This window comes from Nocardioides zhouii (assembly GCF_004137345.1).
Lineage (GTDB): Bacteria > Actinomycetota > Actinomycetes > Propionibacteriales > Nocardioidaceae > Nocardioides > Nocardioides zhouii.
In genome coordinates this window covers 1-56,666 of sequence record NZ_SDWV01000027.1, presented here as the reverse complement: position 1 = coordinate 56,666, position 56,666 = coordinate 1, and the positions used below count along the sequence as shown (strand labels likewise).

Here is a 56,666-nt window from a genome sequence, read left to right as displayed (position 1 = left end):
CCGGCGTCGCCACGGCCGTCTCCGCGGTCGTGCTGGTGGCCGCGAGCGCCCTCGTGCTCGTGCTCTTCCAGCGCCAGGTCCTCTCGTCCGCCGACGACCTCGCCCGCGGCCGGGCAGCGGACCTCGCCACGCTTGCGGCCGACAGCGCCGTGCCCGCGCTGCTGGCCGACATCGGCGACGACGCCGTCGGTCAGGTCATCGGCCCCGACGGCTCGGTCTTGGCAGCGTCCGACGGCCTGACCGGGGCGCCCGCCATCACGGATGTGCGGAGTGCCGGCGACGAGGCGGTGCAGGTCGACCTCGACGACGTGCCCGACGACGACGAGACGGAGGACTACCGGGCGTGGGTGGTGACTGAGGAGGGGCCCGACGGTAGCTACACGGCCGTCGTCGGCGCCAGCCGAGAGTCGATCCGTGAGGACGTCGTGGCCCTGGGACTGGCCCTCCTCGTGGCGATGCCGCTCGTGCTGGTGGCGGCCGGCGGCCTGCTGTGGCTGCTCCTCGGTCGCACGCTCCGGCCGGTCGAGGAGGCCCACCGTCGCCAGCGCGCGTTCGTCGCCGATGCCGCCCACGAGCTCCAGAGCCCACTGGCGGCCTACCGGGCGCAGCTCGAGGTCGCGCAACGGCACGACGATCCGAAGGCATGGCGCGAGGTGGCCGCCGACCTCCTGGCCGACACCGACCGGATGGAGCGGCTGGTGCGGGACCTCCTCTTCCTGGCACGCCAGGACTCGTCGCCGGTGACCGGCTGGACGCTGGTCGACCTCGACGACGTCGTCCTGGAGGAGGTGGCCCGCGTACGTCCGGGCACCACCGTCGTGGTCGACACCGGTGGCGTGTCCGCAGCCCCGGTGCGCGGCAGCCGGGACGACCTGGCCCGGATGGTGGGCAACCTGCTCGCCAACGGCGTACGCCATGCGCGCGTACGTGTCGAGGTCGCCTGCCACCAGGACGAGTCCGGCACGCTCCTCGTCGTCGCCGACGACGGAGCGGGCATCGAGCCGGCGCTGCGCGAAACGGTCTTCGAACGATTCCGACGCGGTGACCCCGCCCGGACCCATGGTGCCGGCACGGGCCTCGGGCTCTCGATCGCCCGGGCGGTGGCCGAACGGCACGGCGGCACGGTACGCATCGGCGAGAGCGACGGGGGAGCGCGGTTCGAGGTACGCCTGCCGCGGGCGTGACAAGGAGGCTGGGAATATCGCGGCGTGTGCGACCATTGAGCCAAGCAGTACCCGAGACTTCTGGAGTGATGAGATGACCGAGCAGGCCGAGACCACCGAGCGCCGCACCGACCAGATCAACCTGTCCGATGTCGCTGCCGGCAAGATCAAGAGCCTCCTCGAGCAGGAGGGTCGCGACGACCTGGCCCTGCGCATCTCCGTGCAGCCTGGTGGCTGCTCGGGACTGCGCTACCAGCTCTTCTTCGACGAGCGCACCCTCGACGGCGACGTCACCACCGACTTCGACGGCGTGACCGTCGTCGTCGACCGGATGAGCGTTCCCTACCTCAACGGTGCCGAGATCGACTTCGTCGACACCATCGAGAAGCAGGGCTTCACGATCGACAACCCCAACGCCACGGGTTCGTGCGCGTGCGGCGACTCGTTCCACTGATGTGACGCAGACGAAGGGCCCCAGCCGATTGGCTGGGGCCCTTCGTCGTTGAGCGGGTGATGCTCAGTCGGTGGTCGGGTCAGTCGAGGTGCAGGTGCATCGCGTTGGCCAGGCGGGCGGCCGCGTCGGAGACCCGGATCTCGCGCTTGCCGACCTCGGCCGGGTAGTCCTCGAAGCGGATGCTGGGCGGCGTGCCGACGGCGGCCCGGGCGGCGCGGTCGAAGCGACGTTCGAGGCGGGCGTCGAGCCCGAGGTTGCGTCCCGCCTCGCGGCCGTCGGCGGCCATCTCGGCGGGGGTCCCCAGCTCGTCGTGGACCAGGTGGGAGGCGCGGCTGGATCCGGGCTGTGACGTCGTCATGGCGTCGACGCTATTGGCTACTGCGGGGTATCCCGAGTCGTACCCAAGGGTAGTGTTGCGCGTCGTGTCCCTCCTCGTTGCCGGATCCATCGCGACCGACCACCTGATGTCCTTCCCGGGCCGGTTCGCCGACAGCCTGGTCGTCGACCAGCTCGACAAGCTGTCGGTGTCCTTCCTGGTCGAGGACCTCGAGGTACGCCGCGGCGGGTGCGCCGCCAACATCTGCTTCGGCCTCGGCAACCTGGGCCTGCGACCGGTGCTCGTCGGCGCCGTCGGCGAGGACTTCGCGGAGTACCGCGCATGGCTCGAGCGGCACAACGTCGACTGCGACTCGGTCCACGTCTCCGAGACCCGCCACACCGCGCGCTTCGTATGCACCAACGACAGCGCGCACGCCCAGATCGCCAGCTTCTACGCCGGTGCGATGAGCGAGTCGCGCGAGATCGAGCTCAAGCCGATCGTCGACCGTGTCGGCGCTCCCGACTTCGTGATCATCGGCCCGGACGACCCGCAGGGGATGCTGCGCCACACCGAGGAGTGCCGCCAGCGCGGCTACCCGTTCCTGGCTGACCCTTCGCAGCAGCTCGCCTTCGGCGACGGCGACCTCATCCGCCCGCTGATCGACGGCGCGGAGATCCTGTTCTCCAACGAGTACGAGGCCAGCCTCATCACCCAGAAGACCGGCTGGAGCGTCGAGGAGGTCCTCTCGCGGGTCGGCACCTGGGTCGTCACGCTCGGCCCCGCCGGCGTACGCATCGACCGCGCCGGCGAGGAGTCCGTCGTCGTGGCCGCGGTCCCCGAGATCGAGAAGGTCGAGCCCACCGGCGTCGGCGACGCGTTCCGCGCGGGCTTCCTGGCCGCCCTGAGCTGGGGCCTCGGCCACGAGCGCGCCGCCCAGCTCGGCTGCCTCCTCGCCGTCTACGTCGTCGAGCAGGTCGGCACCCAGGAGTACGAGATCTCCCGCAGTGCCTTCCTCGCGCGGTGCGCGGCGACGTACGGGGACGAGGCCGTCGCCGACTTCGAGCCGCACCTCCAGACCATCCGTCCCTGACCTGCGGGCTGGCGTCTCGGGCTGCGTATCTAGGGACGATCTGGTAGGTCGGGACCGTGGTTCACCCACGAAAACGTCCCTAGGTAGGCGCGCGACCCTCAGCTGAGCCGGCGTACGACATAGCGCGGGGCGCCGTCGTCGGCGGTGTCCGCGCCGACGTACTCCTGCTCCTTCATCCGGCACCAGGCGGGCACGTCGACCGCGGCGGCCGGGTCGTGCGCGACCACGGCCAGCAGCTCGCCGACGGCGACGTCCGTGAGGTGCCGGGCGAGCTCGATCACCGGCATCGGGCAGGGCAGCGTGCGGCAGTCCAGCTCCAGCGCGACGTCGACTGGGCTCACATCCCCACCCGCGCCCGGATCCCGGCCACGACGCCGGGCAGCGCGTCGCAGAACGCGTCGACGTCGGCCCGCGTGGTGTCGCGCTGCAGGGAGAGGCGCACGTTGCCGTGGGTCAGCACGCCCATCGCCTCGAGCACGTGGCTGGGCGTGAGCGTCGAGGCGGTGCAGGCCGAGCCGCTGGCGATGCCGAAGCCGCGGCGGTCGAGCTCGGTGACCAGCGCCTCGCCGTCGACGTAGAGGCACGAGAACGTCACCAGGTGGGGGAGTCGGCGTACGGGGTCGCCCACCACCTCCACGTCGGGCACCTCGGCCGCGACCCGGCGGCGTACGACGTCCACGAGCGCGTGCTGACGGGCGTTGACCTCCTCGCGCTCGGCCACCACGGCCTGCAGCGCCGCGGCCGCGGCCAGGACGGCCGGGACGTTCTCGAAGCCCGTCGAACGCTCGTCGATCCGGTCGTCGCCGGGGAACGGGTTGCGCCAGCGGGCGCGCTTGCGCACGAGCAGCACGCCGACCCCGGCCGGACCGCCCCACTTGTGCGCGGAACCGGCAGCCGCGGCCCAGCCGTGGGGCAGCGGGAGCCGGCCCATCGACGCACACGCGTCGGTGAAGAGCGGGATGTTGTTGGGCAGCTCGAACTCGCCGACGGGCTGGACCGTGCCGACCTCGTGGTTGGCGGTCTGGAGCGCGACGACACCGACGTTCGGTGAGCAGGCGTCCGCGACCAGGCTGCCCTCGTCGACCCGACCCTCGCGGTCGACGTGCACGCCCTCGTCGTTGCCGTCGGCACCCCACGCGACCGCGTGCCGGACAGCGGAGTGCTCGATGGAGGGATGGACCACCCACGTGCCGCGGCGCGACCCGCGCACCAGCCCCAGCAGACCGAGGTGGACCGCGTGCGTGCCGCTCGGCGTGAAGGTGACCTCGTCGGCGCGTACGCCGAGGGCGTCGGCCGTCGCCTCGCGGGCGTTGTCGAGCAGCAGCCGCGCGTCGCGACCGGCGCGATGCAACCGGCGCGGGTCGGCGTACCCCCGCTCGAGCGCAGCGAGCAGCACCTCCCGCGCCGCCGGGTGCAACGGCGAGGCGGACGCGCTGTCGAGGTCTCCTCCCGGAGGCACGGGCGCTGTCACACGGCGAACTCTGCCACCCGTCCGCGACACCCGACCCTGCCCCGCACGATGCGGCCTGTGGGGGATAGTCTTTGCACGTCGGAGATGGACCGAGAGAGAGGCTCGTCAGTGGGTCTGCAAGTCCCCAAGATCTCGGGCGCGCCGGCACGGCGCTTCCTGAGGGTCGCGCTGCTCGGCGTGACGATGCTGGTGCTGGCCGGGTGCTCTGCAGCCGACGAGCACCAGATCCGCAACCTCGCCATGCCCGACCGCATCACGGAGCAGGGCCCCTACACCTACGAGCTCTGGAAATGGGCCTGGGTCGCCGCGATGGTGACCGGCGTCATCGTCTGGGGCCTCATCTTCTACGTCGTGGTGAAGTTCCGTCGCCGCAGTGACGACGAGGTGCCGCGGCAGACGCGCTACAACCTGCCGCTCGAGGTCTTCTACACGATCGCCCCGGTCCTGATGTGCATCGTGTTCTTCTTCCACACCGTGCGCGTCCAGGACATCCAGACCGAGCTGACCACGCCCGACGTGACCGTCGAGGTGACCGGGCAGCAGTGGTCGTGGACCTTCAACCACGGCGTCGGCGAGCAGAACCCCGACGCCACCGGCCAGCCGGACGACTACGCGTACGACTCCTACGTCTACACCTCGGGTGACGGCAGCGAGATCCCGACGCTGGTCCTCCCCGTCGACCAGCGCATCCAGTTCAACCTGCGCTCGCCCGACGTGATCCACGACTTCGGCGTGCCGTCGTTCCTGATCAAGATGGACGTGATCCCGGGGCGCCTCAACCAGCTCCAGGTGACCCCGACCGTCGAGGGCGACTACGTCGGCAAGTGCTACGAGCTCTGCGGGGTCTACCACTCGCGGATGCTCTTCAAGGTCAAGGTCGTCAGCGAGGCGGAGTACCAGCAGTACATCTCCGACCTGGCCGACGCCGGCCAGACCGCCGAGCAGCCGATCATCGGAGGCGCCAACGTGACCACGCAGACGGGTCTGGACGAGAGCCAGTCCCAGGAAGGGAGCGAGGAGTGAGCGCCCCCACCGTCACCCAGTCGGCATCGCACACGCCCGGCGGCGAGCAGCCGCGCAAGGCCCTGGGCGAGCAGGTCGTACGACTGCTGACCACGACCGACCACAAGCTGATCGGCAAGCTCTACCTGGGCACCTCGTTCGCGTGGTTCCTCATCGCCGGTCTGATGGCCATGCTGATCCGCTCCGAGCTGGCCTACCCGGGCCAGCAGGTCGTGAGCGAGCAGCTCTACAACCAGCTCTTCACGATGCACGGCACGATCATGCTGCTGCTGTTCGCGACGCCTCTGTTCTTCGGCTTCGCCAACGTCATCATGCCGCTGCAGATCGGCGCGCCCGACGTGGCGTTCCCGCGGCTCAACATGTTCAGCTACTGGCTGTTCCTGTTCGGCGGCATCATCGCCGGCTCCGGGTTCCTGACCCCGCAGGGAGCCGCCGACTTCGGCTGGTTCGCCTACACGCCGCTCTCCGACGCCGTACGCAGTCCGGGTGTCGGTGGCGACCTCTGGATCATGGGCCTCTGGATGGCCGGCCTCGGCTCGATCCTCGGTGGCGTCAACTTCATCACCACGATCATCTGCATGCGCGCGCCCGGCATGACCATGTTCCGGATGCCGATCTTCGTCTGGAACACCCTCATCACCAGCATGCTCGTGATCATGGTGTTCCCGATCCTCGCCGGCGCGCTGCTCTCGCTGGAGGCCGACCGGATACTCGGAGCCCACGTCTTCGACCCGTCGCACGGCGGGCCGATCCTGTGGCAGCACCTGTTCTGGTTCTTCGGGCACCCCGAGGTCTACATCATCGCGCTGCCGTTCTTCGGCATCATCTCCGAGGTGCTGCCGGTCTTCAGCCGCAAGCCGATCTTCGGCTACGTCGGCCTGGTCGCCGCGACGCTCGGCATCGCCATGCTGTCGGTGGCCGTGTGGGCGCACCACATGTTCGTCACCGGCGCGGTCGACCTGCCGTTCTTCTCCGGCATGACGTTCCTGATCGCGGTGCCCACGGGAGTGAAGTTCTTCAACTGGATCGGCACGATGTGGGGGGGATCTCTGTCCTTCGACACTCCGATGCTGTGGGCGATCGGCTTCCTCACGACCTTCCTCTTCGGTGGCCTCACCGGTGTGATCCTGGCCAGCCCGCCGCTGGACTTCCACGTGTCCGACTCCTACTTCGTGGTCGCGCACTTCCACTACGTCGTCTTCGGCACCGTCGTCTTCGCGATGTTCGCCGGGTTCTACTTCTGGTGGCCGAAGATGACGGGCAAGATGCTCGACGAGCGGCTCGGCAAGCTCCACTTCTGGATCCTGTTCGTGGGCTTCCACACCACGTTCCTCGTGCAGCACTGGCTCGGCGTCGAGGGCATGCCCCGTCGCTACGCCGACTACCTGCCCGAGGACGGCTTCACCACGCTGAACCAGATCTCGACGGTGGGAGCGTTCCTGCTCGGCGCCTCGACGCTGCCGTTCCTCTACAACGTCTACATCTCCTCCAAGGGCCCGAAGATCGAGGTCGACGACCCGTGGGGCTGGGGACGCTCGCTCGAGTGGGCCACCAGCTGCCCGCCGCCGCGCCACAACTTCCACACCCTCCCTCGGATCCGCTCCGAGTCGCCGGCCTTCGACCTGCACCACCCGGAGATCGCACTCATGGAGCTCCACGAGAACGACGCCGAGGGTGAGAGCGACGTGGTCGACGCGCCGGAGGTGCAGGGCCGCGAGGAGATGCTGCGCGAGCGCGTCGACGGCGACACCACTGAGGGAGACAACCGATGAAGGCAGAAGCCTGGGTCTTCGGCATCACCGCACTCTTCGTGGGGGTCGTCTCGCCGGCGTACTGGTTCCTCACCGAGGACCCGACCGGCACGTCAGCCCTGGTCATGACCACGCTGCTGTTCGGCATGGTCACCCTCTACCTCGGGTTCCACGCCTCGCGCATGGATCCGCGCCCGGAGGACCGCAAGGAGGGCGAGATCGCCGACGGCGCCGGCGAGCTGGGCTTCTTCCCGCCCTACTCCTGGTGGCCCCTTTGGTGCGCCCTCGCGCTCGGCGTGATCGTCTACGGTACCGCGCTGGCCGCGTGGTGGCTGGTCTTCATCGGCTTCACCGTCGGTGCGGTCGTCCTGTGCGGCTTCATCTTCGAGTACTACCGCGGTGAGCACGCTCACTAGGCCTGGCCTGCCTCGCTTTTACCGAAGGGCCCGTCCGCGACGTACGCTGGACGGGCTCTTCTGATTTCGGCTCATCGCACATTCCTGGGGGTTCGTCGCATGCGCACTCGCGCGTCCGGTCCATGGCGCTCCGCGCGCCGTCGTACGACCATCGCGGCAGCGCTGCTGACGCTCGCCGGCGGGCTCGCCGCCTGCACCTCGACGACGGACAACGGGTCTGGCTCCGGTGACGCCGACGGTCCCGGTGCGACGGGTGCCTCCGAGTCCGCGAAGCCCGAGCCCGTACGGCTCGCGACGAGCTTCACCGACGCGACGGCCGTGCCCATCGACGCCCCGCTCACGGTGAGCGCCGAGGGCGGCACGCTCGACGACGTCGAGGTCACCTCGGCGGCGGGGTCCCTCGCCGGCAAGGTCGCCGACGGGGACTGGACCGCCGAGGACCGCCTCGAGCCCGGCACCGACTACGTCATCACCGCCTCCACCACCCGCAGCGACGGGCGGAGCATCGAGCGCACCCGTTCCTTCCGTACCGTCGACCTGACGCTCCAGGAGCAGACCTACGCCTCGATCGCGCCGCTCGACGGCGAGACGGTCGGCGTGGGCATGCCGGTTATCGTCACCTTCGATGTCCCCGTCACCGATCGCGCGCTCTTCGAGAAGCACATGCATGTCACCAGCGCGCCCGCCCAGCGCGGCTCGTGGCGCTGGCTGAACGACCAGGAGGCGCACTTCCGCCCCGCGTCGTACTGGAAGGCCGGCACCGACGTCTCGGTCGACCTCGACCTCAACAGCCTCCCCGCGGGCAACGGGATCTACGGCCAGGAGTCGCGCACGATCGACTTCCAGATCGGCGACGCCCACGTCTACAAGGTGAACGCCCAGACCCACCAGATGCAGGTCTTTTCCAACGGGGCGCTGCTGCGCACCCTCCCGATCACCACCGGCAAGGCCGGCTTCATCACGCGCTCCGGCACGAAGGTGATCATCGAGAAGTTCGCCGAGAAGCGGATGAACTCCGAGACCGTCGGCATCAACCGCGACAGCCCCGAGGCTTACGACATCGACGACGTGCAGTGGGCCATGCGGGTCACCTACTCCGGCGAGTTCATCCACGCCGCTCCGTGGTCGGTCGGCTCTCAGGGCTACGCCAACGTCTCCCACGGCTGCACCGGCATGTCGACCGCCGACGCCGGCTGGCTCTACGCCATGAGCCGCCGCGGCGACGTCGTCGAGTACACCGGCACCGAGCGCCAGATGACCCTCGAGAACGGTTACGGCGACTGGAACCTCTCCTTCCCCGACTGGAAGACCGGCTCCGCCCTCTCCTGAGGAGCGTGGAGGCGTCCGCCGCTCTGGGTGGCGGCATACGACGTACGCCCGGCGAGGGTGGCGGCATTCGACCCGCCTGGCGAGGGTGGCGGCATACGACGTACGCCCGGCGAGGGTGGCGGCATACGACCCGCCTGAGGAGCGGATCAATGTCGTATGCCGCCATCCCGCGCCGATCGGTTGTCGTACGCCGCCAGGGTGACATCGCCCTGCGCGACCGCGCCAGAATCAGTCCACAGCCAGGCCAGCGGCCAGCCTTTGCACAGGCCGAGAGACGTGCGATGGCGACCTCACCTGCGGGCGGACGAACGTCGCGGCATGGACATCGCCCGCCGCCCCGACGCCGACCTCCCCCTCGCAGTCCGAGGACACCCGCGCGCGGTGTCGTACGTCCGGGAGTCCCACGCCGTGCACAGGCGGGCGGACCTGGGCCAGGACCTGCTGGCATCGCTGCACGCGTGGCAACTGCTGATGACCGACGAGGGCTGCTTCACGGCCCTGACCAGCGCTGAGATCCGCGGTTGGTGGCTGCCTCCACTCCCACCGGGAGCACCGGTCTTCATGGCGCTGGGACTCGACGATCCGCGCCCCATGCGAGCCGGCGTGCGTACGAGTCGCCACACACGTGCGATTCCCTTCGAGGAGATCGGTGGGGTGCGCTGTGCCGCGATCCCGGAGACCCTGCTCGCTTGCGCGCGGTGGCTGTGCCTGATCGACATGGTCGTGCTCCTCGACTGCGTCCTGCACACGAAGCAGTGTGACGAGGCCGCGATCAAGGCGGTGGTGCGGCCGAGGCGACCTGGGGCGAAGGCCCTCGAGAGGGCACTGGCGCTGGCCGACGGGTGCTCCGAGTCACCGTTCGAGACCCTGACTCGTCTGCTCCACGTCCTCTGCGGCGTCGACGTCGAGCCGCAGTACGTCATTCGCGACGACACCGGCACCGAGGTTGCTCGAGTTGACCTGCGGATTGTTGGTACGGATGCGGCTCCCGAGTACGACGGCGACGAGCACGAGAAGGCGCCACGTCGCGTCAAGGACCGTCGACGAGACCGAGCCATCGATGCCGCCGGGTATGTGCGCCGCGGCTACACCTCTGGGGACATCCTTCGACGTGGTGTCACGGTGCTCCAGGATGCCGATCGGTCGCTCGGGCGTCCACACGACCCGAGCCGGATCCGGCCCTGGCACGACGAACTGCGCAAGTCCCTCTTCACGGACTCGGGTCAGGCCGCGTTTCTCGCGCGGGTCAATCCTCGGCTGCCCAAGCGCCGGCGCGCAGCACCCGGGTCCGGTGACGCGGCGTGACGTCCCGCGCGATGTCGAGCTCTTGGATGGCGGCACACGACATCGGTTGGCCCTGACCCTGGCGGGATCCGGCAGACCACGTCGCCGTTGAGGTGTCGTATGCCGCCACCTTGGCGGCCGGGGTGTCGTATGCCGCCACCCTGACAGCGAACCCTCCGGACGACGAAGGCCCGCCGGGATCATCCCGGCGGGCCTTGGTCGAAGCGTCGTACGTGTGACTCAGTGGTCGCGGAGCGGTACCTCGTCGGTGTCACGCAGCCGGTGGTCGTCGAACTGGTGACCGTCGACCGGGTGGTCGAGTCCCGACTGGAGCTCGGCCTCGTGCTCGGCGTGGTGGTGCGCCTCCTCGAGCTCGGCGCGGGTCGGCTTCTGCACGTTGTTGCTGTACATCCACGACGAGAGCTTGGCGCGCAGCTTCTCCGAGCGGGAGTTCGGGGCGGCGACGCCGGCAGCGTCGGTGTCGCCCTGCACCGCGTGGATCTCGTCGCGCTCGCGCGCCGTGAGGGTGTACGCGCTCGAGCCGCTGATCGGCAGGTGCCGTTCGGCGTACTGGCCCTCGGGGGAGCGGGTGATGATGCCCGTCTCGTAGCCGTGGAGCAGTACCTCGTTGTCGTGGCGCTGGAGCGAGATGCACCAGCGTCGTGTGATCCAGAAGGCGATCACGGGGCCGACGAAGATCGCGACCCGCATGAAGTACGTGATCTGGTTGATGCTGGCGTGCAGCTTGATGGCGATGATGTCGTTGCCGCCGGCCGCCCAGGCGAGTCCGTAGAACGTCATCAGGGCCACCATCACCGCGGTGCGCGTCGGCGCGTTGCGCGGGCGCTGGAGCAGGTGGTGGTCGCGCTTGTCTCCGGTGATCCAGCCTTCGACGAACGGGAGCAGCATCAGGACCACGAGCATCAGCGGCGGCACGATGAGGATCGGGATCATCACGTTCCACGAGATCGTGTAGCCGAAGATCACCGACTCCCAGCCCGTGGGCATGATGCGCAGCAGGCCGTCGGGCCAGCCCATGTACCAGTCGGGCTGCGATCCGGCCGTGACCTTGGTCGGGTCGTAGGGGCCGAACTTCCACACCGGGTTGATCGACAGCAGGCCGCCCATGAGGGCGATGACGCCGAAGACCATGAAGAAGAAGCCACCGGCCTTGGCGGCGTACACGGGCAGCATCGGGTAGCCGACGACGTTCTGCTCGGTGCGGCCGGGCCCGGGCCACTGGGTGTGCTTGTGGTAGACGAGAAGCAGCATGTGGGCGGCGATCAGGGCGAGCAGGATGCCGGGGATCAGCAGCACGTGGACGATGTAGAGCCTCGGGATGATCGACTCACCCGGGAACTCGCCGCCGAAGAGCAGGAACGACATGTACGACCCGGCGACCGGGGTGGCCTTGAGGAAGCCGTCCGCGGCGCGGACGCCGGTGCCGGACAGCAGGTCGTCGGGGAGCGAGTAGCCGGTGAAGCCCTCGAGGGTGCCGAGCAGCAGCAGCACGCAGCCGATGAGCCAGTTGAGCTCACGCGGCTTGCGGTGTGCGCCCGTGAAGTAGACGCGCAACAGGTGCACCATCATCGAGGCGATGAAGATCATCGCGGCCCAGTGGTGCATCTGGCGCATGAGCAGGCCGCCGCGCACGTCAAAGGAGATGTTCAAGGTGGAGGCCATCGCCTCGGACATGCCGATGCCGCGGAGCTGGTCGTACGAGCCCTCATAGGTCACGTGGCCCATCGACGGGTTGAACCACAGGGTGAGGAACACGCCGGTGAGGAGCAGCACGACGAAGCTCCACAGCGCGATCTCGCCGAGCATGAACGACCAGTGGTCGGGGAAGACCTTGCGCAGGTTCTTCTTCATGACCGTGGCGAGCCCGAGGCGGTCGTCGGCCCACGAGGCCAGCGAGCCCGCCGGGCTCGGCTTCGACGCGGTCGCGGCATCCGTGCGGTTGCTGGTCGCAACCTTGCTGGTGTCGAGCCTTGAGTCGGTGCTCACTGCTTCTCACGCTCCCAGTAGCTGGCCCCGATGGGCTCGTTGAAGTCGCTCTGTGCGACCAGGTAGCCCTCTCCGTCGACTGCCAGGGGCAGCTGCGGAAGGGGGCGGGCAGCCGGACCGAAGACGACCTTGGCGGCGTCCGCGAGGTCGAAGGTCGACTGGTGGCACGGGCACAGCACGTGGTGCGTGGTGCGCTCGTAGAGGGAGATCGGGCAACCGACGTGGGTGCAGATCTTGGAGTAGCAGATGATCCCGTCGACGGTCCACTTCTCCCGGCCCTTGGCCGGGGTGATGTCGTCGGGGTCCATCCGGACGATGATGATCGCGCCCTTGGCCTTCTCGGACTGCTCCTCGGCTCCTTCGAGCTCCGGGTAGCCGTTCTCCTCGGTGGGGAACATCGCCTCGGGCGCTGCGTTGATGAGGTCGCCGACCTCGATCTCGCTGGCGAGGATCGGGGTGCCGACGACGTCGCGCACGAGGCGCATCTCCGGCTCCCAGATCGTGTGCGCGAGCTTGCTGGTGTCGAGGGCATCGCCCGGGGCCAGGTCGCGCAGCAGCACGACGACCGGCAGGCCGAGCACGCCCATGGCACCGAGCATCGTGTTGCGCACGAGCGGGCGGCGGCCGATGCCGGCCTCGTCGAGGCCGTCGGTGAGGGCCTGGATGGTGGCGTCGCGGTCCTCCTGCGGGGAGGCGGCGGGGTGGCGCATCTCGACCATCTCGGCGTCCGCCATCAGCTTGCGGGCGAGGTGGATGATCCCGATGCCGATGAGCAGCAGGGAGAGGCCCAGGGTCACGCCCAGCGACACCGTGGAGGCGCCCATGCCGGCGAAGGTGTCCCAGTTGTCACCGACCTCGAAGCTGAAGTAGGCGACGACGAAGAGGACGGCCATGATCATCGCGGCGATGAACATCGCCGCGATCTGGCGCTCGGCACGCTTCTCGGCCTTGGGGTCGACGTCCGTCGGGCGCCACGTGTGCGGCGGCAGTCCCGGGTCGGCGAGCGGCTCGACCTCGCGGTGCGTCGGCACGTGCGAGTCGTGGACCTCGGGGGTGAGGGCCGTGCTGTGGTCGTCGTGGCTCACGCGTTCACCTTGCTCTTCTTGCTCCGCGTGGTGTGCGAAGCGATCCAGACGGCTGCCCCCACCAACGAGCCTATGCCGGCCAACCACGCGAACAAGCCCTCGGAGACCGGACCCAGGCCGCCGAGCGCGAAGCCGGCGTACTCAGGGGTGTCCTCGATGCTGTCGAGGTAGGCGATGACGTCGCGCTTCTCGTCGGGGGAGAGGTTGCCGTTGCTGAAGTTGGGCATGTTCTGCGGCCCGGTCAGCAGCGCCTCGTAGATGTACTTGCCCTCGACGCCGTGCAGCGAAGGGGCGTAGCCGCCGCGCGGCATCGCGCCGCCGGCGCCGTTGAAGTTGTGGCAGGCCGTGCAGTTGGTCAGGAAGATCTGCCCACCGCGGGAGATCGCCTCCTGGCGCTCCTCCTCCGACAGGCCCTCGATCGAGTAGTCCGACTGGTTCGGGATGGCCGGGCCGGGCGCGAGCGAGGCGACGTACGCCGCCAGGGCCGCGACCTCCTCGTCGTTGAACACGACGGCCTTGCGGGGTGCCTGGGCACCCGGGCTCGCCATCGGCATGCGACCGGTGCCGACCTGGAAGTCGACCGCCGCGGCTCCGACACCGACCAGCGACGGGCCGATCTGGTAGCCGTCGCGGACGGTCGGGATGCCCTCACCGTTCTTGCCGTGGCAGAACGCGCAGCTGGCGAGGAAGAGCTCCTTGCCCTGCGCGACCTGGTCGGCCTGGCTCGCCTGGCTCGTGGCCTGTGCCGGCGCGAAGGCGGTGTAGAGGGATCCACTGATGAGCAGCCCGAGCAGCAGCACGGCGAGACCAGCAAGAGGGCCGCGACGGTGCCGGGACAGGCGACCAGCGGTTCGGTTGAGCACGCGCACTTTGAGTCCTTGCCGGGTTCGGTTTCGGGCTTGCTTCTGGGGCTTACTTGATGACGTAGATCGTGAAGAACAGGCCGATCCAGACCACGTCGACGAAGTGCCAGTAGTAGGACACGACGATCGCGGTCACGGCCTGCTCGTGGGTGAACCGTCGGGCCAGGTAGGTGCGTCCCAGCACGAAGAGGAAGGCGATCAGGCCACCGGTGACGTGGAGGCCGTGGAAACCGGTGGTCAGATAGAACATCGAGCCGTAGGCCGAGCTCGGGATCGTCACGCCCTCGTGGATCAGCTCGGCGTACTCGAGCGCCTGGCCGCCGATGAAGATGGCGCCCATGACGTAGGTGAGGGTGAACCACTCACGCAGGCCCCACTTGGTGAAGTTGACCAGTGAACCGGAGCGGCCCACCTGCCCACGCTCGGCGGCGAAGACGCCCCACTGGCAGGCGAACGACGACGCCACGAGGATGGCGGTGTTGGCCGTGGAGAACGGCACGTTGAGCAGCTGCGTCTCCTGCGCCCACAGCTCGGGGCTGACGGCGCGGATCGTGAAGTAGGCCGCGAACAGCGCGGCGAAGAACATCAGCTCGCTGGAGAGCCAGATGATCGTGCCCACGCTGACCATGCTCGGTCGGTCGTGGTGCCCGTGCAGCCGGGATGCCGGAATCGTCGTTGTCGCTGTCGCCACGTCATCCATTATGGCTGCTCGATCCCACGGAGGGCACCCCGACCCCCTGTGCAATGGGGTCATAAAGTTCACACTGTGTTGCTCGCCCTCTCCACCGACCCCGAGGTCCTCCCGCGATTCACCGCGGAGCGGCTGCTGACCGACTGGGGGATCGACCCGATCCCCTTCGTGGTGACGGTCTGGGCGGTCGGTCTGTACGCCCTCGGGGTGGTCGTGATGCGGCGCCGCGGGGACCGCTGGCCGGTCGGTCGGACGCTGGCGTTCGTGGGCCTGGGAATGGGGTCGTTCTTCTTCGCGACGGCGTCCGGGCTGGCCCGCTACGACACGACGCTGCTGAGCGTGCACATGGTCCAGCACATGATCCTGTCGATGGTGGTCCCGCTGGCGCTCGCGCTCGGGGCGCCGGTCACGCTGGCGCTGCGTACGCTGCCGGCGGCTCCGCGTCGGTGGCTGCTCGCCGTGCTCCACTCTCCGGTGGCGAAGGTCCTGGCCTTCCCGCCGCTCGCCTTCGCCCTCTATGTCGCCTCGCCGTGGGCGCTCTACTTCAGCGGGTGGTACGACGCCAGCCTCGCGTCGACGTACGTCCACCAGATGATGCACGTCCACCTGGTCCTGGTCGGCACGCTCTTCTTCTGGCCGCTCATGGGCATCGACCCGGTGCCGGGACGTGTCGGGTACCCGTTCCGGGTCCTGCTCACGATCATGACCCTGCCCTTCCACGCCTTCCTCGGCGTCACGATCATGGGCCAGACCACCCTGATCGGCGGGGAGCACTACCTCGCGCTGCGCGAGGGCCCGATGGGGGCGTGGCTGCCACCGGCGCTGGACGACCAGCACCTGGCCGGCGGCATCCTCTGGGCGACCGGTGACCTCATCGGCGTGCTGTTCTTCGCCGTGCTCTTCACCCAGTGGCTGCGCTCGTCGATGAAGGAGGCGGAGCGCGAGGACCGCCGCCTCGACCTGGCGGAGCGCCGGTCGGCCTCATCCGTGGTCGAGTAGCGGGCTACGATTCCCCTCGTGCCCGATGCCACCGCAGCCCGTCCGGTCAAGGTCCTCGTCTACAGCGACGACGTCAACACGCGCCAGCAGGTGATCCTCGCCCTCGGCCGACGTCCGCACCCCGACCTTCCCGAGTTCGAGTACGTCGAGGTAGCCACGGAGCCCGTGGTCCTGCAGAACATGGACTCCGGCACGATCAACCTCGCGATCCTCGACGGCGAGGCGGTGCCCGCCGGCGGCATGGGCATCGCCAAGCAGCTCAAGGACGAGATCTACGAGTGCCCGCCCGTCGTGGTCCTCACCGGTCGCCCGCAGGACGCCTGGCTGGCGACCTGGTCGCGCGCCGAGGCCGCCGTCCCGCACCCGATCGACCCGATCCAGCTCGCCGAGGCCGTCATCGCCCTGATGCGCCCGTCCGTGCCGGCCACCTCCTGACCCACGTCTTGACACCCACGGCGTACGCCGTGGTCCGGCCATTAGCCTGAGGTCATGTCGCACACCTGGCCCGATGTCCTCTCCACGCTGGTCGCCGGTCGCGACCTGACGACCGAGCAGGCGCGATGGGCCATGGACGAGGTCTTCGCCGGTGCGGCGACGCCCGTCCAGCTCGCCGGCCTCGTGGTCGCGCTGCGGGCCAAGGGCGAGACCGTCGAAGAGGTCTCCGGCATCGCCTCGGCGATGCTCGCGGCCGCCAACCCGATCTCGGTGCCCGGTCGCCTGCTCGACGTCGTCGGCACCGGAGGCGACCGCTCGATGTCGGTCAACATCTCGACCATGGCGGCGATCGTGGCCGCGGGCGCCGGGGCCCGGGTGGTCAAGCACGGCAACCGCTCCGCCTCGTCGCAGTCCGGCTCGGCCGACGTGCTCGAGGCGCTGGGCATCCGGCTGGACCTCACCCCGGCCCGGGTGGCCGAGGTCGCTGAGGAGGCCGGCATCACCTTCTGCTTCTCCGCCGCCTTCCACCCCGCAATGCGCCACGCCGCCGTCCCGCGCCGCGAGCTCGGCATCGCCACGACCTTCAACATCCTCGGCCCGCTGACCAACCCCGCGCGCCCCCAGGCGCAGGCCATCGGCTGCGCGGACAAGCGGATGGCGCCGGTCATGGCCGGTGTGCTCGCCGAGCGCGGCGTCGACGCCTGGGTGTTCCGTGGCGACGACGGCCTCGACGAGCTCACCACGACCACCACTTCGACGCTCTGGCGCGTCCACGGGGGAGAGGTCACCGAGCACACGGTCGACCCCGCCTCGCTGGGCATCGCCCGGGCCACCACCGAGGACCTGCGCGGCGGCGATGCCGCCCACAACGCTGACGTCGTACGCCGCCTCCTGGCGGGCGAAGCGGGTCCGGTGCGCGACGCCGTGGTGCTCAACGCGGGTGCGGCGCTCGCGGTCTACGACGCACCGGACGACGACGTGCCGGTCGCTTTGGCAGCCGGGGTGACGAAGGCGACCGAGGCGATCGACTCGGGATCTGCCCGCGAGGCCCTCGAGCGCTGGGTGGCTGCGACGTCCCGCTAGCGGCCGGGTCGATCTGCGACACTCGCGACATGGCGTACGGCGGGCAACCCAGCTCGGTGCTGTCCGTCGTCGCGTTCGTCTGTGCCGCTGCCGTGGTGCTGGGGTACGGCCCCATGCTCGGGATCGTCGGCATGGTGTGCGCCGCCCTGGCCATGGCGCGCGGTGAGGGCCTGGCCGGCCCGGCCGTGATGGTGGCGGTGGTCGTCCTCGTGCTGTCCTTCGTGCTGCCGACCGGGATCGCGCTGAACCGCCTGTAGGTGCCCGCCTGGTCAGGAACCGGGGAGAACGACGATGTCCTTCTTGTCCGGGGACGGGGCGTCGACCTCGGCGCCGAACTCCTCGAAGGCGAGCACCTCGGGCATCTGGTTGGGCTCCTTCTGGGACAACTTCACCACGTGGTGAGGCGCCTCCACGGCGATCCACAGGGTGCAGCGCTTCTTGCCGTCCCGACCGCTGAGCGGGATCGCGTCGACATCGCCGACCTTCTCGACCTTCCCGACGTCGATCGTGCCCCGGTCACCCTCATCGACCTCGAAGCCCTTCAGGAGCTTGTCGACGTTGCACAGCTTCGCGAACGGTGACGTTCCGGCGTCGAACCACTTCCCGGCGTAGCGATCGAGCACCTTCGTCGCCTCCTGCGTCGACGAAGTCTTGGACCGCCAGATGTCGTTGTCCGGCCGGATCCAGCTCCCCTTGTCATTCTGGAGGAACGTCATGCTGCCCTCCTCGACGTCGAAGGTGGCCACGCACTCGCTGCCCTCGAGCCGGACGTCCATCCGTGCCCCTTCCTCGTCGTCCAGGTTCACGGTGCCGAGGATCCGCAGGGACTTCACCTTCTGCATGTCGGCGAAGGCCGCCTTGGCGATGGCGTGCGGGCTCTGGTCCAGGAACTCGTTGTGCCTCTTCAGGAAGCCCACTTCGCTGGGCAGGCTGCCGCAGGACGTGAGGAGCAGGGCAGCCAGGGCAGCGGCGACTGCTTGCCTGGCTCGTACGACGTTCATGGGACCCCCGTGGTGTGCGTGACAGGGTCAATTCGACCAGTCCGACGCCCGGAATGTGCGGGAAACGCCGAGATCTACAGGTCGAGGACCCAGGAGTCGCCCGTACGCGTGAAGCCCAGACGGTCGTAGTAGGCCCCGACCATCCCGGGCGGCGTGACCACGCGACGGATCCCACGCTGCGTGAGGAGTCCGCTGCGGCGCCAGACGAACTCACCGGGGGAGAAGTCGCGGTAGCGCGCCGTGACGAAGTCGAGGAGCACGTGGGCGGTGTCGCCGTCCTCGCGCAGCAGGACGACGCCGACCGTCTCGTCGCCCTTCTGGACGAGGAACGCGTCGTGCGTCTCGGACGGGTCGTGGACGAACGTGGGGTTGAACTTCAGGATGTCCGCCCCGTGGACCCGCAGCACGTGCCGCAGGTACTCGTCGGTGGGGGACACTGCGAGCACCTCGTAGGCCGTCTCGTCGTGCCGGTCGCGCAGGAGTCGGACGATGAAGAACGCGTTGATGGCCACCAGGACGGTGTTCATGCCCACCATCGGCCAGACCTCGAGCGCCGCGTTGAAGACGATGAGGAGCACGCACGCGATCGCGTTGAGCACGCGGAGGCGCAGGACGCTCGCCTGCAGCAGCGAGTAGACGAGGAGGGCGCTGCCTCCCCATCCGAGGATGTCGAGCCAGTGGTCGGCGAGCCAGTTCACGGCCCGGAGACTACTGCCGTCCCCGCCCACCTGCGGAAACGACGAAGCCCGTGGCGGGTGCGCTGCTGCCGCACCTGCCACGGGCTCCCATCGGCTACTTGATGATGTACAGCTTGATGACCTTGGACTTCGACATGTCGGTCGAGGGGTTGCCGGTGAAGACCACCTTGATCTTGTGGCGACCCACCTTCAACTTCTTCGTCGCGAGCTTGATCGTCATCTTGCCCTTGCGGAACGGGTCCATGGTGAAGGTCTTGATCGTCTTCACGCCGTCCTGGATCTTCAGGACGCCCGACGGTGTCAGGACACCCGGGATCGTGAGGGTGACGCCCACCTTGATCGTCTTGCCGCGCTTGACCCTCGTGGCGGACAGTGTCGACGTCGTCGTCGAGGTCATCTTCGCGATGGCGACCGCGGGTGCCGAGGCGGATCCGTCCGCGAAGCCGGGCTTGCTGGCCAGCACCGTCACGGAGACGTCCTTGCCTGCATCGTCCGGCACCAGCTTGTAGAGGGCAGTGGTCGCACCGGGGATCGGCGCACCTGTCCGCAGCCACTGGTACTTCAGCGTCGGTGCGGGCTGCGACCACGTTCCCGGGGTCACCTGGAGCAGGTTGCCCACCTTCGGGATGCCCGTGATCGTCGGCTGGACGGTCGCCTGGAGGGCACCGCCGGCGGTGGTGCCGATCGGGCTGCTGACCGTGGTCCCGTCGGAGAAGCCGGACTTCTTGCCGGTGACCCGCAGGGAGATGGCCTTGCCGAAGTCGGTGACCGTCAGCACGTACGTCGTGCCGGTGGCGCCGAGGATCGGCTGGCCGTCCCGCAGCCACTGGTAGGTCATGGCCACGTCCGCCTGGTTCCACGACGGGGGCGTGCTCGTCAGCGTCGCGCCGACGCCCGTGCCGTTGGGGGCCTGGACCTCGGGCGGTGCGGTGGCGACGAGACGGGCATCCACGGTGAAGGTGGACGACGCGGACCCGATCTGGTTGTTGCTGGCGTCGAGGGCGGTGACCTTCCACGGGTAGGTGCCGGTGGCGAAGTTGATCGTCGTCGCGTACGCCGTGGCGACGGTCTGCGCCGTGGCGGCGAAGCCTCCGCTCGGCGACGTGATGTCGACGGTGTACTTCACGGCACCGGGGAAGTCACGCCAGGTGAGGACCGGACCATTGGGCGGCTGGACGCCACCGGGAGCGGGGGAGGTGATCTCCATCAGGCCCGTTCCGACGCTGAACCGACCCACCGGGTTCCCGCCGGAGTCGGGGGTCCCGCCCCACGACCACGGACCGGCGTTGCCGTCCGTGTCGACGCGCTGCACGCGCCAGACGTAGGGGTCGTTTGCCACAGGGAGCGGCGTCAGCGGGGCGTACGCCGCCGTGCGCACGGTCGCCTGGACCACGCGGTTCGGCTGGGAGAAGGTCGTGTCGTTGTTCTTGTAGACCTCCACCTTGTAGGTGCCGGCGAACGCCTGCGGCTTCCAGCGGAGAGCGACGGTGCCGGGGACGGTCGCGCTGTCCACGGGGCCGAGCAGCTCGACGCGCGGGCTCGACTTGACGAAGGTCTGGGTGTCCGACCACGACAGGCGACCGTTGCCGAAGATGTCGCCCTTCGAGTCGATGGCCTGCACCCGCCAGTAGAGCGTGCCCTCGGGGTAGAGGTTGTCGAAGGCGGTGTAGGTCGCCTGGTCGACGATGCGCTCGTCGACGAGTGCCGTCCCGGTGCCGAACGACTCGACGTCGTCGACCTGGATCCGGTACTGCATGGCCGACTGCGGACGGTCCTCGCCGGTCTGCGCCCACTGCGACGCGCGGTTGGTGTCGAAGTAGTCGTTCCACGAGAAGGTGATCTCGCTCTTGCTCGGGTCGGAGCTGGTCAGCCCGACGACCTTCGGCGAGCTCTTCGTGAAGGCGTGCTGCGCCCGGCCGATGGTGGAGATGGGGCTGTCAGCGCAGTTGTTCACCTTGCGGCACGGTCGGATGTGCCAGTAGAGCGCCTCGCCGGCCTCGGTGTCCGGGTAGGTCCAGAACTGGTTGTCGAGCGCCGGGGCGTACATCGAGTTGGTCGTCGCCGGGATGGCGTTTGCCGGCTCCAGCAGGTTGGTGAAGCTGGCGTCGCGGCTGACGTAGACCATGTAGTAGGACGCGTAGGCCTGCGCCTTCCACTTGAGCACCGGCGTGGTCGGGACGACGCACGGCCCGCTCAGCGGGTTGCACGGCGTCTTCGTGCCGGGGTAGTTGGCGTCGAGCTGACGGCCGCCGATCGCCAGGGCGTGCTCGGAGGTCGGAGCCACGTCGGACACCGTGAAGCGTCCCTCGGGTCCGGTGCCGAGGAAGTTGCCCGCGGAGTTGTAGGCGGACACGGACCAGTCGTAGAGGCCCGGAAGCAGCAGCCGGTCGCCGACGTCGGTGAAGGCGGTGTAGGGCATCGGCTGGTCGAACAGGTCCTTGCCTGCCTGGTGCCCGAAGTAGATCTGGCCGGAGTCCGCCGCGTAGCCGACGTTGACCCGGTAGCGCGTGGCGCCGGGCATCGGCTGCCACGACAGGGCGGGCGCGGTCTGGTAGGGACCGGTGGCCTGTGTCCCGGTGATGGGCTTGAGGTAGTCGGCCGGGTCGGCGGGGACGACAGGAGCGTTGCCGGTCAGGTTGAACGACCTCGTGTAGCGCACGGAATTGACGCCGTCAGCCGTGGTCGCGAAGAGCTCCCACGTGTACGGGTTGCCCGACGTGGGCAGGGCCGTGGTGCCATCGACGGTGTAGGACGTCGCGAACGTCTTCTGCCGGTCGACCTCGGTGCCCGCCGCGTTCTTGACGACCACGGTGTACGACTCCGCACCCGGGGTCGGGTCCCAGCTGAACGACGCGTTGTCGACGCTCGCGCCGCCGGTCGGTGACATCCCGCTGACCTGGACCGGGTCGTAGAGGAAGGACTGGACCTCGCTGAAGATGCCCTGGATGCCGGGCAGGTCGCCCGCGCCCTGCTTGACGAACGGGCGGTCGAGCGGGCGGACCTTCCAGTAGTTCACGGTGCCGGGGATGACCTCGCAGTCCTCCTCGAAACGGAAGGTGGACGGGATGCCGGTCGTGTTGATGGCGAACATGCCGGGGGTGTACGTCGTCCCGGCGGTGAGGCACGAGTTCGAGGTCGCCTCGGTGAAGCCGGGGGTCGTGCTGACCTGGATCTCGTACTCCGAGGCGTGCGGCACCGAGGTCCACTCGAAGTAGGCCGGGCTGGTGACGGTCTCAAGACCGGGGTCCGCCGGGAACACGGCCTGCGGCTGGTGCGGCCAGGTGCGGTTGTAGTCGTAGATGGACTCGGTCCACGGCGTCTGCTGGTTGTCGAGGTCACGGGCCCGGACGCGCCAGTAGTACTGGTCGTTGTCGTAGGACACGACGGGCGAGTAGCGCGTGCCCGTGATGCCGGTCTTGGACTCCACGATCGTGGTGAAGGTCTGGTTCAGCGCGACCTCGACGTCGTACGACTTGGCGCCGGGCACCGGCTCCCAGTCCATGACGACGTCCTGGAGCTCGAAGTTCGGGCTCGAGGGGGGAGCGGTGATGGTCGGCGCGGCCAGCGAGCCGATGATGAACCGCGAGGCGGGGCTGGGCTGCGAGTTGAGGCCGGAACCCTTGCTCGCGGTGACGCGCCAGTAGTAGTCGGCCGGGAGGGCGACGGTGCCGGCAAAAAGCGGGTTGGGCCAGACGAGCGACGTCGATGCGGTCTCGACGGCGACCGCGCCGACAAAGTCGGAGTCCCCATCGACCTCGACGATGTACTTGGTGGCTCCGGGCGACGTGGACCAGGTCAGCAGCGGCGGCTGCGAGGGCTGCGACAGCGTCGTGTTGTCCGGCGGCGCGGCCGGCTGCGGCACCTTGACCGAAGGGCTGCCGAACTGGGAGATCGACCAGGGCGAGTCCTCGTTGGCGGCGTTACGCGCCCGCACCCGCCAGTACTTGTCACCGGCGGGGAGGTTCGCCGTCGGGACGTAGGTGTTGTTGACGGTCGAGTTGATCGCCGCAGGGATCAGCGCCGGCGAGCCGAAGTTCGGGTCGTCGTCCACCTGCAGCTCGTAGCGGGTCGCCCCCGCGACGTGGTCCCACGACAGCACCGAGGTGGCGTCGTTGGGCTGCTGCACCGACAGGTTGGTCGGCTGGGCGGGCGCGACGGAGAACGCACTGGTGGTCGGCCCGAGGACCGTCACCACCAGTGCGGCAACCGCCGACAGGCTCACGCCAGCCAGTGCGCGCGTGCGGTCAACTCGTAGCAACATCCCAAAATCTCCCCGTCGTTGGGTGGCCCAGACCGCACCACGCTAGGTCGCACTGACCGGCCGCGCTGACGAATGGCCTGCTGTAGTCACAAATGACTAGGTCGGTCCAGCCGATCGGTCACCGAGCGACGGACGGGCCGCGTGGCGCTACCGTGGCCCCATGATCACCGCCATCGTCTTCGTGAAGGCCGACGTCGCGCGCATCCCCGAGGTGGCAGAGGCGATCGCCTCCCTCGACGGGGTGAGCGAGGTCTACTCCGTGACGGGGCAGATCGACCTGATCGCGCTGGTGCGGGTGCGCGAGCACGAGGACGTCGCCTCGGTGGTGGCCGACCGGCTCAACAAGGTCGAAGGCGTCACCGAGACCGAGACGCACATCGCCTTCCGCACCTACTCCCAGCACGACCTCGAGTCGGCGTTCAGCATCGGCCTCGACTAGGTCGGAGCGGGGCGCATCACCGCACCGGGCGGTGCACCGGCGACGGGAGCCGCTTCTCGTCGAAGGGCACCAGCGACAGCCGCGACTGGTTCGCCGCGTCGTAGAGCGACAGGTGCCGTGCCGCACCTCCGAGCGGGCACGTCCACTCACCCTCGACGTCGACCAGCCGCACCCCCGGCGACTCGAGCCACCGCAGGATCCGCTCGGACTCCTCGGCCGTCGCAGCGGGCACCGGTCCGGGCGCCCCACCCACGGTCTCCGCGCTCGCGCCGAGCTCGCGCACGTACTGATGGGCGTCGCTGCCGGACGGGATCACCCCGGCCGCCGCAAGGCGACCGTGCCGCACGACGTGGACGGCCCACCGGCCGTCGTCCTCGCGACGGGCGGCGACGATCTCGGGGCAGCGGGTGAGGGCGGAGAGCCGCTGGGTCCGGGCGGCGGCACGGACGAACGTCGCCAGGCGGTCGCGGTGGACGCCTGCCTCCTCGAAGCGCTCGCGGTCGGCCAGCGCGGTCATCCGCACGTTGATCGCATCGACCACCTCCTGCGGGCTGCGCAGCAGCGTGTCGCGCAGCTGGCGTACGACGGCGCCGTAGGTCGACCCGTCGGTCGAGCCGTCGCAGGGGGAGAGGCAGCGATCCATCTCGGCCAGCACGCACGCCGACCCCGACGGGACCAGGGGCATCGTGCCGCTGCACTGCCGCACGGGGAAGGTCTCGTGGAGGGCGGCAAGGCACTTCTCCGCTGTCTTCCTCGACGAGAAGGGGCCGAGGTAGTCGGCGTCGTCGTCGAGCACCTTGCGCACCAGCGAGAGCCGCGGCCACGCCTCCCGGGTCAACTTGAGGAAGTGGACCTTCTCGGGGAAGCGCGAGCGTCGGTTGTAGCGCGGCTTGTGCTCGGCGATCAGGCGCAGCTCGCGCACCTCCGCCTCGAGGGGCGTGGCGCACTCGATGCCGGTGACCGAGGTGGCGATGCCGACCATCTCGCCCATCCGGCTGCGCGTCTCCGACGCGGTGAAGTAGGTGCGGACCCGGGTGCGGAGGTCGCGCGAGGTGCCGACGTAGAGGACGCGAGACCTGTCGTCGCGGAAGAGGTAGACGCCCGGGGCGTGGGGGAGGCCCTCGGCGAGGTGGCGCTTGCGGCGTTGGGCGGTGCTCACTCGCGCAGAGAAGGTCTGGAGCTCCTCGAGCGTGTGCACGCCGAGGCCGCCGAGTCGCTCCATCAGGCCGTGGAGCACGTCGACCGTGGCCTGGGCGTCGGAGAGGGCACGGTGGTTGGGCGTCGTGGAGGAGTTGAAGACCTTGGCCAGCGAGGACAGCTTGCAGTTGGGCGCGTCGTCACGCGTGATCACCCGGCGGGCCAGCTTGGCGGTGTCGAGCACCTCGAACCTCGGCCACGGCCGGCCCTGCTGGCGTGCGAAGTGCTGGAGGAAGCCGACGTCGAAGGGAGCGTTGTGCGCGACCAGGACGCAGCCGGCGGCGAACTCGAGGAAGGCCGGCAGCGCGGACTCGATCGGCGGCGCGTCGTGGACCATCGAGTTGGTGATGCCGGTCAGCACCGCAATGAAGGCGGGGATCTCCGTGTGCGGGTTGACCAGGGTCTGGAACTCGCCGAGCACCTCGCCGCCGCGGACCTTCACCGCACCGATCTCGGTGATCATCGACCCGCCCTCGGCCGATCCGCCGGTCGTCTCGAGGTCGACGACGCAGAAGGTGAGGTCGCGCAACGGCCGCCCCAGCTCGTCGAAGCTGCGCTGCGCCTCCCAGCGGGATGTCTCCCGCGTCGGTCGGTGGGCAGTCGAGCTCATGTCCGACGACGCTAGACGTGGGATCCGACAATGGCGGGATGGCGCGCGCACTACGCTGGCCCGCGCCGCACCCCGAGCGGTCCAGACCCGATCCAGAGGAGCCTCCGTGGCCGACCAGACCGCCGACCTCCGCGTGCCTGCCGACGGTGAGCGCTGGCGCTGCGCGGGCTGTGGCAACCTCACCCGCTTCGACGTGACCCGCACCCGACGTACGACGGACTACTGGCACTTCGACCTCGCCGGTGACCACCGCGTCGAGGAGGAGACGGTGCTCGCCGAGTCGGTGGAGTCCGTGTCGTGCCGGTGGTGCGGCCGCTCGGACGCGATCGAGGTCGTGGACCGGGCCGCCGCCGACACGGCCGGCGACCCGGCCGCCGGGTGATGGGTCGGACGTGAACGACGCGGCCCTCCTTCCCGAGCGGCTCCGCCTGCGGGTGGTGGCCCTCGTGTCGGCGGTGCTGCCCTCGATCACCCCGGTCCCGCCGCAGCTGCGGAAGGTGGCCGGCTTCGCCCCTGCTCGGCGCGCCCGCCTCGGGGGCAACCTGATCTGGGACGCCCTCGGTGACGACGAGTTCCGCGGCCACGCCGCCGTGCAGGTCGCCGCCGTGCCCGCCGGCCGCGACGACCCGGTCGACGCCGCCGCCCGCGCCTGGTTGACCCGCGACGAGGGGTGGCAGTCCCGCGTCGACGCCGTGGCCGAGACGCTGGGGACCGCAGAGGCACGCGACGACCAGGACCGGGCCGAGCTCGCCCGGCTCACCTCGCAGGTGGCGTCCCTGCAGGCCGAGCTGGCCACCCTCAAGGCAGAGCACCGCGAGGAAATGGACCGCGCGGCGGCAGACCACAAGGTGCTGCGCCAGCGGCTCGGCGAGGCGCGCAGCGCGCTGCGTGGCGCCGAGGGCGAGCGCGATGCTGCGGTCCTGGCCCGGGACGAGGCCGTGGCCACCGCCGACACGGCGACGAGGACCGCCGAGGCCGACGTACGCCGCCTGCGCACGCAGCTCGACGAGGCCGAGGCGGGCCTCGCGGCGACCCGGCGTGACGCTCGCTCCGGGCGCGACGCGGCCACGGTCCGGGCGCGGCTCCTCCTCGACGCGGTCGTCGACTCGGCGACGGGCCTGCGCCGCGAGCTCGGCCTCCCCGCAGTGGACGGTTCGCCGGGCGACGCGGTGGAGGCGGCGCTGGCCGGCGCCGTTGCCGCGCCGGGGTCCAGCGCTCCGGCGACCCCCGCACTCCTCGAGCAGCTCATCGCCCTGCCGCACGCGCGTCTGATCGTCGACGGCTACAACGTCACGAAGGCCGCGTGGCCCACGGCCAGCCTCGAGGCCCAGCGCAGCCGGCTGGTGGCGGCCCTCGGGCCCGTGGTCGCCAGGTCGGGTGCCGAGACTACGGTCGTGTTCGACGCGGCCGAGTCGACGGCCCGTACCGTCATGCCGGCCCCGCGCGGCGTACGCGTGGTGTTCAGCCCCGAGGGCGTGATCGCCGACGACGTCATCCGCCAGCTCGTCGTCGCCGAGCCCCGCGGCCGGATGGTCGTCGTCGTCAGCGGCGACCAGGCGGTGGCGCGTGACGTTGCGCGCGAGGGCGCCCGCGCCCTCCCCGCGGCCGCGCTGATCGGGCTCGTCTCGGGTTGAGCGACACGCGGCCCCCGACACCTCCGGGGAGCCGTTGTCGGTGGCCCCTGTCACCGTTCGATCCATGACGACACGGATCGATTGCGACACCTGCGTGGTGCGCGGGCTGCACTGCCACGACTGCGTGGTGACGGTGCTGCTCGGCCCACCACCCGAGCTCACCATCGACGACGACGAGATGGCCGCGCTCGACGCGCTGGCCATCGGCGGACTCGTCCCACCGCTGCGACTCGTCGAGCCGGTCCCCAGCCCGGTCATCGAGTCGGCGTGAGACACATGCCGAGAAGATCCGTCGAAGATTGGCGGGGCCCGGGGATGCGGTCTACTCTGTGGGCTGGCTTCCGTGGAAGTGGGTCACCCGGCCCGCGCGGAGGTCGCGCCGAGTCGTGGACCACGCCCTGCACCACCCGTGGTCGACGAGCCGGGGAACCAACCTTCCCCCTGGGGTGAATCCCCTGCAAGGCGCATCGCGCGAGCGGTGCGTGGAGCAGGGGTAGGCAACGTCGTGCCGAACCCGTCAGCTCACCTGGTAGGCGTACGACACCCCCGAGGAGTTCCCCCGCTCGTGGCTCACACCCGCAAGCGTGCCGGCGCGACCGTTCTTGGTCTCATTGCCATCGCCGCCATCGCATTCGTGCCTGCAACCCCCGCCCAGGCCGACCCGTCCATCAAGGACGTCAAGGCTCGCGTCGACCGGCTCTACCACGACGCCGAGGCCGCCCAGGAGCGTCTGCACGACGCCCGCATCGATCTCGCCGACCTGCGTCGCGACCTCGCCGGCCTGAGGGCCGACCAGGCCCGCCAGGACCAGCGCCTCGACGAGGTGCGCGACCAGGTCTCCGACGCGGTCGTGCGCCAGCTCGAGGGCGAGGGCATCTCGACGGTCGGCCAGGTCGTCGTCTCCGACGACCCCGGCGCCTTCCTCGACACGCTCTCCACCATGTCGTCGTTCAACGACCTCCAGTCGTCGATGCTCGCCGACTACGACACGCAGCTCGAGGCCCTGGAGATCCGCCAGGAGGCCACCGACTCCCGCGCGAAGGAGATCGCCGAGCTCACCGAGCAGCTCAGCACCGAGAAGGCGACCGTCGACGAGAAGCTCGCCGAGGCCAAGAGCGTCCTCTCAGACCTCGAGGCCGAGGAGCGCGAGCGGCTGCTCAGCTCGCGCAGCGGCGTCTCCCGCATGCCGAGCTCGGTGCCGGCCTCCGGCCGTGCCGCCGCCGCCGTCCAGTACGCGATGGCCCAGGTCGGTGACGCCTACGTCTACGGCGCGATGGGCGAGAACGCCTTCGACTGCAGCGGCCTCACCATGCGTGCGTGGGCCCAGGCCGGCGTGTCGCTGCCGCACTCCTCGAGCGCCCAGTACGGCTCCGGCCCGCACATCGCCGCGAGCGACCTGCAGCCGGGCGACCTGGTGTTCTACTACAGCCCCATCAGCCACGTCGGGATGTACATCGGCAACGGCATGATCGTCCACGCCGCCAACCCGGGCACGGGGGTCGCCGTCTCCGGCCTCTACTCGATGCCCTACGTCGGCGCGGTCCGTCCTGGCTGACCAGCAGACCTCGAAGGCCGGTCGCCCACTCCTGTGGGCGGCCGGCCTTTCTCTGTTCGTGGTCGCCATCGTGGCCGTGGTGCTCGTGACGCGAGGTGGGCGGCACGAGGTCGAGCCCGGTGTGGTCGACGTGCAGCGGGCCAGCCCGGCCGCGGCGGCCCAGGTGCTGCGGGACTTCGTGGCGGCTGTCGACGCGGAAGACGCGGATGCGCTGGCGGCCCTCGCCCCCGTCGGCGACGACGCCGCCGCCGACCTCCTCACGGGCATCGGCTCCGACCTGCCGGAGCTCGACCTGCGCCAGGTGAGCGCCAGGTACGTCGACCAGGTCGGCACCGTCGCCGAGGACGGGTCGTGGACCGCTCTCACCGAGCTCACCTGGCAGTTCGGCTCGTTCGACGCCGAGCCGTCGCAGGGCGAGGTCCTCGTGTCGTTCGCTCCGTCGGGCGACGGGCTCGGCATCACCGGCTTCGGTGCCGGCGCCACCAGCGCGCGGGGCCGCGTGCCGCTCTGGCTCCACGGCGACCTCTCGGTCTCCGGGGCACCCGGTGTGCTGGTGCTCGTCGACGGGAGCCGGGCGGATGCCGCGGAGGTGGTGGCGCGGGTCGAGCGCGGGATCGCGGTCGTACGCCGGGTCCTGCCCGCGTGGCGCGCACCGGTCGTCGTCGAGGTCCCGGCGAGCGCCGCCGACCTCGACGAGACCCTGGGCGTCGCGCCCGGGACGTACGCCGGGATCGCCGCCGTCACCGCGACCGCTGGCAGCGGGACTGACGACGAGGCGCCGGTGCACGTGTTCGTGAACCCGGAGGTCACGGCCGGTCTGCGTCGCGCCGGTGCACAGGTGGTGATGAGCCACGAGCTGGTGCACGTGGCCACTGATGCCGCTCGCAGCGGCACGGAGCCGTGGCTGGTCGAGGGCTTCGCGGACTACGTCGCGCTGCGCGACACCGGCCTGCCGGACCGCACCACCCTGGGACGCGCGATCGCGGCCGTACGTCGCGACGGTGCGCCGGACGGCCTGCCCACTGCCGCCGACCTCGGCACCCAGGCGCCTGACCTCCAGGCACGCTACGAGGAGGCCTGGCTCGCCTGCCGGATCATCGCCGAGCGACTGGGGGAGCGGGGCTTCGTGGCGGTCTACGACGCCGCCGGATCGGGCACGCCCGTGACGTCGGCACTGGGTCGCCGTGGACTACCGGTGTCCGAGCTCGTCAGGCTCTGGCGCGCGCGGCTCGAGCTGGTTGCGCGGTAGCCGGCACCAGGTGCCGGGAAATGACTGAAGGCGACCGGTCTCCGGTCGCCTTCAGGTTCGTGCTGGTGGTGCGGTGCGACGTCTGGCTGACCCCACGCCGCCAGCATGGTCGCGGTCGTCGGGACGAGCCCGCCACCGTCGCCGCCGTCCGGGCTTGGCCGGCCTCAGAGGTTCGGCGGGATGCTTGCGAAGAGTCCGTTGACGCCGAGTCCGAAGATCGTGACGCCTCCGATGATCGCGATCGCGATGCACGCCACCATCAGGCCGTACTCGACAGACGTGGCGCCGCGCTCGTCACGCGCACGAAACAGGTGCTTCATCATCGTTGGCTCCTCTCCTGGTCGTCGTCCAAAGGAAGGGGCCGGCGTCGAGATCTAGGTCTCGAAGCGCCGGCCCCTGGAAGATCCCTGGATCAGAGCGAGCCGGTGATGGTCGTGAAGAGACCGTTGAGGCCCGTGCCGAGCGCGGAGACGGTGCCGATGATGGCGACGGCGATGAGGGCGACCATCAGGCCGTACTCAACAGCGGTGGCGCCCTGCTCCTCGTCGCGGCCGATCAGCATGAGGGTGATGAACTTCTCGAGCATGGTGTTTCCCCTTTTGGTATGAGTTTGATGAGTCTCGGTTCCGAGCCCACGAGGACCCGTCGAGGAATACTTTGCCGCGTTTCCCAGGTCCTCGAATCGGGTGATCGGCCCTGGATCCGTAGTCCCTTGTGACTATCTGCGGGTCACCCGCACAGGCCCGTCGCACCCCACCCCTGTCCATGCCCGGTGCCCCGATCGGCGGCTCCCGGGCGCGGCCGCGGCCTCAGCCGGGGGCACCGGCTCAGAAGCGCTGTGGTGAGGCGTGGTCGAGCAGCCCCATGCGCATCGCCGTCACCAGCGCCTGCGCGCGGTTGGCGGCGCCCAGCTTCTGGTAGATGTGCGTGATGTGGGTCTTCGCCGTCGACTCGCTCATGTAGAGCGACCCGGCGATCTCACCGGTGCCGAGGCCGTCGGCGAGGAGGGAGAGGACCTCGGCCTCGCGGCCGGAGAGCTTGGGCGGAGCGGGCGAGGTGGCCCGGCGCATCACGGCCTGGCTGAGCCCGGCGCACAGGAACGTACGGGGGGCGACGGCTGCGTGCTTGGCCGCACTGACGACCTCTGCGGCCCTGGTGTCCTTGCCGACGAACGCCGAGGCGCCGGCCTCCATCGCCGCGAAGATGTGGTCGTCACCGGCGTGCATGGTCAGCACGACCACGCCGGTGGTGTCGCTGGTCGCGCGGATGGCGCGTACGACGTCGAGGCCGTGGCCGTCGGGCAGCTGCAGGTCCGTCACCACGACGTCGGGCCGGAGGCTCTCCCACGCGGCGACGCCCTCCTGGAGGCTCCCGGCCTGCCCCACCACGGTCATGTCCTCGTCGCGCTCGAACGCGCGCGCGAGGCCTTGCCGGATGAGCTCGTGGTCGTCAACCAGTAGCACGGTGGTGCCCATGGGCAGTCTCTCCTTCGTGGGGTGCGGTCGTCGGCGACCGCAGGCTGACGGCGGTTCCGCCGTCGGGTCGGGTGGTGATGTCCAGTTCGGCGCCGACAGTCGCGGCGCGTTCGCGCATGGTCTGCAGGCCCCAGTGGTTCTCGCGCGGTCCGGCGTTGCCCACGCCGTCGTCGCGTACCTCGAGGCTGAGCCGCGAGCCGTCGGACTCGAGCGTGACCCACAGGTTGTCGGCCCGCGCGTGCTTGCGTACGTTGCCGATGGCCTCCTGGGCCACCCGCAGCACCTCGGTGGCGGTCCGGGCGTCGAGCGGGGGACCGGACTCCGCCAAGGAGAGGTGCACCCGCAGGCCGGTGGCATGGCCGACCTCGCGCGCATAGTCGGCGAGGGAACTCGAGAGCCGGCCGTCGGACACCTCGTGGCGCAGGTCGAAGATGGAGAACCGGATCTCCGAGACGAGCCGGGTGATCTCGGCACGCAACGCTGCTGCGAGCTCGCGCGTCTGGTCGTGGTCGCTGATCGACTCGATCTCGTCGACGATGTAGCCGAGACCGACGATCTCCTGCGCCACCCCGTCGTGCATCTCGCGCGCGATGCGGTTGCGCTCCTCGGACGTCGCCAGGGTGCGGACCTCGTCGAACAGGACGGCGGTGTCGAGGCGTACGGCGAACTCGTCCGCCACCTCCCGGGCCCGCTCGTCGAGCTCGGGCGTCCACCGGGGCACCCCCACGACCACGCAGTAGCCGAGCACCTCCTGGGCACCGCGGAGCGGCACCACGGCCGCACCGGGGGTCCGGTCGGAGTCCGGGATCTCGATCTCCTGGGCCAACCGCTCGACGTCCTCGCCGGCGTTGAGGGGGCGCAGGGAGTTGTCCGGCTCGACGACGAAGATCGCTGAGCGTGCGCCCCCGGTGGCCAGTCGCATCGCGGCGTCGAGCTCCATGGCGAGCGACGTGCTGTTGAGGCCGAGGCTGCCCGAGCTCGCCAGGTGGTGGATGCGCGCCATCAGGTGGTGGGCGGCGGCGTACGGCGCCTGTCGCGCTGCCTGGTCGCGGGTGGAGCGTGACTGCCAGCTGGCCAGGAGCCCCACCCCGACGCCGATCACGAGCCAGGGCAGGGTCTCGCCCAGGCGGGAGAGGGCGTCGGTCCGCGGGTCGGCGGCGACCGAGGCGGCGGCCGTCAGGCCGGAGACCAGGGTGACGTTGAGGGTGGTGACCCAGCCGTAGCGGACGCCGGCGACGATGGGGGCGACCGCGAGGTAGGCACCGAGCTCGGCGGTCGACTGGGTGGAGACAAGCAGCATGGTCACGGCGACTGCCTCGCCGACCGCGTGCCAGTGGGCAGGGCGGTTGCGCGTCATCCACTCCAGGAGCGAGCTCACGGAGGCAACCAGCGCGAGCACCACCAGCATGGGTGTGGACTCGACCAGGAAGCCCTGGCTGAGCACCGTTCCCGTTGCCAGGGAGAGCGCGAAGACCCGGACGGCCGTCGTCGTCCGCCACGACTGGAGTGCCGGTCTCGAGACGCCCGCGTCCTGGGTGACCGTCAGCGTCATGTGCTCATCACATGTTGGCGAACGTGTCCGCGATCTGGATGCCGGCCGGGCCCAGGATCACGATGAACAAGCACGGGAGGATGAACAGGACCAGCGGGATCATCATCCGGATCGGCACCTGCTGGGCCTTCTCCTCGGCCCGCTGACGACGCTTGGTGCGCATCTCCTTGCTCTGGATCCGCAGCACGCGAGCGATCGGGATGCCCAGGCTGTCGGCCTGCACCATGGCGAGGCAGAAGGACTTGAGGTCCTGCAGCGAGGTGCGCTCGGCCATGGCTCGCATCGCCTCGGTCCGGCCGCGCCCCAGCTGCATCTCCTGGAGGAGGCGTGCGAACTCCTGGTTGAGCGGTCCGTCACCGTTCTTCGCGACCCGGCTGACCGCCGCATCGAAGCCGAGGCCGGCTTCGACCGAGATCGTCAGCAGGTCCATCGCGTCGGGCAGTGAGTTGCGCATGAGCAGCTCGCGCTTCTGGCCGGCGTTGTAGAGCATGATGTTGGGCAGGACGTAACCGAACAGGCCGGCCGCGACGGTCGCCAGGACCAGCTTGTAGAGCGGCCAGTGCTGGCCGAGCAGGTAGAAGAACCCCAGCACCGTGAAGATGCCTCCGCCCAGTACCTTGAGGCCCAGGATGCGGTTGACGTCCCAGGCCGGCGGGTTGCCGGCGATGTTGAGGCGGTACTGGATCTTGCGTGCCGTGTCGGCGCGGACCAGCCGGCGCCCGAGGCCGACCATGCGCTCGCCCAGAGGCGCGATGACGCGCTCGGCGAACGGCCGCTCGATCTCCGCCTTGAGCACGCTCGGCGCGGAGTCGAGGGCCTGGATGGCGGCCACGGAGCGGGCCACGCCACGCCGTTCGGCCGTGATCACACCGATCACGGACAGCGCGAGGATCATCGACAGGCAGAGGAGCCCGGCACCGACCAGCATCATCGACTCGGTCATGTCACACCGTCACCTTTGCGAGCTTGGCCATGGCGAACGATCCGATCGCCAGGAGTACCCCGGCCACGCCGAGCAGGATGAGACCCGGGAGGGTCGTGAAGAGCACGCCAATGTAGTCCGGGTTGACGAGCATCATGTACAACCCGATGATCGGTGGCAGGCCGACCAGAATGTACCCCGACAGGCGGCCCTCGGCGCTGAGCGCCTTGACCTGCCGACGGAGGTACTCCCGCTCGCGGAGGGTGTCGGACACCGTGTGCAGGATCTCGGCCAGGTTGCCACCCACCTCGCGCTGGATGCGGATGGCCATCACGATCCAGTCGAAGTCCTCGCTGTCCATGCGACGGCCCACGCCGTCGAGGGCATCGGTGATGTCCACACCGAGCCGCTGCTCGATGAGGGCGCGTCGGAGCTCGCCCGCCATGGGCTCGCTGCCCTCGCGGACCACGCTGTCCACCGCCTGCGGAAGGGACAGACCGGCCTGGAGGCCACCGGCCATCAGGCCGAGGGTCTCGGCCAGCTGGCCGTTGAACTTGTTGAGCCGGCGCGAGTGCCGGATCTTGAGGTAGATCCACGGTCCGATCACGCCCACCACGAGGCCGAGGACCGCGAACACGAGCCCCCTGTAGACGAACCCGAGGACGGCGACGCCGATGGCGATACCGGCGTGGAGGAGCAGCCACTCCGCCGCGGTGAGCGCCGAGCCGGCGCCGGCGAGGCGCTGCGAGACGCGGGTCTCGAGGTCCGCCGAGAGTGCCTTGTCGGTGAGCGCGACGGCCGAGCCGCGGAGGTCGGTGCCGCCGGTCGACTTCCCCTTGCCGCCCTTCTTCTCGCCGAAGTAGGCGTCGAGGCGACGGTCGGCGGACGACTTGTTGGGGCCTCCGATCACGACGGCGAGGAGGCCGGCCAGTCCGAGGGCCAGGGCCAGGGCGCCGCCGAGCATCCCCGGCGTACCCACCAGGGACTTGCCGGACTTCACGATGTCGGGAGCGGACTCGGCCGCGCCGATCGAGACGAAGGCGGAGTCGGTGAACGACGCGCCGCCGGCGTCGACGGTCACGCCGAGGTTGACCTCGTCGGCCGCGTCCTCGGGCCGGTCGAAGGTGACCACGAGCTGCTGGGCCAGTGCGTCGGCCTGCGCGGAGAAGACGGCGCCGAGGGCACCCTGCTCCGCGGGGATCACCTGACCGCCCGTGCTGTCCGCCAGGTCGGACATGGTGGCGGCGTTCTTGGGGTTGGCGAGCGAGACGACGTCCACGACGACGCCCTCGTCCTGGGCGTCGGTGGTGACGACGTCGAGGGTGGTGGCGCTGTTGGTGTCACCACCGTCGGAGAGCACGAGCAGCGAGCGGGACCCTTCGGTCCCCACGAGGTCAAGGCCCTCGCCGATGCCGTCGTACACCGACGTGCCCTTGCGGAGCTCGATGTCGGCGAGGGCGGCGCGCACGGAGTCGTGGTCGACGGTGGGCTCGATGACCTCGCCGATGTCGCCGGCGAACGCCACCAGGCCGATGCGGATGTCGGCCGGTGCGGCGGCGAGGAACGCGTCGACGGCCTCCTTGGCGGCCGTGAACTTGCCGCCCTGGAGCATGCTGTTGCTCGCGTCGAGCACGAGGACGGTCGTCCGCTCGACGTCGCCGGCGGAGATCACCTTCGCCGAGGACTCGACGGCGCGGCCGTCGATCTCGACCCGGACCGTCGCGGGGTCGACCGCGGCCCCGTCGGGGACACCGTCGACCGCCAGGACCAGCGAGACGACTCCGTCCGCGGACTCGAGGTGGTCGATGTTGACCTCGTCCTCGGCGTGGCTGGGGCTCGCGACGCCCAGGGCGAACAGCCCGCCGGCGACGAGCGCCGCGGCCACCCGGGCGGCTCGAGGAGTCTGTCGTGAGCTCATCGCAGAGTTCCCCCGGTGGCGAAGATCGCGGGGTCGATGTGCACGCCGTGGTCCGAGAGGTGCTCGAGGAAGCGGGGGCGCAGGCCCATCGACTTCAGACCGCCCTGGAACCTGCCGTCCTCGCCGACCCCGGCGGCGTAGTCGAACATGAAGACGTCCTGGGTGGTGATGATGTCGCCCTCCATGCCGACGATCTCGGTGATGGCGGTGATGCGACGGGTGCCGTCCTTCAGACGCGTCTGCTGGATGATCAGGTCAACCGCGCTGGCGACCTGCTCGCGGATGGCGCGCACGGGCAGGTCCATGCCCGCCATCAGCACCATCGTCTCGAGGCGAGCCAGGGCGTCGCGCGGGGTGTTGGCGTGGAGGGTCGAGATCGACCCGTCGTGGCCGGTGTTCATGGCCTGGAGCATGTCGAGCGCCGCGGCGTCGCGGATCTCGCCGACGACGACGCGGTCGGGGCGCATACGCAGTGAGTTCTTCACCAGGTCGCGGATGGTGACCGCGCCCTTGCCCTCGATGTTCGGCGGGCGGGACTCGAGCCGGAGCACGTGGTCCTGGCCGAGTCGCAGCTCGGCGGCGTCCTCGATGGTGACGATGCGCTCGTCATCGGGGATGAAGGCCGAGAGCACGTTGAGCGTCGTGGTCTTCCCCGAACCCGTACCGCCGGAGACGAGGATGTTGAGGCGCCCGCGGACGCACCCTTCCAGGAGCCCGGCCGAGGCCTTGGTCAGGGTCCCGAAGTTGATCAGGTCGTCGACCGTGTAGGGGTCCTCGGAGAACTTGCGGATGGTCAGCTTGGAGCCGTCGAGGGCGAGCGGCGGGATGATCGCGTTGACACGGCTGCCGTCAGGCAGGCGGGCGTCCACCATCGGGCTGGTCTCGTCGACGCGCCGCCCGATCTTGCTGACGATCTTGTCGATGGTGCGCCGGAGGTGGGCCTCGTCGGTGAAGGACGTGTCGACCTTGACCAGCTTGCCGCTGCGCTCGACGTAGATGCTCTGGAACGAGTTCACCATGACCTCGGTCAGGGTGGGATCACGCAGGAGCGGCTCGATCGGTCCGTAGCCGAGGATGTCGTCGGCGATCTCCTGCGAGATACGGGTGCGGTCCGCCGAGGACATCGGGATGTCCGTGTCGCCGATGGCCGTCTGCAGCGCGAGACGCACCTGCTGCTCCAGCTCGGACTGCGTCATGTGCGCGTCGTACAACTTGGGGCCCAGTGCTTCGACGAGGCGCTGGTGCACGATGCGCTTGAGGTCCTGGAAGGGGTCCGTCTTGGCGCCGGCGCGCTTCTTCGCCTCCGTCGACGCGACGGTGCTCTGCACGGCGGGGGTGGTGCCGGGGATCCCGGCGGCCGGTGCACCCGCATCGGTGTCGGTCGTACGGCCACGGGCGGCGGCCAAGCGGTCGGTGAGACTCACGTCATGCCCTCCTCAGGCGAAGCCGGGAGCCGCTGGACTTCCGGCTGGATGGTGTGCTCGCAGTGGCAGCGCTCGACTCGGCGAGACTGTCGGCCACGCTCTTCGAGAACGCGACGAGGGCCTTGGAGTTCGGGTGGTTCGGGTACGCGGTCACCAGGGCCTCGCCCCGGTTCACCGCGGCGAGGACCTCGCGGCTCGAGACCAGGGACGAGTCGGCCTTGAGGCCGACCGTCTTCTCGTACTCGTCGACCGTGAGGCCGACCTTGCCGTCGGCACGGTTGAGCACGAAGCGCCACGTCGACTTCGGGAAGTTCAGGACCTCGAGCGTGCTGGTGGCCAGCTTGAGCGCCTTGAGCGAGGGGATGTCGAGGGTCCCGACGAGGACGATGGCGTCGGACCGGTCGAGCGCGCAGAGAGCGAGGTCGTCGAACATCCCGGAGGTGTCGACCACCACGAAGTCCACCATCCGGCGCAGTGCGTCGAGCAGCTTGGCGACATCCTCCTGCGAGGCCTGGTCGGGGGAATCGATGCGTACGGGCGCCGCGACGACCGAGAGGTTGTCGGAGTGCTGGGTGAGGATCGAGGAGATGCCCTCCGCGTCGATCACGCCGTTGAAGCCGACGAGGTCGTTGATCGTGCGGTGGGGCGTCAGCTGCAGCATGATCGCCACGTCGCCGCTGTTGACGTCGAGGTCGACCAGGCAGACCGTCCGGCCGGCACCCGCGAGCGCCACACCCACGTTGGTCGCGACCAGGCTCTTGCCGACGCCGCCCTTGGTCGAGAAGACGGTGAGGATCTTGCCTTGCGGGGCGTCGGCCTGGGCCTGTGCCACCGCGGCTGCCTCGGCGATCTCGGCGGCAGCTGCCGCACGGGCGAATTCCGCCGCGGCCTGGGCCTCGTCCATGAGGGTCTGGCCGATCGCGTTCGCGACGCTGCGGGATCGCTGGACGGCGGTGGTGATGCCGGCGAGGTCGCGCGCGGCGACCACCTCACGCATGCCGCTGCGCAACGCCAGGGAGAGCGCCGTGCTGTCGACGTCGTGCCGGAGCAGGATCACGCCGAGGTCGGGACGGTGCACCCGTGCCCACTGGGCGAGCTCTGCTGCTGCCTCGCTCGGGACGGACGGCCCGATCACCACCGCGAACTCGTTGGTCGTCGAACGGATGTGCTGGTCGAGGCCCTCGAGGTCCGCGAAGGCCGTGGACCCGTGCAGCATCGCCTGGAGGATGCCGCGCTGTGCGGCGTCCGGCTCGAGGACGGCGGTCACGGCGCGACGCCCCGGAACAGCTCGGGGTAGACGTCCCGCAGGAACGCGCCTTCGTTGTCAGCGGTCTTGGTGTCGTCCGTGAGGAGTGCGAAGTTGAGCTCGCCCGTGCGATCCGCCTGGACGAGCTTCTCGGCCTCTTCCTGGGTCACCGCGATCGTGAGGATCGTCTTGGCGACCTCCTCGGTGGCGGTGGCGCCCTCCTCGTCCTGGACGGTCCGGGAGGTGACGCTGGTGGTGCCGACGCCGAGGACGAGGTTGCGCGTCAGGACGATCCGCGTGTAGCTCCCGAGCTTCTGCTCCTTGCCGTCCGGCAGGATCCGGATCGGGTCGAGCACGGTGGCGAACACGGCCACCTCGTTGCCCGGGTTGACGAACCCGGCGACGCGCTCGAAGTCGGTCAGCTCGACGGACACGGCCATCGTGTCCTCGGGGATGACCAGGCTCTGGGTGTCGCCCAGGGTGCCGAACTTCTTGGCGATGAGCTGCTCGCCGGGGTAGATCGTGCCGACCGCGACGTCGTCGGCGATCGAGCTCGTCGAGGACAGGCTGCCGTCGACCAGATCGACCCGGCGCACCTCGGACTTCTCGATCTTGCCGGCGTCCTGGGCCTCGGTGACGGTCTCGCCGATGTCGATGGTCTCGGTGGCGACGAGCACCTCCACCAGTTCCTGGTCCTTGGTGGCGCGGGCGTCGATGCCCTGCACGTAGAGCACGATCATGGCGGTGCCGGCCAGTGCGATGAGGGCGGCGACGAGGAGGAGAACAGAACGGCGAGCCATGGTGCAGTCCTTCGCGGGTCATGGGATCCCCACAGTGGGGATTCGGTCGCGTAGGCGGATCGAGGGGACTTCTCATGTTGTCGAGCCCCGGTGCCCTCCCAGCGGATCGAATGTAGGGGCGCACGAAACGGAGGTGTGGGCTAAACCGCGCAAACCACCCGAAAGCGGTCCAGGACTAGCCCGAAATGACTACTCCGACGTAGTCACCGCCTAGCCCGCGGGCTCGGCGCTCCGGACAGTGGCGGTGACGGCTCACCCGAGGTAAAGAGCCTCGATCTCGCGGCGCGCCTCGCGGACCACGACGTTGCGCTTCAGCTTGAGGCTGGGCGTGAGCTGTCCGCCCTCCTCGGTCCACTCGCCGGGGAGGATCGTGAACTTGCGGATCGCCTCCGCCTTGGAGACCGCCCGGTTGGCCTCGTCGACTCCCGTCTGCACGGCCGCGACGAGGTCGGTGTCGTCGACGGCGTCCGCGACGTGACGGGGCTTGTCGTGCTCCGTGGCCCACGCCGCGTAGGACTCGCGATCGATGGTGACGAGGGCGCCGATGAAGGGCTGGCCGTCGCCGACGACGAGGCACTGGTCGACGAGGGCGTGCGCGCGCAGGCGGTCCTCGAGCACCGCAGGCGCGACGTTCTTGCCGCCGGCCGTCACGAGGATCTCCTTCTTGCGCCCCGTGATCCGAACGAACCCCTCGTCGTCGACCTCACCGACGTCGCCGGTGTGGAACCAGCTGTCGCGGTCCAGAGCCTCGCTCGTCGCAGACTCGTTGCCCCAGTAGCCGGCGAACACCTGGCCACCACGGAAGAGCAGCTCGCCGTCGTCGGCGACGCGGACGGCCGTGCCCGGCAGCGGCCGGCCGACGGTGCCGATCTTCGTCGCGTCGGGGAGGTTGGCGGTGAGGGCGGCCGTCGTCTCGGTCAGGCCGTAGCCCTCGAGGACCGTCAGGCCGACGCCGCGGTAGAAGTGGCCGAGGCGCTCACCCAGCGGCGCGCCGCCGGAGATGGCGTACGCACAGCTGCCGCCGAGCGCCTGGCGCAGCCTGCCGTAGACGAGGCGGTCGAAGAGGGCGTGCTGGGCGCGCAGCCGGACCGGCACCCGCTTGCCGTCGAGCGCACGCGACCACGCGATCGCCACGTCCGCGGCGCGGTCGAAGACCTTGCCCCGGCCGTCGGCGGTGGCGCGCTGCGAGGCGGTGTTGAAGACCTTCTCGAACACGCGGGGGACGGCGAGGATGAAGGTGGGCTCGAACTCACCGAGGTCGGCGACGAGGTTCTTGATGTCGGCGCTGTGCCCCATCCGGGCCCGGCTCTTCACGCAGCCGACCTGGATGATCCGCGCGAACACGTGCGCGAGCGGCAGGAACAGCAGGGTCGAGGCGCCCTCGGTGTCGAACAGGTCGCCGAGCTCGTCGACGGCGACGCCCAGCTCGAACATGAAGTTGCCGTGGGTGAGCATGCAGCCCTTGGACTTGCCCGTGGTGCCGCTCGTGTAGATCAGCGTGGCGAGGTCGAGGGGAGTCGCGGCCGTACGCCGCTGCTCGAGGAGGTCGTCGACGATGTCGGAGCCGAGGCGGCCGAGGACGTCGACCGCGTTGTCCTCGATCGACCAGACGTGCTGGAGCTCGGTCAGGTCGCCGGCCTCGCGCGCCTCGCGCACCCGGGCGAGGTGGTCCGGGCCCTCGGCGACGACGGCGCGCGCGCCGGAGTCCTGGAGGATCCAGCCGATCTGCTCGGCCGACGAGGTCTCGTAGATCGGCACGGTGACGGCGCCGGCGAACCAGATCGCGTAGTCGAACAGGGTCCACTCGTAGCGGGTCTTGGACAGTAGTGCGACGCGGTCGCCGACCTCGATGCCGGCCGCGACCAGGCCCTTGGCGACTGCCCGGACCTCGTCGTGGAACTGGGCGGCGGTGACGTCGATCCAGCCGTCGACGGTGCGTCGGCTGAACACCGCGGCATCGCCAGCGTCGCGCGCGTTGGCGACGACGTCGTCGGTGAGGTTGCCCGTGGTGGGGATGGTGATCGAGAGCGGTGCGGAGAACTCACGCACGGGGGACCTCCTAGCTGCGGCCGAGTGCCGGCACGAGCATAGGGGTCCGGCTCTTGTACTCCGCATAGCCGGGCAGCTCGGCGGCCAGCAGCGCCTCCTCGCGCCTGGCACGCATCACCTGGAACACGGCGAGGGCCACCAGGACCACCCACGGCCAGGCGCCGGAGTGCGCGAGGCACAGCCCGACCACGTTGAGGAGCTCGGCGGCGTAGAGCGGGTGGCGGACCTTGGCGTACGGGCCGTGGGTGACGACCTCGCGTGCCTGCGGGACGACGCTGATGTTGGTGCCCAGCGCGCCGAGCGCCCAGAGCATCGCGGCGAGGCCGATGGCCAGCACGGCGGCCGAGAGCGACTCGCGAGCCGCGCCGGTGGCCAGGCCGTCCGACACGAGCGGGATGGCGAACGGCGCGGCGGTGCCGGCGAACGCGACCAGCCAGGAGGACCAGCGCAGGTCGGTCCGGTCAGAGGGGACACGGCGGAGGTAGGCCCAGATGAGCAGCAGGTAGAACGCCATGGTGAGCGCCGTGGCGACGGTCTTGAGGGGGGAGGACAGCGGGTCCTCCTGCGCCAGGTGCGCGCCGTTGAGGACCAGGAAGAAGGTGAACAGCGTGACGGCGACGAGTCGACCGGGGTCGAGTCGTCGGCTGGTCTGGGTGGTGGTCACGGGCGCGACTTTCTGGTGCAGGGGCGGGCCATCCGAGGCTAGTGCCGATCCAGGCGCCGGGCAGGCGTTTCGCCCAAGCGGGGCGCGCGATAGGTTCACGCCATGGCCGAACAGACCTCCTCCTCGATCACGGTCGACGCCCCTCCGGCCGACGTCATGGCCGTCATCGCCGACTTCGACTCCTACCCGGAGTGGGCGAAGGGCGTCCAGAAGGCGGAGGTCGTGGTTCCGGGCGCAGGGGGGCGTGCCGAGCAGGTCTACTTCGCGCTCGACGTCTCGCCGATCAAGGACGAGTACACGCTGGCCTACGTCTGGGACGCCGACCGTGAGGTCACCTGGACCCTCGTCGAGGGCAACATGCTGAAGATGCTGGACGGCGCCTACACCCTGGCCGGCCGGGGCGACGGCACCACGGACGTCACCTACCGCCTCGCCCTCGACGTGAGCATCCCGCTGATCGGCATGCTCAAGCGGAAGGGCGAGAAGATCCTCATCGACACCGCGCTGAAGGGCCTCAAGAAGCGCGTCGAGTCGCTCTGAGGCCAGGGTCCGGGATGCGGATCCTCCTGTTCACGGGCAAGGGCGGTGTCGGCAAGTCCACGCTCGCCGCGGCGACCGCCTGCGCCAGCGCGGCCGCGGGTCACCGCACGCTGGTGCTGTCCACCGATGCCGCCCACTCGCTCGCCGATGCCCTGGCCGTCACGGCCACGGGCGAGCCCACCGAGGTGGCGCCCGACCTGTGGGTGCAGCATGTCGACGCTCAGGAGCGGTTCGAGCGGTCCTGGGGCGAGATCCAGGGCTATCTGCTGAGCGTCCTCGACGTGGCCGGTGTCGACCCGGTCACCGCGGAAGAGCTCACGGTGATCCCCGGTGCCGAGGAGGTGCTTGCCCTCCTCGAGGTGCGCGCGCAGGCTCGGTCGGGGGAGTGGGACGTGCTGGTGGTCGACTGTGCGCCGACCGCGGAGACCCTGCGGCTGCTCGCCCTGCCCGAGGCGCTCGGGTGGTACATGACCCGCGTGCTGCCGGTCGAACGGCGCGTGGTCAAGGTCCTGAAGCCGGTGCTCACCCGGGCGGCCGGCGTGCCGATGCCGGAAGACTCGGTGTTCGACGCGATCGAGCGGCTGCACGCCGAGCTCGACGACGTACGCGCGGTGCTGACCGGGGCCGAGACGTCCGTCCGGCTGGTGCTGACTCCCGAGTCGGTCGTGCTGGCCGAGGCGCGTCGCGCGTACACCTTCCTCACCCTCTTCGGCTACGCGGTGGACACCGCCATCGTGAACCGCGTCTTTCCCGACGGCGGCGCCGACGAGTGGCGCGCGACGTGGGTGCGGGCGCAGCAAGGAGTGCTGGTCGACGCGGAGGACTCGTTCGCCGGCCTCGACCTGCGGACGTCGCCCTACCGCGCGACCGAGCCGGTGGGTCGTGACCAGCTCCTGGAGGTGGCCGCGAGCGTGTACGGCGACGCCGATCCGCTGGCCCGTGGGGTGGAGCGGGTGCCGATGGAGGTGCGGACACGGTCGGGTGGGCTGGTGCTGTCACTGCCCCTGCCGCTCGCCGACCGCGACGACGTACGTCTCGCGCGCAAGGGCGACGAGCTCGTGATCAGCGTCGGGTCGTATCGTCGCCTCCTGACGCTTCCCTCGGGCGTGGCGCGGCACCGCGTGGCGGGGGCGCGGGTGCACGGGGGCGAGCTGCAGGTCAGGTTCGTCGACGCAGCCACGGACAAGGAGGGCACGTGAGCGATGCCCACGAGGTCGGTCCCCTCGGCGAGGAGGCCGCCAAGCTCTTCAGCGCGTTGTCGGGCTGGGCCCGCGATCACGCCGGCGAGGCCAACGAGGGCTTGTCGGGACTGGCGGCCCAGGCCGCGTCGGCGGTCCACGGCATCGACGAGCACCTCGCCACCGGCGCGGCCGAGTGCACCGTGTGCCCGGTGTGCCGCGCCGTCCACGCCGTCCGTCAGCTCAGCCCCGAGGTGACGACGCACCTCACGTCGGCGGTGTCGTCACTGGCCCAAGCGGCTGCCGCACTGCTGGCGACGCCCGCGCCGCGCGCCTCGGACCCGGCCGGCGTCGAGCACATCACGCTCGACGACGAGTGGCCGGACGACCCCGACGGCACCGGCTGACGCCGGTCCCTCGGGTCTCGCGGCGATCAGCTCACTGGGTGAGGCGCGTACGACGCAGCCCGCCGTCGCAGGTCGCGCCGAGCGCGCACTCCGACGTGGCGTTCGACCCACTGGTGCGGACCGAGATGTACTTGAGCACCAGGTAGTTGTTGGCGTTGCTGTTGTCGGGGTCGCTGGCAGCCAGGTAGGGGTTTCCCGCGCACTCCCCGGTGGTCGAGTGATGCTTCTCGTTCCGGCTGAAGTGGTAGCCGCAGACGATCGCACCCAGGAGCTTGTAGACCGGGAAGACCGAGTTGGTGCCCTGACCCGACGTGGTGTCGTCGCTGCACTGGGGCTGGACGCAGAAGACCGGGAAGATGCTGACCTTCTGGGTGTCGACGAGGTACTTCCAGGCGTCGGCGATGTGGCCCGCGTCGAGGCTGCCGGGGTCGCCGCTCATGCAGGTCGCGGAGCCCGCGGGCGCCGAAGGGCACGCCGCCTCCAGGGTCACGGTGAGGGCACCCGGTGTGTTGGCGTTCGCCTGGCCGGGGATGACCGTCACCCGGCTCTTGCACCCGTTCTGGATCTCGTCCTGGAGCGTGCCGGTCGCGCCCGTCCGCTCCTCGGGGCAGTCGAGGGTCCACCAGTTGCCCGGGGTCGAGGGCTTGGGGCACTGGGCAGGCGACCTCGTGCCGTTGCCGGGGTAGAAGATCTGGACGAACTGGCCGGGCAGGCTGTTGCCCACGGCCGCCGAGCAGATGGCCAGAGGCCGTACGCTCTCGCCGGCGCCGGGGGCCACGTCGATGGTCGCCTCGGCGGTGCGGGAGGTGGTGATCTTTCGCGCGCCGCCGAAGACGCCGGAGAACCGTGCATCCGTGATGCCCTTGTTGCCGAACTGGACGGTGACGACCTTGAGCTGGGGGTCGCACGCGACCTTCCAGGTGCCGTCCTCGCTCCAGGTGGCGCTGGGGTAGTTCCGCTTGGCGACGGAGATCGCGAGTGCGTGGGCCTTGCCCACCTCGACGGAGTTCGACAGCACGGCGTTGCAGGTGCCGGACACCTTGGTCAGCGACTGGGCTGCGGCGAGGGCGCCGGCGTCGGCGGCCTTCTGGAGGTTGCGGTTGCTCACGTACGCGGCGCCGATGTCGACGGTGAAGGCGGAGAGGCCGACGAGGAAGACGGCGAGGATGCCGACCAGGACCGCGGTCGCACCACGCTCGTCGCGGGGCGCCGTCACCCGCCGGAAGATCACTGGTACTCGCACTGGAACTCCGCCTGACTGCTGAGGGTGACCTGCTTGGGGACCAACGAGCCCGGCAGCGGCCACGGGATGAGGAACTTGCTGGTCACCACGCCGCGCACGACCATGCTCTGGCCGAACGTGCTGTTCTTGCACGTGGAGCCGACGGCGCCGGGGTAGGAGATGGCGAACCCCGAGGTCTGGGTCTTCGCGATGGCGGTCGAGTTCCACTGGTTGGTGGCGATGGTCCCCGGGACGTTGCCCGTCTGCACGACGCCGGCACGGGCGCCTGCCCGCACGGCGTTGTCGAGGGACAGCTGCTGGGCGAAGATGAGGCCGAAGTTGACGATCCCGGCGATCACCATGAGGAGCGGGATCAGCGTGAGCGCGAACTCGACCGCGGAGACACCGCGTTCGTCGCGTGCTTTCCTGCTGATGCGCCAGCGCATGAATTTCCCCTTGTCCCCGAAACGATTCGCCTGCCACCGTACGAGCCGCTGGGCGCGGCTGTCGCTGCTTTGTCGGCAGTCTTGACCGACCGCCGACAAAGATGGCCCGGAATGACTAGACGAGTGGTCCAACCAGTCCATGCGGGAGGATGTCCGGATGAGTGGACAGGTCGTCGTCGGTGTCGACATCGGCGGCACCAAGGTGCTCGCGGGTGTCGTGGACGCCCAGGGACACGTGTCGTCGACAGCGCTCCGGACCACGCCGGGCCGCCGCGTCGTGACCAGTCAGGTCGAGGACGCGATGGTCGAGGCGATCACCGAGTCGGCGGCCGGGAGGCCGCTGGCCGGCGTCGGCATCGCGGCGGCCGGCTTCGTCGACCCGCCCGGGGAGCGCGTGATGTTCGCGCCCCACCTGCCGTGGCAGGGTGAGCCGCTGCGCGACCTGCTCCAGGCCCGCCTCGGATGCCAGGTGTTGCTCGACAACGACGCCAACTGCGCCGCCAGCGCCGAGGCGCGCCACGGTGCCGCCCGGGGCGCTGCATCGGGCCTGATGATCACGATGGGCACCGGCATCGGTGGTGCCGTGCTGCTCGACGGCAAGGTGCTGCGCGGTGCCAACGGCATGGCCGGGGAGTTCGGGCACATGCAGGTCGTGCCGGGCGGCCAGGCCTGCGAGTGCGGGAAGAGCGGCTGCTGGGAGCAGTACTCGTCGGGCAACGCGCTGGTCCGCAACGCACGGGCGCTCATGGCCGAGCAGCCGTCGGTGCTGGACGAGATGTGCGGTGGCCGGCCGGAACGAGTGACCGGCCCGATGGTCACCTCGGCCGCCGAGGAGGGCGACCTCGTCGCGCGTCAGGCCTTCGCGTCGGTCGGCGACTGGCTCGGGGTCGGCACCGCCAACCTGGTGGCAGCACTCGACCCGCAGGTGGTGGTCATCGGAGGCGGTGTGTCGGCCGCCGGCGACAAGCTCCTCGACCCGGCGCGCGGCGCACTGCGACGTACGCTCGTGGGCGCGGCGCACCGCCGGGTCCCCGACCTGGTCGCGGCCACCCTCGGGCCCCGCGCCGGCATGATCGGTGCAGCGCTGCTGGTGACGGCCGATTGAGGTCGGGTCAGCCGCGTCGGTAGTTCGGCACCAGCTCGAGGACGAGCTGCTCGAGGAAGAGCCCGACGTCAGTGACGATCCCGCGTCCCTGGTTGGAGCCGCGGTCGGCGAGCCGGGTGACCGTGCTCGGGTTGATGTCGACGCAGACGAGGGGCACCGTCGCGGGCAGGATGTTGGCCGTCGCGACCGAGTGCAGCTGGGTGGCCAGCATCAGGCAGTAGCCGACGTCGACGATCTCCGCGCGCATCGCGCGCAGGCCCTCGAGCACGTCAGTGTGGACGCCCGGGAGCGGGCCGTCGTCGCGCACGGAACCGACCAGCACGTAGCGCTTCTCGTGGGTGACGAGCGCGTGCATGATCCCGCCCGTCACCACGCCGTCGTCGACGGCCCGAGCGATCGAGCCCGACTTGCGGATCGTGTTGAGCGCCCGGACGTGGTGCTCGTGGCCGTGCTCGACGCCCTGGGTCATGCTCAGGTCCAGCCCGAGGGTGGTGCCGTAGAGCGAGAACTCGATGTCGTGCATCGCCAGGGCGTTGCCGGCGAAGAGGGTGTCGACGAAGCCGGCGCGGATCAGCGCCACGAGCGCGGGAACGGCGCCGGTGTGCACGACGCCGGGGCCGGCGACCCACAGCAGGCGCTTGCCCGCGTCCCTCGCCTCACGCATCCCGTCGGCGACCTGCCGCACGAGGACGGCCTGCGGCTTCTCGAAGGCGGCGTCGGTGTCGGCCGAGGCGAAGGAGCCGGCGACGGCCTCGGGGCTCGGGACCGAGACCTCGATGCCGGAGGCGCCGACCACGATGCGCATGCCGACGGCGACGTCGGACATCGGCAGCGTCCGTACCCGGACGGCACCCTCAGGGGACTCCGCGACGACGAGGCCGCAGTCCATCTCGGGGTTCTCCACGTCGTACCAGGTGCCGTCGATACGTACGCGCGTCTCGAGGTTGGTCGTGGAGTAGAAGCCGTCTGGCAGGACACCCGCCTGCTCGGCAGCGGCGGTGACCGCCTCGCCGGGGTCGAGCTGGTTCACCCCGCGGGTCTGCAGCCGCATCAGCAGCCGCTGGAGGGACGCGTCGTCGTCAGCCTGGATGGTGATCTTCGCGCTGCTGGGGTCGTGGGCCTCGTGACCGACGTCGAACTTGTCGATGACGTAGTCGCCGCCGTAGTCGCGGATGTCGTCGAGGATGCGCGACAGGATGCCGCTGTCCATCAGGTGTCCCGTGACCTCGACGGTCTCACTCGCCCCCACGGGAGCGACCCTACGTCGTCAAGGCTCTCGTGACAGGCGCCAGGGCACCTTCCTCGACGAGAGGTCCGGCTCAGATGCGGGAGCCGTCGTCCCACGGGTCGCGCGGCGACCGGGGCATCATCAGGACGAGGTAGCCGAAGCTCCCGACGAACCACAGGACGAGCGCCCAGCCGATGAGGGGCGCGACGTAGATGGAGAGCAGGCCGATCAGCAGTGCGAGTGCCGGCGCCACCAGGATGCCGGCCCAGGCGACGCCGCGCTGCCACGTGCGAGGGGTCGGGAAGGGCGGCGGGGGTGGCGGCCGGAACCCCTCGGCGGCCGGGACGTCGTCGGTCGCGGCGCTGTCGTCGTCCTGCTCGTCCTCGGCGGGCACCGGCTCCGCCGGGGTGCGTACGACGTGGGTGGACTCGTCGTCCAGCAGCGGGCGCTCGCCGTAGTGCTCCACGATCTCCCGCCAGGCCACCTCGGTGCGGCTCTCGTCGCCTGGCGTGCTCACGGGCGCAACGGTACCTGCAAGGTGGTGCACACTGTGCGCGTGAAGATCCCGTTCCGCGGTGCCCCGGTGGCCCCCCTCGACCCCGCCCTCGTCGCCCCGATGTCCACGCCGGCGCGTCCCGAGCTCACCGGCGGTCGACGCATCGGCGTGCTGGTCCAGCACGGTTTCACCGGCAACCCGGTGTCGATGCGGCCGTGGGCCGAGGACCTCGCCGCGCGTGGCTACGCCGTCGAGATGCCGCTGCTGCCGGGCCACGGCACGCGCTGGCAGGACCTCAACAAGGTCACGTGGGCCGACTGGGTCGCCACGGTCGACAGTGCGTACGAGAAGCTCGCCGCCGAGAACGACGCGGTGGTAGCAGTGGGCCTGTCGATGGGCGGCGCGCTCTGCCTGCGCCTGGCAGCGGACAAGGGCGACGGCCTGGCGGGCATCTGCATCGTCAATCCCGCGGTCGACACGCTCCGCAAGGACGTCAAGCTGCTGCCGGTGCTCAAGCACGTGGTGCCCGGCTTCCCGGGCATCGCCAACGACATCAAGAAGCCGGGCGCGGACGAGCACGGCTACCCGACGACCCCGCTCAGGGCGGCCGCGTCGATGTTCGCCGGCTACGCCGAGCTCCGCAAGGACCTGCCGCGGATCACCGTCCCGGTGCTGTTCTTCCGCTCCGCCGAGGACCACGTCGTCGACATCTCCAGCTCGCGCGCGCTCAACGCCGGGCTGTCGTCGAAGGACTTCGAGGAGCGCGTGCTCGAGGACAGCTACCACGTCGCCACCCTCGACAACGACGCGCCGCGGATCTTCGCCGAGTCGGCCGAGTTCATCGAGCGGGTCACCGCACAGCAGCAGGGCTAGGCTTCTCGGCGTGCTCTATTGGTTCCTGAAGTGGATCGCCCTCGGGCCGGTGCTCCGCCTGGTCTTCAGACCCAAGGCCGACGGTGTCGAACACGTGCCGGAGGAGGGCCCGGCGATCCTGGCGAGCAACCACCTGTCGTACGCCGACTGGCTCTTCATGCCGCTCACCCTCAACCGCCGCGTCACGTTCGTCGCCAAGGCGGAGTACTTCACCACCCCCGGCATCAAGGGCTGGTTCCAGAAGAAGTTCTTCTCCGGCGCCGGCCAGGTGCCGATCGACCGCTCCGGCGCCAACGCAGCCGAGGGTGCGATGAAGTCGGCGATGAAGATCCTGGCCGAGGGTGACCTGTTCGGGATCTACCCCGAGGGCACCCGGTCCCACGACGGCAAGCTCTACCGCGGCAAGACCGGCGTGGCCCGCCTCGCCCTGGAGACCGGCGCGCCCGTGATCCCGTGCGCCGTCGTCGGCACCGACGTCGTGGCGCCCGCCGGGAAGGTCTACGGCACGTGGACCCGGCCCGCGGTGCGCTTCGGCAAGCCCCTCGACTTCTCGCGCTACGCCGGCATGGAGAACGACCGCTACATCCTGCGCTCGATCACCGACGAGATCATGTACGAGATCATGCGGCTCTCCGGGCAGGAGTACGTCGACCTCTACGCCAGCAAGGCCAAGGAGCTCGACAAGGAGAAGGCCAAGCAGGCCGCCGCGGAGCAGGCCGAGCGCGACCGGGCCGCCCGCGAGGAGGCCGGCGACGGTCCGGAGCCGGAGAAGAAGGCGTCCTGAGCGCGTACGCCGCCGGCCGCGCGCTGCCGCCGCGAGCCGATTCCGCGCTCGCGGTCGAGGACCGGCTCTACTCCGCGCTGGCCCTGGTGAGGGTCATCGTCACCATCAACATGGTGGGCCTCAACGCCTACCGGCGCGACAACTTCGACCACCCCACGGCCGGGCTGGTGATCGTGCTGGTGCTCGTCGCCTGGACCGCTGCGGCCATCTGGCTCTACCACGACCGCGCGCGGCGTACGTCGGTCCTGCTGGTCGCGGACCTCGCGATCGCGCTGGCCGCGATGGCCGCGACCCCGGTGGTGAAGGGCGCCGACTTCAACGCGACGATCCCGGGCTTCTGGGTGATGGGCGCCCTGCTGGCGTGGGCGATCCACTGGCACTGGAAGGGCGGCCTCGTCGCCTCCGTGCTGATCGCCGCCTTCGATCTGTTCCCGCGCTCGGAGATGGACCAGGGCAACTACGGCAACGTGTTCCTCGTGCTGATCGGCGGCCCGATCGTCGGCTTCATGTGCGAGTCCCTGCAGCGGATGGCCCGCGAGCGTGACGCCGCGGAGCACGCGGCCGCCGCGGCCGAGGAGCGCACCCGGCTGGCCCGCGCCGTGCACGACGGCGTGCTCCAGGTGCTCACCATGACCCAGCGCCAGGGTGCCGCCGCGGGCGGTGAGTGGGCGGAGCTCGGCCGGCTCGCGGGGGAGCAGGAGCGCAGCCTCCGGTCGCTGATCCGCCAGCAGGACACGGTGCCGACCGCCGCCGGTGGGCGGGTGGACCTGGCCGGTGCGCTCGAGGCGATGGCCGCAGCCCACCCCGTACACGTCGAGGTCGCCACTCCCGGCGGAGCGGTGCTGGTGGACGAGCGCGTCGCGACCGAGACCGTCGCGGCGGTCCGGGCCTGCCTCGACAACGTCCTCGCCCACGTGGGTCCGGAGGCGAACGCCTGGGTGCTGGCCCAGGCCTCGCGCGACGCTGTGACGATCTCGGTGCGCGACGACGGCCCCGGCATCGAGACCGGCCGGCTGGAGCGCGCGGCGGCCGACGGGCGCCTCGGAGTCGTCTCGTCGATCCGCGGCCGCATCGAGGACCTCGGCGGGACCGCGGTCGTCGAGAGCGGCGACTGGGGCACCGAGTGGGAGCTCTCGGTGCCGCTAGCGTGACCGGGTGACCATCCACACCAGCCACCCGTTTAAGGAACCGGAGGGCGACCGCGATCCCGTACGCCGGCTGCGCGGGCGCCTCGGCGGGACGGTGTCGCTGTGGACCGCCGGTGCGGCGGCTGAGCGCGCGGGGCTCACGGTCTCGTCATGGCTGGTCGCAGGGGGCGAGCCCGGGAGGGTGCTGGCCCTCCTCGACCCGGACGCCGACCTCACCGACGTACTGCTCGCGACCGGGCGCGGGGTCCTGCAACTGCTGACGTGGGACGACCGCGGCCTCGCCGACGTCTTCGCCGGCACGGCGCCCGCTCCCGGTGGCCCCTGGCGGTTGTCCGAGTGGGTCGACACGGACCACGGACCGCGCCTGGCGCACGCCGCGACCTGGGCCGGGCTCGAGGTGGAGTCGGACGTCGAGGCCGGGTGGTCGTGGCTCGTCACCTGCCGGATCTCCGAGGTCGTCGTGGGTGACGACGTGGACCCACTCGTCCACCGCAGAGGTCGCTACCTGCCGCCCACGGACTGACATGGCTACGATTCCCCCCAACCGAGGGAGCCGGGGGGCGACATGGTGAGGGTGATGGTGGTCGACGACCACCCGATGTGGCGCGATGCGGTCGAACGCGACCTGCAGGCGGCCGGTCATGACGTGGTCGCGGTCGCGTCCAACGGTCGCGAGGCGATGGCGCGGTTCCCCGCGTCCGCGCCCCAGGTCGTGGTGCTCGACCTGCAGCTGCCGGACCACAGCGGGGTGCAGGTCACGAGCATGATGCTCGAGCACGACCCGACCGTGCGGGTGCTGATCCTGTCGGCGAGCGGTGAGCAGGACGACGTGCTCGAGGCGATCAAGGCGGGCGCGACGGGCTACCTCGTGAAGTCCGCGTCCAGCGCCGAGCTCGTCGACGCGGTGGTCCGCACGTCGGAGGGCGAGGCGGTCTTCACGCCCGGGCTCGCCGGCCTGGTGCTGGGCGAGTTCCGCAGGATCGCGGAGGGACCGGCCGACGACCCGCGCGACCAGCTCACCGAGCGGGAGACCGAGATCCTCAAGATGGTCGCCACCGGCATGAGCTACAAGCAGATCGCCGCGCGGCTGGTGCTCTCGCACCGTACGGTCCAGAACCACGTGCAGAACACGCTGCGCAAGCTGCAGATGAACAACCGCGTCCAGCTCACGCGGTGGGCGATCGAGCACGGCCTCGACGGTGATGCTGAGGCATGACGGCGCGTGACCTCGACGGCTACCTCGCCCGCATCGGCCTGACCGACCGGCCGACGGCCACCCTCGAGGGCCTGCGCGAGCTCCACCGCGCCCATGTCGCGCGGATCCCGTACGACAACCTCTCGATCATGCTCGGCCGGCCCGACCCGATCGCGGCGGCGGACTCGGTCGCCCGCGTGGTGGAGGGAGGGCGGCTGGGCTACTGCTTCCACCAGAACAGCGCCCTCGAGTGGCTCCTGACGGAGCTCGGCTTCTCCGTCAGCCGGCGCCACGGGCACGTGTGGGCACGCCCCGAGCATCAGCTCGGCCCCGACCTCAACCACCTCGTGCTGGTGGTCTCCGGGCTGCCGACGGACGACAACCCCGGTGGTCACTGGTGGCCCGACGCCGGGATGGGCGAGGGGTTCGCCGAGCCGCTGCCGCTCGTGCGCGGCGACCACGTCGTCGACGGGTGGTCGTTCGGGATCGGCGCCGGCTACGGCGCGCAGGCGGCCGGGCGCCCGACGGGACCGGCTGCGTGGACCTACCGGCACTTGCCCGACGGGGTGGTCCGCGGCGTGGTCGTCACGTCACGCGACCACTCGTCGCCGGCGGTCGATGCCGCTCATCTCGACCGCTGCACGAGCCCGGACTCGCCGTTCCGGCGCATCGTCGTCGCCCAGCGGATCGACGGCGAGCGGCAGCGCGCGGTCCGGGGGCTGGTGCACCAGGTGCGTACGCCGACCGACCGCGAGCAGCGGGACCTGACGACGTACGACGAGTGGCGCGCCGCGCTGGTCGAGGACCTCCTGCTCCCGGTCGCGGACGTCGCCGCCGACGAGTGGGCCTCGCTCTGGCAGCGGATGCAGAACGCCCACCGGGCCTGGGACGAGGCGGGTCGGCCGTGACGGCGTGGCGGCGTGCGACCTCTGATGACGTCGTGGCGCTCCGCGACCTCGAGCGGGCCGCCAGTCGGCAGGGTCTCGCGCACGTCTTCGGCGAGCTGCCCTATCCCGACGACGACGTGCTGGCCCGCTGGGTGCTGCTGCTCGATGACCCGTCGGTGGTCGTGGAGGTCGTCGAGGACGAGGACGGCCTCCTGGCGCTGGCCGCCCACGACGGGGAGAACCTGCGCCACCTGGCTGTGCGTCCGGACCACTGGAGCGCGGGACTCGGTCGCGAGGGGTTCCACCGGGCGGAGGCGGCAGGCGCCCGGCGGCTGTGGGTGCTGGCCGACAACGGCCGCGCCCGCCGGCTCTACGAGTCCCTGGGGTGGACGCCGACCGGGGAGAGCCAGGAGTGCCCCTGGCAGCCGTTCCCCACCGAGCTCGAGTACGCCGCTCCCTAGGATCACTCCCATGGCCGACCCACTGCTGGAGATCGCCGACGACCTCTACGCCCTGCCGCTCGCGGACTTCACGCCCGCGCGTGACGCCCTGGTCAAGGAGCACAAGGCCGACAAGGCGCTGGCCTCCGCCGTCAAGGGACTGCGCAAGTCGTCGCTCCCGGCATGGGTCGTCAACCTGCTCGTACGGCGCGACCCCGACCAGGTCGACCAGGTGCTGGCCGTCGGCGAGGCGCTGCGGGACGCGCAGGAGAACCTCGATGCCACCCAGCTCCGGGAGTTCACGAAGCAGCGCCGCCAGCTGACTGCGTCGGTGACCACGGCCGCGCGACGACTGGCGCGCGAGGAGGGGGTGAAGACGACCGAGGCGGTGGGCGACCAGATCGAGGCGACCCTCACGGCAGCGATGCTCGAGCCCGACGCGGCCAAGGCGGTGCGGAGCGGACTGCTGGTGACCGCGATCGCCGCGACCGGCCTCGGCGACCTCGACCTCAGCGGCGCCGTGGCGCTGCCCGAGGCGCTCGGCTTCAGCGCGACGGCCCGGCCCGTGGCGGCGCCCGACCCGACGCAGCGGCCCCAGCTCCACGTCGTACCCGATCCCGATGCCGACGTGAAGGCTCGCAAGGCCGCCGACCAGCGGCTGGCGGAGGCCCGTGCCGCGCTGGGCGAGGCCGAGAAGGAGCACCGGTCCTCGCGGCGGGCCGTGGAGAAGCTCCGCGCGAAGACCTTGCAGCTCCAGGCGGAGATCGACGAGCTCCGCAGCCGGATCGCCGCCCTCGACTCCGAGGTCGAGGAGGTTGACGACGAGCTCGGCGAGGCCGAGGCGGTGCAGGCCGAGGCCGAGGAGGCCGTCGACGAGGCGACGGCGGCGGTCGACGAGGCCCGTGCCGCGCGGGAGCGGCTCAAGGGCTGATGGCCGAGCAGGTGGGGGAAGTCTTGCGCTGATGGGCTGTTGCAACGGCCTATCCGCGCGGGAGTCACCGCTGAAGCGGTGACTCCTACAACGAGGCCCAGCCCTTCGACCGCTCGACCGCGTCGCTCCAGCGCGCGTACGACGCATCGAGCGCCTTGCGGTCACCGCCGGGTTCGAACCGTCGGTCGAGGGCCCACGTCTCCCGGAGGTCGTCCGTCGAGCCCCACACGCCGGTGCCGAGCCCGGCGAGGAACGCCGCGCCGAGTGCGGTGGTCTCGACGATCTCGGGTCGTTCGACCGCGCGACCGACCTGGTCGGCCTGCATCTGGCAGAGCAGGTCGTTGGCCGAGGCGCCGCCGTCGACGCGCAGGGTGGTCAGTTCAGGAAGGGTCTCGAGGACGTCGCGCACCTCGAAGGCGATCGCCTCGAGGGTGGCGCGGACGATGTGGGCGCGGGTCGTGCCGCGGGTGATCCCGATGATCATGCCGCGGGCGTGCGGGTCCCAGTGGGGTGCGCCGAGCCCGGTCAGGGCGGGGACGAAGACGACGCCGTCGGAGTCGTCGACCGTCTGCGCGATCGCGGCCGTCTCGGCGGCGTTGCCGACGATCTGCAGCCCGTCGCGCAGCCACTGGACTGCCGACCCGGTCACGAAGATCGCGCCCTCGAGGGCGTACGTCATGTCGCCGTCGGGGGAGCGCCACGCGGCCGTCGACAGCAGGCCGGCGTCGCTGCGCACCACCGAGGAGCCGGTGTTGGTGAGGATGAACGAGCCGGTGCCGTACGTGCACTTGGACTCGCCCTCCTCGAAGCAGGTCTGGCCGAAGAGCGCCGACTGCTGGTCGCCGGCGATCCCGGCGATGGGCAGCGAGAGGCCGAGGAAGACCGACGGCTCGGTCGGGGCGACCTCGCCCCAGTTGGGCACCAGCTCGGGCAGCGCGTCGCGCGGCACCCCGAACAGCGCGCAGAGCTCGTCGGACCAGTCGCCCGCCTCGAGGTCGAAGAGCAGCGTGCGGCAGGCGTTGGAGACGTCGGTGACGTGCCAGGTGCCGCGGGTCATCCGGGCGATCAGGTAGGAGTCGACGGTGCCGACGGCGTACCTGCCCGACTCGACCAGCGCCCACGTGTGCGGCTCGTGCTCGGCCAGCCACATCAGCTTGGTGCCGGAGAAGTAGGGGTCGAGCCGGAGGCCGGTGAGCTGGGTGACGCGCTCCGCGTGGCCTTCGTCGCGGAGTCGGTCGCAGATGTCGGCGGTGCGCCGGTCCTGCCACACGATCGCGCGGCGGGGGGACCCGAGGGTCTCGCGGTCCCACAGCACGATGGTCTCGCGCTGGTTGGTGATGCCTAGCGCTGTGAGCTCGGACGCGTCGACCTTGCCGAGCACCTCGCGGGTCGCCTCGATCGTCGCCTGCCAGATGTCCTCGGCGGAGTGCTCGACCCAGCCCGGCTGCGGGAAGTGCTGCTGGAACTCCTGGTAGCCCTTGGCCTGGATCCGCCCGTCGGGTGTGACCACGACGGCAGTGACGCCCGTCGTGCCGGCGTCGATCGCGAGGACGCTCACTGGTGCACCATCCTCTTGTCGGTAGTTCCAGATGGGCTGCCGATGCACCCCTGGTCCCCACCGGACCACCG

57 protein-coding genes and 1 riboswitch (1 of these 58 running past the window's edge) are annotated in these 56,666 nt (G+C 70.4%); of the genes, 30 read left to right on the top strand and 27 right to left on the bottom strand.

The genetic code is table 11. The features are described from left to right. Together EUA94_RS19845 and erpA are read left to right on the top strand one after the other, a co-directional pair. A protein-coding gene (locus EUA94_RS19845) for a sensor histidine kinase (protein WP_129428576.1) crosses the window boundary here: on the top strand, positions 1–1,184 show its 3' portion. Its footprint begins 22 nt before the window's first position; only the last 1,184 of its 1,206 coding nucleotides appear in the window; the start codon falls outside the window, past its left edge; the stop codon is at positions 1,182–1,184. A gap of 73 nt (positions 1,185–1,257) precedes the next feature. Then, entirely contained in the window at positions 1,258–1,617 is a 360-nt protein-coding gene (gene erpA, locus EUA94_RS19840) for an iron-sulfur cluster insertion protein ErpA (RefSeq protein ID WP_129428575.1), read from the top strand. A 79-nt stretch (positions 1,618–1,696) separates the two neighbouring features. Here erpA and EUA94_RS19835 read toward each other — a convergent pair whose 3' ends face one another. Continuing rightward, a complete protein-coding gene (locus EUA94_RS19835; protein WP_129428574.1) occupies positions 1,697–1,975 on the bottom strand; it encodes a hypothetical protein in 279 nt (92 codons plus the stop codon). 64 nt (positions 1,976–2,039) lie between these two features. Here EUA94_RS19835 and EUA94_RS19830 point away from each other — a divergent pair, with 64 nt between their 5' ends. Next, a complete protein-coding gene (locus tag EUA94_RS19830) occupies positions 2,040–3,026 on the top strand; it encodes a carbohydrate kinase family protein (protein WP_129428573.1) in 987 nt (328 codons plus the stop codon). Positions 3,027–3,124: 98 nt separating this feature from the next. On the opposite strand, the gene EUA94_RS19825 is transcribed toward EUA94_RS19830, so the two are convergent. Both EUA94_RS19825 and EUA94_RS19820 read right to left on the bottom strand, forming a co-directional pair. Next, positions 3,125–3,367, bottom strand: a complete 243-nt coding sequence (locus EUA94_RS19825; RefSeq protein ID WP_242495044.1) for a sulfurtransferase TusA family protein — start codon at positions 3,365–3,367, stop codon at positions 3,125–3,127. Then, on the bottom strand, positions 3,364–4,497 hold the full coding sequence (locus tag EUA94_RS19820; protein ID WP_242495043.1) for a cysteine desulfurase family protein: 1,134 nt from the start codon (positions 4,495–4,497) through the stop codon (positions 3,364–3,366). The genes EUA94_RS19825 and EUA94_RS19820 overlap by 4 nt, the downstream gene beginning before the upstream one ends. Positions 4,498–4,605: 108 nt before the next feature. On the opposite strand from EUA94_RS19820, the gene ctaC reads away from it, so the two are divergent. From ctaC to EUA94_RS19795, 5 genes are all read left to right on the top strand, one after another. Further along, positions 4,606–5,520, top strand: a complete 915-nt coding sequence (gene ctaC / locus EUA94_RS19815) for an aa3-type cytochrome oxidase subunit II (protein ID WP_242495042.1) — start codon at positions 4,606–4,608, stop codon at positions 5,518–5,520. A 62-nt stretch (positions 5,521–5,582) separates the two neighbouring features. Next, positions 5,583–7,292 carry an aa3-type cytochrome oxidase subunit I gene (gene ctaD / locus EUA94_RS19810; protein WP_242495051.1) on the top strand — a complete coding sequence of 570 codons (1,710 nt, stop codon included), beginning with the start codon at positions 5,583–5,585 and terminating at the stop codon, positions 7,290–7,292. Then, a complete protein-coding gene (locus EUA94_RS19805; protein ID WP_129428570.1) occupies positions 7,289–7,687 on the top strand; it encodes a cytochrome c oxidase subunit 4 in 399 nt (132 codons plus the stop codon). The genes ctaD and EUA94_RS19805 overlap by 4 nt, the downstream gene beginning before the upstream one ends. 99 nt (positions 7,688–7,786) lie before the next feature. Next, positions 7,787–9,016, top strand: coding sequence for a L,D-transpeptidase (locus EUA94_RS19800; RefSeq protein ID WP_129428569.1), 1,230 nt, complete (start codon positions 7,787–7,789; stop codon positions 9,014–9,016). A 318-nt stretch (positions 9,017–9,334) separates the two neighbouring features. Then, positions 9,335–10,321: a hypothetical protein gene (locus tag EUA94_RS19795; RefSeq protein ID WP_129428568.1), complete on the top strand. Its 987-nt coding sequence runs from the start codon at positions 9,335–9,337 to the stop codon at positions 10,319–10,321. Positions 10,322–10,540: 219 nt separating this feature from the next. On the opposite strand, the gene qcrB is transcribed toward EUA94_RS19795, so the two are convergent. From qcrB to ctaE, 4 genes are read right to left on the bottom strand one after another with little or no spacing between them, the layout of a single operon-like run. Continuing rightward, on the bottom strand, positions 10,541–12,307 hold the full coding sequence (gene qcrB / locus EUA94_RS19790; RefSeq protein ID WP_422879909.1) for a cytochrome bc1 complex cytochrome b subunit: 1,767 nt from the start codon (positions 12,305–12,307) through the stop codon (positions 10,541–10,543). Beyond that, a complete protein-coding gene (qcrA, locus tag EUA94_RS19785; RefSeq protein ID WP_165357061.1) occupies positions 12,304–13,392 on the bottom strand; it encodes a cytochrome bc1 complex Rieske iron-sulfur subunit in 1,089 nt (362 codons plus the stop codon). The genes qcrB and qcrA overlap by 4 nt, the downstream gene beginning before the upstream one ends. After that, positions 13,389–14,261: a cytochrome bc1 complex diheme cytochrome c subunit gene (gene qcrC, locus EUA94_RS19780; protein WP_129428567.1), complete on the bottom strand. Its 873-nt coding sequence runs from the start codon at positions 14,259–14,261 to the stop codon at positions 13,389–13,391. The genes qcrA and qcrC overlap by 4 nt, the downstream gene beginning before the upstream one ends. Positions 14,262–14,304: 43 nt before the next feature. Then, on the bottom strand, positions 14,305–14,955 hold the full coding sequence (gene ctaE / locus EUA94_RS19775; RefSeq protein WP_129428566.1) for an aa3-type cytochrome oxidase subunit III: 651 nt from the start codon (positions 14,953–14,955) through the stop codon (positions 14,305–14,307). Positions 14,956–15,021: 66 nt separating this feature from the next. Here ctaE and EUA94_RS19770 point away from each other — a divergent pair, with 66 nt between their 5' ends. From EUA94_RS19770 to EUA94_RS19755, 4 genes are read left to right on the top strand one after another with little or no spacing between them, the layout of a single operon-like run. Further along, positions 15,022–15,945, top strand: a complete 924-nt coding sequence (locus EUA94_RS19770; RefSeq protein WP_242495034.1) for a cytochrome c oxidase assembly protein — start codon at positions 15,022–15,024, stop codon at positions 15,943–15,945. An 18-nt stretch (positions 15,946–15,963) separates the two neighbouring features. Continuing rightward, positions 15,964–16,380: an Rv3143 family two-component system response regulator gene (locus tag EUA94_RS19765; protein ID WP_129428564.1), complete on the top strand. Its 417-nt coding sequence runs from the start codon at positions 15,964–15,966 to the stop codon at positions 16,378–16,380. A gap of 54 nt (positions 16,381–16,434) precedes the next feature. Beyond that, complete coding sequence (gene trpD / locus EUA94_RS19760; protein WP_129428563.1) at positions 16,435–17,463, top strand: anthranilate phosphoribosyltransferase; 1,029 nt, start codon at positions 16,435–16,437, stop codon at positions 17,461–17,463. Positions 17,464–17,492: 29 nt separating this feature from the next. Beyond that, positions 17,493–17,720, top strand: a complete 228-nt coding sequence (locus EUA94_RS19755) for a hypothetical protein (protein WP_129428562.1) — start codon at positions 17,493–17,495, stop codon at positions 17,718–17,720. Between the two features lie 12 nt (positions 17,721–17,732). Here EUA94_RS19755 and EUA94_RS19750 read toward each other — a convergent pair whose 3' ends face one another. The 3 genes from EUA94_RS19750 to EUA94_RS19740 all read right to left on the bottom strand — a co-directional run bounded on the left by EUA94_RS19750 (position 17,733) and on the right by EUA94_RS19740 (position 23,384). Further along, positions 17,733–18,464, bottom strand: coding sequence for a hypothetical protein (locus EUA94_RS19750; RefSeq protein ID WP_129428561.1), 732 nt, complete (start codon positions 18,462–18,464; stop codon positions 17,733–17,735). Positions 18,465–18,538: 74 nt separating this feature from the next. Continuing rightward, positions 18,539–19,162 carry a YgjV family protein gene (locus EUA94_RS19745; protein ID WP_129428560.1) on the bottom strand — a complete coding sequence of 208 codons (624 nt, stop codon included), beginning with the start codon at positions 19,160–19,162 and terminating at the stop codon, positions 18,539–18,541. Between the two features lie 94 nt (positions 19,163–19,256). Then, positions 19,257–23,384 carry a hypothetical protein gene (locus tag EUA94_RS19740; RefSeq protein WP_129428559.1) on the bottom strand — a complete coding sequence of 1,376 codons (4,128 nt, stop codon included), beginning with the start codon at positions 23,382–23,384 and terminating at the stop codon, positions 19,257–19,259. A gap of 199 nt (positions 23,385–23,583) precedes the next feature. Between EUA94_RS19740 and EUA94_RS19735 the strand changes: the two genes are divergently transcribed. After that, positions 23,584–23,862 carry an Lrp/AsnC family transcriptional regulator gene (locus EUA94_RS19735; RefSeq protein ID WP_129428558.1) on the top strand — a complete coding sequence of 93 codons (279 nt, stop codon included), beginning with the start codon at positions 23,584–23,586 and terminating at the stop codon, positions 23,860–23,862. A 16-nt stretch (positions 23,863–23,878) separates the two neighbouring features. On the opposite strand, the gene EUA94_RS19730 is transcribed toward EUA94_RS19735, so the two are convergent. Further along, positions 23,879–25,669, bottom strand: a complete 1,791-nt coding sequence (locus tag EUA94_RS19730) for a DEDD exonuclease domain-containing protein (RefSeq protein ID WP_129428557.1) — start codon at positions 25,667–25,669, stop codon at positions 23,879–23,881. A 106-nt stretch (positions 25,670–25,775) separates the two neighbouring features. Here EUA94_RS19730 and EUA94_RS19725 point away from each other — a divergent pair, with 106 nt between their 5' ends. From EUA94_RS19725 to EUA94_RS19705, 5 genes are all read left to right on the top strand, one after another. After that, a complete protein-coding gene (locus EUA94_RS19725; RefSeq protein ID WP_129428556.1) occupies positions 25,776–26,051 on the top strand; it encodes a hypothetical protein in 276 nt (91 codons plus the stop codon). A 10-nt stretch (positions 26,052–26,061) separates the two neighbouring features. Further along, positions 26,062–27,303: an NYN domain-containing protein gene (locus EUA94_RS19720; RefSeq protein WP_129428555.1), complete on the top strand. Its 1,242-nt coding sequence runs from the start codon at positions 26,062–26,064 to the stop codon at positions 27,301–27,303. 64 nt (positions 27,304–27,367) lie between these two features. Continuing rightward, on the top strand, positions 27,368–27,574 hold the full coding sequence (locus EUA94_RS19715; protein WP_129428554.1) for a hypothetical protein: 207 nt from the start codon (positions 27,368–27,370) through the stop codon (positions 27,572–27,574). Positions 27,575–27,680: 106 nt separating this feature from the next. Further along, positions 27,681–27,841: riboswitch (cyclic di-AMP (ydaO/yuaA leader) on the top strand. Positions 27,842–27,868: 27 nt separating this feature from the next. Beyond that, positions 27,869–28,858: a C40 family peptidase gene (locus EUA94_RS19710; protein WP_129428553.1), complete on the top strand. Its 990-nt coding sequence runs from the start codon at positions 27,869–27,871 to the stop codon at positions 28,856–28,858. Between the two features lie 58 nt (positions 28,859–28,916). Beyond that, a complete protein-coding gene (locus EUA94_RS19705; protein ID WP_129428552.1) occupies positions 28,917–30,107 on the top strand; it encodes a hypothetical protein in 1,191 nt (396 codons plus the stop codon). 164 nt (positions 30,108–30,271) lie between these two features. Here the strand turns inward: EUA94_RS19705 and EUA94_RS19700 are convergent, their stop codons facing one another. From EUA94_RS19700 to EUA94_RS19650, 11 genes are all read right to left on the bottom strand, one after another. Next, positions 30,272–30,430 carry a Flp family type IVb pilin gene (locus EUA94_RS19700; RefSeq protein WP_207210651.1) on the bottom strand — a complete coding sequence of 53 codons (159 nt, stop codon included), beginning with the start codon at positions 30,428–30,430 and terminating at the stop codon, positions 30,272–30,274. Between the two features lie 89 nt (positions 30,431–30,519). After that, positions 30,520–30,693 carry a Flp family type IVb pilin gene (locus EUA94_RS19695; RefSeq protein WP_129428551.1) on the bottom strand — a complete coding sequence of 58 codons (174 nt, stop codon included), beginning with the start codon at positions 30,691–30,693 and terminating at the stop codon, positions 30,520–30,522. Positions 30,694–30,934: 241 nt separating this feature from the next. Next, on the bottom strand, positions 30,935–31,582 hold the full coding sequence (locus tag EUA94_RS19690; RefSeq protein WP_129428550.1) for a response regulator transcription factor: 648 nt from the start codon (positions 31,580–31,582) through the stop codon (positions 30,935–30,937). Further along, complete coding sequence (locus EUA94_RS19685; RefSeq protein ID WP_129428549.1) at positions 31,557–33,134, bottom strand: sensor histidine kinase; 1,578 nt, start codon at positions 33,132–33,134, stop codon at positions 31,557–31,559. Before EUA94_RS19685 ends, EUA94_RS19690 begins: the two co-directional genes overlap by 26 nt. 7 nt (positions 33,135–33,141) lie before the next feature. After that, positions 33,142–34,077: a type II secretion system F family protein gene (locus EUA94_RS19680; protein ID WP_129428548.1), complete on the bottom strand. Its 936-nt coding sequence runs from the start codon at positions 34,075–34,077 to the stop codon at positions 33,142–33,144. 1 nt (position 34,078) lies between these two features. Beyond that, a complete protein-coding gene (locus EUA94_RS19675) occupies positions 34,079–35,974 on the bottom strand; it encodes a type II secretion system F family protein (protein ID WP_129428547.1) in 1,896 nt (631 codons plus the stop codon). Beyond that, complete coding sequence (locus EUA94_RS19670; RefSeq protein ID WP_207210649.1) at positions 35,971–37,398, bottom strand: TadA family conjugal transfer-associated ATPase; 1,428 nt, start codon at positions 37,396–37,398, stop codon at positions 35,971–35,973. Before EUA94_RS19670 ends, EUA94_RS19675 begins: the two co-directional genes overlap by 4 nt. A 1-nt stretch (position 37,399) precedes the next feature. Beyond that, entirely contained in the window at positions 37,400–38,665 is a 1,266-nt protein-coding gene (locus tag EUA94_RS19665) for a CpaE/TadZ family protein (protein ID WP_129428546.1), read from the bottom strand. After that, entirely contained in the window at positions 38,662–39,444 is a 783-nt protein-coding gene (cpaB, locus tag EUA94_RS19660) for a Flp pilus assembly protein CpaB (protein WP_129428545.1), read from the bottom strand. The genes EUA94_RS19665 and cpaB overlap by 4 nt, the downstream gene beginning before the upstream one ends. A 252-nt stretch (positions 39,445–39,696) precedes the next feature. After that, positions 39,697–41,493, bottom strand: coding sequence for an AMP-dependent synthetase/ligase (locus tag EUA94_RS19655; protein ID WP_129428544.1), 1,797 nt, complete (start codon positions 41,491–41,493; stop codon positions 39,697–39,699). Between the two features lie 10 nt (positions 41,494–41,503). Continuing rightward, complete coding sequence (locus tag EUA94_RS19650) at positions 41,504–42,157, bottom strand: methyltransferase family protein (RefSeq protein ID WP_129428543.1); 654 nt, start codon at positions 42,155–42,157, stop codon at positions 41,504–41,506. Positions 42,158–42,259: 102 nt separating this feature from the next. Between EUA94_RS19650 and EUA94_RS19645 the strand changes: the two genes are divergently transcribed. From EUA94_RS19645 to EUA94_RS19635, 3 genes are read left to right on the top strand one after another with little or no spacing between them, the layout of a single operon-like run. Continuing rightward, positions 42,260–42,697 carry an SRPBCC family protein gene (locus tag EUA94_RS19645; protein ID WP_129428542.1) on the top strand — a complete coding sequence of 146 codons (438 nt, stop codon included), beginning with the start codon at positions 42,260–42,262 and terminating at the stop codon, positions 42,695–42,697. A gap of 14 nt (positions 42,698–42,711) precedes the next feature. Further along, positions 42,712–43,896, top strand: a complete 1,185-nt coding sequence (locus EUA94_RS19640) for an ArsA family ATPase (RefSeq protein ID WP_129428541.1) — start codon at positions 42,712–42,714, stop codon at positions 43,894–43,896. Beyond that, positions 43,893–44,282, top strand: a complete 390-nt coding sequence (locus EUA94_RS19635; protein WP_129428540.1) for a hypothetical protein — start codon at positions 43,893–43,895, stop codon at positions 44,280–44,282. The genes EUA94_RS19640 and EUA94_RS19635 overlap by 4 nt, the downstream gene beginning before the upstream one ends. A gap of 31 nt (positions 44,283–44,313) precedes the next feature. On the opposite strand, the gene EUA94_RS22470 is transcribed toward EUA94_RS19635, so the two are convergent. Beyond that, positions 44,314–45,498, bottom strand: coding sequence for a pilus assembly protein TadG-related protein (locus EUA94_RS22470; RefSeq protein WP_207210647.1), 1,185 nt, complete (start codon positions 45,496–45,498; stop codon positions 44,314–44,316). A gap of 11 nt (positions 45,499–45,509) precedes the next feature. After that, positions 45,510–45,950 carry a TadE/TadG family type IV pilus assembly protein gene (locus tag EUA94_RS19625; RefSeq protein ID WP_165357060.1) on the bottom strand — a complete coding sequence of 147 codons (441 nt, stop codon included), beginning with the start codon at positions 45,948–45,950 and terminating at the stop codon, positions 45,510–45,512. Positions 45,951–46,107: 157 nt separating this feature from the next. Between EUA94_RS19625 and EUA94_RS19620 the strand changes: the two genes are divergently transcribed. Beyond that, positions 46,108–47,055 (top strand): ROK family protein, encoded by a 948-nt coding sequence (locus tag EUA94_RS19620; RefSeq protein WP_242495032.1) that lies wholly within the window; start codon positions 46,108–46,110, stop codon positions 47,053–47,055. A 7-nt stretch (positions 47,056–47,062) separates the two neighbouring features. Here EUA94_RS19620 and EUA94_RS19615 read toward each other — a convergent pair whose 3' ends face one another. Further along, positions 47,063–48,304 carry an ornithine cyclodeaminase, nickel-pincer nucleotide-dependent gene (locus EUA94_RS19615; protein ID WP_129428537.1) on the bottom strand — a complete coding sequence of 414 codons (1,242 nt, stop codon included), beginning with the start codon at positions 48,302–48,304 and terminating at the stop codon, positions 47,063–47,065. 70 nt (positions 48,305–48,374) lie between these two features. Beyond that, entirely contained in the window at positions 48,375–48,800 is a 426-nt protein-coding gene (locus tag EUA94_RS19610; protein ID WP_129428536.1) for an ABC-2 family transporter permease, read from the bottom strand. A gap of 39 nt (positions 48,801–48,839) precedes the next feature. Between EUA94_RS19610 and EUA94_RS19605 the strand changes: the two genes are divergently transcribed. From EUA94_RS19605 to EUA94_RS19570, 8 genes are read left to right on the top strand one after another with little or no spacing between them, the layout of a single operon-like run. After that, positions 48,840–49,652 carry an alpha/beta hydrolase gene (locus tag EUA94_RS19605; RefSeq protein ID WP_242495029.1) on the top strand — a complete coding sequence of 271 codons (813 nt, stop codon included), beginning with the start codon at positions 48,840–48,842 and terminating at the stop codon, positions 49,650–49,652. Between the two features lie 10 nt (positions 49,653–49,662). Continuing rightward, on the top strand, positions 49,663–50,436 hold the full coding sequence (locus tag EUA94_RS19600) for a lysophospholipid acyltransferase family protein (protein ID WP_129428535.1): 774 nt from the start codon (positions 49,663–49,665) through the stop codon (positions 50,434–50,436). Beyond that, positions 50,433–51,587 (top strand): MacS family sensor histidine kinase, encoded by a 1,155-nt coding sequence (macS, locus tag EUA94_RS19595; RefSeq protein WP_340640873.1) that lies wholly within the window; start codon positions 50,433–50,435, stop codon positions 51,585–51,587. The genes EUA94_RS19600 and macS overlap by 4 nt, the downstream gene beginning before the upstream one ends. 4 nt (positions 51,588–51,591) lie before the next feature. After that, positions 51,592–52,107 (top strand): flavin reductase family protein, encoded by a 516-nt coding sequence (locus EUA94_RS19590; protein ID WP_129428534.1) that lies wholly within the window; start codon positions 51,592–51,594, stop codon positions 52,105–52,107. 54 nt (positions 52,108–52,161) lie between these two features. Continuing rightward, the gene (locus tag EUA94_RS19585; RefSeq protein WP_242495016.1) at positions 52,162–52,800 is read left to right on the top strand and encodes a response regulator; all 639 of its coding nucleotides are present in this window, start codon (positions 52,162–52,164) and stop codon (positions 52,798–52,800) included. Further along, positions 52,797–53,687: an arylamine N-acetyltransferase family protein gene (locus EUA94_RS19580; protein ID WP_129428532.1), complete on the top strand. Its 891-nt coding sequence runs from the start codon at positions 52,797–52,799 to the stop codon at positions 53,685–53,687. The genes EUA94_RS19585 and EUA94_RS19580 overlap by 4 nt, the downstream gene beginning before the upstream one ends. Then, positions 53,684–54,127: a GNAT family N-acetyltransferase gene (locus EUA94_RS22285; protein WP_165357058.1), complete on the top strand. Its 444-nt coding sequence runs from the start codon at positions 53,684–53,686 to the stop codon at positions 54,125–54,127. Before EUA94_RS19580 ends, EUA94_RS22285 begins: the two co-directional genes overlap by 4 nt. A gap of 10 nt (positions 54,128–54,137) precedes the next feature. After that, the gene (locus EUA94_RS19570) at positions 54,138–55,037 is read left to right on the top strand and encodes a hypothetical protein (protein ID WP_129428530.1); all 900 of its coding nucleotides are present in this window, start codon (positions 54,138–54,140) and stop codon (positions 55,035–55,037) included. Between the two features lie 85 nt (positions 55,038–55,122). Here the strand turns inward: EUA94_RS19570 and glpK are convergent, their stop codons facing one another. Further along, the gene (gene glpK, locus EUA94_RS19565; protein ID WP_129428529.1) at positions 55,123–56,595 is read right to left on the bottom strand and encodes a glycerol kinase GlpK; all 1,473 of its coding nucleotides are present in this window, start codon (positions 56,593–56,595) and stop codon (positions 55,123–55,125) included. Between the last annotated feature and the right edge of the window lie 71 nt (positions 56,596–56,666).

What these genes read in the sequence shown, in the direction of transcription:
- erpA (WP_129428575.1), top strand. Translation starts at nt 1,258, where the DNA reads ATGACCGAGCAGGCCGAGACCACCGAGCGCCGCACCGACCAGATCAAC.
- EUA94_RS19835 (WP_129428574.1), bottom strand. Translation starts at nt 1,975, where the DNA reads ATGACGACGTCACAGCCCGGATCCAGCCGCGCCTCCCACCTGGTCCAC.
- EUA94_RS19805 (WP_129428570.1), top strand. Translation starts at nt 7,289, where the DNA reads ATGAAGGCAGAAGCCTGGGTCTTCGGCATCACCGCACTCTTCGTGGGG.
- EUA94_RS19800 (WP_129428569.1), top strand. Translation starts at nt 7,787, where the DNA reads ATGCGCACTCGCGCGTCCGGTCCATGGCGCTCCGCGCGCCGTCGTACG.
- EUA94_RS19795 (WP_129428568.1), top strand. Translation starts at nt 9,335, where the DNA reads ATGGACATCGCCCGCCGCCCCGACGCCGACCTCCCCCTCGCAGTCCGA.
- ctaE (WP_129428566.1), bottom strand. Translation starts at nt 14,955, where the DNA reads ATGGATGACGTGGCGACAGCGACAACGACGATTCCGGCATCCCGGCTG.
- trpD (WP_129428563.1), top strand. Translation starts at nt 16,435, where the DNA reads ATGTCGCACACCTGGCCCGATGTCCTCTCCACGCTGGTCGCCGGTCGC.
- EUA94_RS19755 (WP_129428562.1), top strand. Translation starts at nt 17,493, where the DNA reads ATGGCGTACGGCGGGCAACCCAGCTCGGTGCTGTCCGTCGTCGCGTTC.
- EUA94_RS19750 (WP_129428561.1), bottom strand. Translation starts at nt 18,464, where the DNA reads ATGAACGTCGTACGAGCCAGGCAAGCAGTCGCCGCTGCCCTGGCTGCC.
- EUA94_RS19735 (WP_129428558.1), top strand. Translation starts at nt 23,584, where the DNA reads ATGATCACCGCCATCGTCTTCGTGAAGGCCGACGTCGCGCGCATCCCC.
- EUA94_RS19730 (WP_129428557.1), bottom strand. Translation starts at nt 25,669, where the DNA reads ATGAGCTCGACTGCCCACCGACCGACGCGGGAGACATCCCGCTGGGAG.
- EUA94_RS19715 (WP_129428554.1), top strand. Translation starts at nt 27,368, where the DNA reads ATGACGACACGGATCGATTGCGACACCTGCGTGGTGCGCGGGCTGCAC.
- EUA94_RS19700 (WP_207210651.1), bottom strand. Translation starts at nt 30,430, where the DNA reads ATGATGAAGCACCTGTTTCGTGCGCGTGACGAGCGCGGCGCCACGTCT.
- EUA94_RS19695 (WP_129428551.1), bottom strand. Translation starts at nt 30,693, where the DNA reads ATGCTCGAGAAGTTCATCACCCTCATGCTGATCGGCCGCGACGAGGAG.
- EUA94_RS19690 (WP_129428550.1), bottom strand. Translation starts at nt 31,582, where the DNA reads ATGGGCACCACCGTGCTACTGGTTGACGACCACGAGCTCATCCGGCAA.
- EUA94_RS19685 (WP_129428549.1), bottom strand. Translation starts at nt 33,134, where the DNA reads ATGACGCTGACGGTCACCCAGGACGCGGGCGTCTCGAGACCGGCACTC.
- EUA94_RS19680 (WP_129428548.1), bottom strand. Translation starts at nt 34,077, where the DNA reads ATGACCGAGTCGATGATGCTGGTCGGTGCCGGGCTCCTCTGCCTGTCG.
- EUA94_RS19675 (WP_129428547.1), bottom strand. Translation starts at nt 35,974, where the DNA reads ATGAGCTCACGACAGACTCCTCGAGCCGCCCGGGTGGCCGCGGCGCTC.
- cpaB (WP_129428545.1), bottom strand. Translation starts at nt 39,444, where the DNA reads ATGGCTCGCCGTTCTGTTCTCCTCCTCGTCGCCGCCCTCATCGCACTG.
- EUA94_RS19645 (WP_129428542.1), top strand. Translation starts at nt 42,260, where the DNA reads ATGGCCGAACAGACCTCCTCCTCGATCACGGTCGACGCCCCTCCGGCC.
- EUA94_RS19640 (WP_129428541.1), top strand. Translation starts at nt 42,712, where the DNA reads ATGCGGATCCTCCTGTTCACGGGCAAGGGCGGTGTCGGCAAGTCCACG.
- EUA94_RS19625 (WP_165357060.1), bottom strand. Translation starts at nt 45,950, where the DNA reads ATGCGCTGGCGCATCAGCAGGAAAGCACGCGACGAACGCGGTGTCTCC.
- EUA94_RS19620 (WP_242495032.1), top strand. Translation starts at nt 46,108, where the DNA reads ATGAGTGGACAGGTCGTCGTCGGTGTCGACATCGGCGGCACCAAGGTG.
- EUA94_RS19585 (WP_242495016.1), top strand. Translation starts at nt 52,162, where the DNA reads ATGGTGGTCGACGACCACCCGATGTGGCGCGATGCGGTCGAACGCGAC.
- EUA94_RS19580 (WP_129428532.1), top strand. Translation starts at nt 52,797, where the DNA reads ATGACGGCGCGTGACCTCGACGGCTACCTCGCCCGCATCGGCCTGACC.
- EUA94_RS19570 (WP_129428530.1), top strand. Translation starts at nt 54,138, where the DNA reads ATGGCCGACCCACTGCTGGAGATCGCCGACGACCTCTACGCCCTGCCG.